At 41.4% G+C, this 57,671-nt stretch carries 47 protein-coding genes (1 of these 47 running past the window's edge); 22 read left to right on the top strand and 25 right to left on the bottom strand.

The genetic code is table 11. The annotated features are described in order from the left end of the window. The 8 genes from clpB to BEGALDRAFT_RS02025 form a co-directional block, all read left to right on the top strand. Positions 1-1,470, top strand: the 3' portion of a protein-coding gene (gene clpB, locus BEGALDRAFT_RS02060) for an ATP-dependent chaperone ClpB (RefSeq protein ID WP_002683164.1). 1,122 nt of this gene lie to the left of the window's left edge; the window shows 1,470 of its 2,592 coding nt (coding positions 1,123-2,592); the start codon falls outside the window, past its left edge; the stop codon is at positions 1,468-1,470. Positions 1,471-1,768: 298 nt separating this feature from the next. Beyond that, positions 1,769-3,292, top strand: a complete 1,524-nt coding sequence (locus BEGALDRAFT_RS02055) for a DEAD/DEAH box helicase (protein ID WP_002683162.1) — start codon at positions 1,769-1,771, stop codon at positions 3,290-3,292. A gap of 20 nt (positions 3,293-3,312) precedes the next feature. Next, positions 3,313-3,744 carry a universal stress protein gene (locus BEGALDRAFT_RS02050; RefSeq protein WP_040294848.1) on the top strand — a complete coding sequence of 144 codons (432 nt, stop codon included), beginning with the start codon at positions 3,313-3,315 and terminating at the stop codon, positions 3,742-3,744. A gap of 69 nt (positions 3,745-3,813) precedes the next feature. After that, the gene (locus BEGALDRAFT_RS02045; RefSeq protein WP_002683158.1) at positions 3,814-4,353 is read left to right on the top strand and encodes a hydrolase; all 540 of its coding nucleotides are present in this window, start codon (positions 3,814-3,816) and stop codon (positions 4,351-4,353) included. A gap of 95 nt (positions 4,354-4,448) precedes the next feature. Then, on the top strand, positions 4,449-5,333 hold the full coding sequence (locus BEGALDRAFT_RS02040) for a phosphoribosylaminoimidazolesuccinocarboxamide synthase (protein ID WP_002683156.1): 885 nt from the start codon (positions 4,449-4,451) through the stop codon (positions 5,331-5,333). A 209-nt stretch (positions 5,334-5,542) separates the two neighbouring features. Next, positions 5,543-7,006: a form I ribulose bisphosphate carboxylase large subunit gene (locus BEGALDRAFT_RS02035; protein WP_002683153.1), complete on the top strand. Its 1,464-nt coding sequence runs from the start codon at positions 5,543-5,545 to the stop codon at positions 7,004-7,006. A 15-nt stretch (positions 7,007-7,021) separates the two neighbouring features. Then, positions 7,022-7,438, top strand: coding sequence for a ribulose bisphosphate carboxylase small subunit (locus tag BEGALDRAFT_RS02030; protein ID WP_002683152.1), 417 nt, complete (start codon positions 7,022-7,024; stop codon positions 7,436-7,438). 241 nt (positions 7,439-7,679) lie between these two features. Further along, entirely contained in the window at positions 7,680-8,402 is a 723-nt protein-coding gene (locus tag BEGALDRAFT_RS02025; RefSeq protein ID WP_002683149.1) for a phospholipase D family protein, read from the top strand. Between the two features lie 331 nt (positions 8,403-8,733). On the opposite strand, the gene BEGALDRAFT_RS02020 is transcribed toward BEGALDRAFT_RS02025, so the two are convergent. From BEGALDRAFT_RS02020 to BEGALDRAFT_RS02010, 3 genes are all read right to left on the bottom strand, one after another. Next, the gene (locus tag BEGALDRAFT_RS02020; protein ID WP_002683148.1) at positions 8,734-9,273 is read right to left on the bottom strand and encodes a hypothetical protein; all 540 of its coding nucleotides are present in this window, start codon (positions 9,271-9,273) and stop codon (positions 8,734-8,736) included. Between the two features lie 197 nt (positions 9,274-9,470). Next, positions 9,471-10,115: a HEAT repeat domain-containing protein gene (locus BEGALDRAFT_RS02015; protein WP_002683147.1), complete on the bottom strand. Its 645-nt coding sequence runs from the start codon at positions 10,113-10,115 to the stop codon at positions 9,471-9,473. A 137-nt stretch (positions 10,116-10,252) separates the two neighbouring features. Further along, positions 10,253-14,653, bottom strand: coding sequence for a beta strand repeat-containing protein (locus tag BEGALDRAFT_RS02010; RefSeq protein WP_198284590.1), 4,401 nt, complete (start codon positions 14,651-14,653; stop codon positions 10,253-10,255). Between the two features lie 163 nt (positions 14,654-14,816). Here BEGALDRAFT_RS02010 and BEGALDRAFT_RS02005 point away from each other — a divergent pair, with 163 nt between their 5' ends. Both BEGALDRAFT_RS02005 and BEGALDRAFT_RS02000 read left to right on the top strand, forming a co-directional pair. Continuing rightward, positions 14,817-15,164 carry a PilZ domain-containing protein gene (locus BEGALDRAFT_RS02005; protein WP_002683145.1) on the top strand — a complete coding sequence of 116 codons (348 nt, stop codon included), beginning with the start codon at positions 14,817-14,819 and terminating at the stop codon, positions 15,162-15,164. Between the two features lie 55 nt (positions 15,165-15,219). Next, entirely contained in the window at positions 15,220-16,944 is a 1,725-nt protein-coding gene (locus BEGALDRAFT_RS02000) for a hypothetical protein (protein WP_002683144.1), read from the top strand. Between the two features lie 58 nt (positions 16,945-17,002). Here the strand turns inward: BEGALDRAFT_RS02000 and BEGALDRAFT_RS01995 are convergent, their stop codons facing one another. The 6 genes from BEGALDRAFT_RS01995 to cysS all read right to left on the bottom strand — a co-directional run bounded on the left by BEGALDRAFT_RS01995 (position 17,003) and on the right by cysS (position 22,561). Beyond that, a complete protein-coding gene (locus BEGALDRAFT_RS01995; protein WP_002683142.1) occupies positions 17,003-17,320 on the bottom strand; it encodes a DUF2288 domain-containing protein in 318 nt (105 codons plus the stop codon). A gap of 21 nt (positions 17,321-17,341) precedes the next feature. Then, positions 17,342-17,926, bottom strand: coding sequence for a 16S rRNA (guanine(966)-N(2))-methyltransferase RsmD (gene rsmD / locus BEGALDRAFT_RS01990; RefSeq protein WP_002683140.1), 585 nt, complete (start codon positions 17,924-17,926; stop codon positions 17,342-17,344). Further along, the gene (locus BEGALDRAFT_RS01985) at positions 17,923-18,600 is read right to left on the bottom strand and encodes a hypothetical protein (RefSeq protein WP_002683139.1); all 678 of its coding nucleotides are present in this window, start codon (positions 18,598-18,600) and stop codon (positions 17,923-17,925) included. The genes rsmD and BEGALDRAFT_RS01985 overlap by 4 nt, the downstream gene beginning before the upstream one ends. Before the next feature lie 77 nt (positions 18,601-18,677). Further along, positions 18,678-18,935 (bottom strand): hypothetical protein, encoded by a 258-nt coding sequence (locus BEGALDRAFT_RS01980; protein WP_002683137.1) that lies wholly within the window; start codon positions 18,933-18,935, stop codon positions 18,678-18,680. 189 nt (positions 18,936-19,124) lie between these two features. Then, positions 19,125-21,053 carry an adenylate/guanylate cyclase domain-containing protein gene (locus BEGALDRAFT_RS17725; RefSeq protein WP_002683135.1) on the bottom strand — a complete coding sequence of 643 codons (1,929 nt, stop codon included), beginning with the start codon at positions 21,051-21,053 and terminating at the stop codon, positions 19,125-19,127. A gap of 113 nt (positions 21,054-21,166) precedes the next feature. Beyond that, positions 21,167-22,561, bottom strand: a complete 1,395-nt coding sequence (gene cysS, locus BEGALDRAFT_RS01970; RefSeq protein WP_002683133.1) for a cysteine--tRNA ligase — start codon at positions 22,559-22,561, stop codon at positions 21,167-21,169. A gap of 639 nt (positions 22,562-23,200) precedes the next feature. Between cysS and BEGALDRAFT_RS01965 the strand changes: the two genes are divergently transcribed. Together BEGALDRAFT_RS01965 and BEGALDRAFT_RS01960 are read left to right on the top strand one after the other, a co-directional pair. Then, positions 23,201-24,349, top strand: coding sequence for a PilT/PilU family type 4a pilus ATPase (locus BEGALDRAFT_RS01965; RefSeq protein WP_002683131.1), 1,149 nt, complete (start codon positions 23,201-23,203; stop codon positions 24,347-24,349). A gap of 46 nt (positions 24,350-24,395) precedes the next feature. Next, positions 24,396-25,856, top strand: coding sequence for a PilT/PilU family type 4a pilus ATPase (locus BEGALDRAFT_RS01960; RefSeq protein WP_002683127.1), 1,461 nt, complete (start codon positions 24,396-24,398; stop codon positions 25,854-25,856). A gap of 301 nt (positions 25,857-26,157) precedes the next feature. On the opposite strand, the gene BEGALDRAFT_RS01955 is transcribed toward BEGALDRAFT_RS01960, so the two are convergent. After that, on the bottom strand, positions 26,158-27,873 hold the full coding sequence (locus BEGALDRAFT_RS01955; protein WP_002683126.1) for a proline--tRNA ligase: 1,716 nt from the start codon (positions 27,871-27,873) through the stop codon (positions 26,158-26,160). A gap of 368 nt (positions 27,874-28,241) precedes the next feature. On the opposite strand from BEGALDRAFT_RS01955, the gene bioB reads away from it, so the two are divergent. Then, the gene (gene bioB, locus BEGALDRAFT_RS01950) at positions 28,242-29,210 is read left to right on the top strand and encodes a biotin synthase BioB (RefSeq protein ID WP_002683125.1); all 969 of its coding nucleotides are present in this window, start codon (positions 28,242-28,244) and stop codon (positions 29,208-29,210) included. Positions 29,211-29,314: 104 nt separating this feature from the next. Here the strand turns inward: bioB and BEGALDRAFT_RS01945 are convergent, their stop codons facing one another. The 4 genes from BEGALDRAFT_RS01945 to pmbA form a co-directional block, all read right to left on the bottom strand. Then, positions 29,315-30,487 (bottom strand): DNA cytosine methyltransferase, encoded by a 1,173-nt coding sequence (locus BEGALDRAFT_RS01945; RefSeq protein ID WP_002683124.1) that lies wholly within the window; start codon positions 30,485-30,487, stop codon positions 29,315-29,317. Position 30,488: 1 nt separating this feature from the next. After that, a complete protein-coding gene (locus tag BEGALDRAFT_RS01940) occupies positions 30,489-31,133 on the bottom strand; it encodes an Eco29kI family restriction endonuclease (protein ID WP_002683122.1) in 645 nt (214 codons plus the stop codon). 130 nt (positions 31,134-31,263) lie between these two features. Beyond that, the gene (locus BEGALDRAFT_RS01935) at positions 31,264-32,838 is read right to left on the bottom strand and encodes a methyltransferase regulatory domain-containing protein (RefSeq protein WP_002683120.1); all 1,575 of its coding nucleotides are present in this window, start codon (positions 32,836-32,838) and stop codon (positions 31,264-31,266) included. Between the two features lie 82 nt (positions 32,839-32,920). Further along, positions 32,921-34,246 (bottom strand): metalloprotease PmbA, encoded by a 1,326-nt coding sequence (gene pmbA / locus BEGALDRAFT_RS01930; protein WP_002683119.1) that lies wholly within the window; start codon positions 34,244-34,246, stop codon positions 32,921-32,923. A gap of 375 nt (positions 34,247-34,621) precedes the next feature. Here pmbA and BEGALDRAFT_RS01925 point away from each other — a divergent pair, with 375 nt between their 5' ends. Then, on the top strand, positions 34,622-35,899 hold the full coding sequence (locus BEGALDRAFT_RS01925) for an OmpP1/FadL family transporter (RefSeq protein ID WP_002683117.1): 1,278 nt from the start codon (positions 34,622-34,624) through the stop codon (positions 35,897-35,899). A gap of 58 nt (positions 35,900-35,957) precedes the next feature. Here the strand turns inward: BEGALDRAFT_RS01925 and BEGALDRAFT_RS17720 are convergent, their stop codons facing one another. After that, the gene (locus tag BEGALDRAFT_RS17720) at positions 35,958-36,785 is read right to left on the bottom strand and encodes a DUF3011 domain-containing protein (protein ID WP_002683115.1); all 828 of its coding nucleotides are present in this window, start codon (positions 36,783-36,785) and stop codon (positions 35,958-35,960) included. 367 nt (positions 36,786-37,152) lie between these two features. On the opposite strand from BEGALDRAFT_RS17720, the gene BEGALDRAFT_RS01915 reads away from it, so the two are divergent. Then, complete coding sequence (locus tag BEGALDRAFT_RS01915; protein WP_002683112.1) at positions 37,153-38,106, top strand: AAA family ATPase; 954 nt, start codon at positions 37,153-37,155, stop codon at positions 38,104-38,106. Between the two features lie 157 nt (positions 38,107-38,263). Here BEGALDRAFT_RS01915 and lysA read toward each other — a convergent pair whose 3' ends face one another. Both lysA and lptM read right to left on the bottom strand, forming a co-directional pair. Beyond that, the gene (gene lysA / locus BEGALDRAFT_RS01910) at positions 38,264-39,514 is read right to left on the bottom strand and encodes a diaminopimelate decarboxylase (protein WP_002683110.1); all 1,251 of its coding nucleotides are present in this window, start codon (positions 39,512-39,514) and stop codon (positions 38,264-38,266) included. Between the two features lie 11 nt (positions 39,515-39,525). Next, entirely contained in the window at positions 39,526-39,690 is a 165-nt protein-coding gene (gene lptM, locus BEGALDRAFT_RS19100) for an LPS translocon maturation chaperone LptM (RefSeq protein WP_002683108.1), read from the bottom strand. Positions 39,691-39,807: 117 nt separating this feature from the next. On the opposite strand from lptM, the gene BEGALDRAFT_RS01905 reads away from it, so the two are divergent. Genes BEGALDRAFT_RS01905 through BEGALDRAFT_RS01895 form a run of 3 tightly spaced genes read left to right on the top strand, consistent with a single transcriptional unit; the run spans position 39,808 to position 41,723 of the window. After that, positions 39,808-40,542, top strand: a complete 735-nt coding sequence (locus BEGALDRAFT_RS01905; protein ID WP_002683106.1) for a glycosyltransferase family 2 protein — start codon at positions 39,808-39,810, stop codon at positions 40,540-40,542. Positions 40,543-40,550: 8 nt separating this feature from the next. After that, positions 40,551-40,910, top strand: coding sequence for a DUF2304 domain-containing protein (locus tag BEGALDRAFT_RS01900; protein ID WP_198284589.1), 360 nt, complete (start codon positions 40,551-40,553; stop codon positions 40,908-40,910). A gap of 45 nt (positions 40,911-40,955) precedes the next feature. Beyond that, on the top strand, positions 40,956-41,723 hold the full coding sequence (locus BEGALDRAFT_RS01895; RefSeq protein WP_002683104.1) for a glycoside hydrolase family 19 protein: 768 nt from the start codon (positions 40,956-40,958) through the stop codon (positions 41,721-41,723). A gap of 424 nt (positions 41,724-42,147) precedes the next feature. On the opposite strand, the gene fabB is transcribed toward BEGALDRAFT_RS01895, so the two are convergent. Together fabB and fabA are read right to left on the bottom strand one after the other, a co-directional pair. Beyond that, a complete protein-coding gene (fabB, locus tag BEGALDRAFT_RS01890) occupies positions 42,148-43,362 on the bottom strand; it encodes a beta-ketoacyl-ACP synthase I (RefSeq protein ID WP_002683102.1) in 1,215 nt (404 codons plus the stop codon). An 18-nt stretch (positions 43,363-43,380) separates the two neighbouring features. Then, positions 43,381-43,896, bottom strand: coding sequence for a 3-hydroxyacyl-[acyl-carrier-protein] dehydratase FabA (gene fabA / locus BEGALDRAFT_RS01885; protein WP_002683101.1), 516 nt, complete (start codon positions 43,894-43,896; stop codon positions 43,381-43,383). A gap of 198 nt (positions 43,897-44,094) precedes the next feature. On the opposite strand from fabA, the gene rnhB reads away from it, so the two are divergent. Further along, positions 44,095-44,682: a ribonuclease HII gene (gene rnhB, locus BEGALDRAFT_RS01880; RefSeq protein WP_002683100.1), complete on the top strand. Its 588-nt coding sequence runs from the start codon at positions 44,095-44,097 to the stop codon at positions 44,680-44,682. A 36-nt stretch (positions 44,683-44,718) separates the two neighbouring features. Here the strand turns inward: rnhB and BEGALDRAFT_RS01875 are convergent, their stop codons facing one another. The 5 genes from BEGALDRAFT_RS01875 to glcE all read right to left on the bottom strand — a co-directional run bounded on the left by BEGALDRAFT_RS01875 (position 44,719) and on the right by glcE (position 52,435). Next, complete coding sequence (locus BEGALDRAFT_RS01875) at positions 44,719-45,411, bottom strand: PocR ligand-binding domain-containing protein (protein ID WP_002683099.1); 693 nt, start codon at positions 45,409-45,411, stop codon at positions 44,719-44,721. Between the two features lie 212 nt (positions 45,412-45,623). Continuing rightward, positions 45,624-48,521, bottom strand: a complete 2,898-nt coding sequence (locus tag BEGALDRAFT_RS01870; RefSeq protein ID WP_002683098.1) for a CHAT domain-containing protein — start codon at positions 48,519-48,521, stop codon at positions 45,624-45,626. Positions 48,522-48,587: 66 nt separating this feature from the next. Continuing rightward, on the bottom strand, positions 48,588-49,865 hold the full coding sequence (locus BEGALDRAFT_RS01865; RefSeq protein ID WP_002683097.1) for an NAD(P)/FAD-dependent oxidoreductase: 1,278 nt from the start codon (positions 49,863-49,865) through the stop codon (positions 48,588-48,590). A gap of 241 nt (positions 49,866-50,106) precedes the next feature. Further along, complete coding sequence (gene glcF / locus BEGALDRAFT_RS01860) at positions 50,107-51,333, bottom strand: glycolate oxidase subunit GlcF (RefSeq protein ID WP_002683095.1); 1,227 nt, start codon at positions 51,331-51,333, stop codon at positions 50,107-50,109. A gap of 46 nt (positions 51,334-51,379) precedes the next feature. Further along, entirely contained in the window at positions 51,380-52,435 is a 1,056-nt protein-coding gene (gene glcE, locus BEGALDRAFT_RS01855) for a glycolate oxidase subunit GlcE (protein WP_002683093.1), read from the bottom strand. A gap of 409 nt (positions 52,436-52,844) precedes the next feature. On the opposite strand from glcE, the gene lolA reads away from it, so the two are divergent. Together lolA and BEGALDRAFT_RS01845 are read left to right on the top strand one after the other, a co-directional pair. Next, entirely contained in the window at positions 52,845-53,456 is a 612-nt protein-coding gene (gene lolA, locus BEGALDRAFT_RS01850; RefSeq protein WP_002683092.1) for an outer membrane lipoprotein chaperone LolA, read from the top strand. A gap of 53 nt (positions 53,457-53,509) precedes the next feature. Further along, positions 53,510-54,616, top strand: a complete 1,107-nt coding sequence (locus BEGALDRAFT_RS01845) for a hypothetical protein (RefSeq protein WP_157237531.1) — start codon at positions 53,510-53,512, stop codon at positions 54,614-54,616. Positions 54,617-54,634: 18 nt separating this feature from the next. Here BEGALDRAFT_RS01845 and BEGALDRAFT_RS17715 read toward each other — a convergent pair whose 3' ends face one another. Beyond that, the gene (locus tag BEGALDRAFT_RS17715; RefSeq protein WP_002683089.1) at positions 54,635-55,168 is read right to left on the bottom strand and encodes a protein-tyrosine phosphatase family protein; all 534 of its coding nucleotides are present in this window, start codon (positions 55,166-55,168) and stop codon (positions 54,635-54,637) included. A gap of 188 nt (positions 55,169-55,356) precedes the next feature. On the opposite strand from BEGALDRAFT_RS17715, the gene BEGALDRAFT_RS01835 reads away from it, so the two are divergent. After that, positions 55,357-57,534: an alkaline phosphatase D family protein gene (locus BEGALDRAFT_RS01835; RefSeq protein ID WP_002683086.1), complete on the top strand. Its 2,178-nt coding sequence runs from the start codon at positions 55,357-55,359 to the stop codon at positions 57,532-57,534. Positions 57,535-57,671 lie beyond the last annotated feature (137 nt).

Here is a 57,671-nt window from a genome sequence, read left to right as displayed (position 1 = left end):
ACTTTGTCACATCGTTATATTACTGACCGTCAATTGCCTGATAAAGCGATTGATTTAATCGACGAGGCGGCAAGTCGGATTCGGATGGAAATCGATTCTAAGCCTGAACGCATGGATAAATTAGACCGTCGCTTGATTCAGTTAAAAATTGAGCGGGAGGCGATGAAAAAAGAAAGCGATGATGCGTCGAAAAAACGCTTAGAAAAGCTTAACGAGGATATTCAACGCGCTGAGCGTGAACTGGCTGATTTAAATGAAGTATGGAATAGCGAAAAAGCTGCGGTGCAAGGTTCTCAGCATATTAAGGAAGAGTTGGAGCAGGCAAAACTCGCACTAGAAACCGCTCGCCGTGCGGGCGATTTAACCCGTATGTCAGAATTGCAATATGGGCGCATTCCTGAGCTAGAAAAACGTTTGTCGGCTGCGGGCAAAGCAGAAACGCAGGAAATGCAATTATTGCGTAATAAAGTGACAGATGAAGAAATCGCCGAAGTTGTGTCGAAATGGACGGGCATTCCTGTCAGTAAAATGTTGGAAGGGGAACGCGATAAATTATTGCGTATGGAAGAAGCCTTGCATCAGCGGGTTGTTGGACAAAGTGAAGCGGTGAAATTAGTTTCTAACGCAATTCGTCGTTCTCGCGCAGGGCTTGCCGACCCAAATCGCCCGAATGGTTCATTCTTATTTTTAGGCCCAACAGGGGTTGGAAAAACAGAGCTTTGTAAAGCCTTAGCAGGATTTTTATTTGATACTGAAGAGGCAATGATACGCATTGATATGTCTGAATTCATGGAAAAACATACCGTCGCCCGTTTAATTGGCGCACCTCCTGGTTATGTGGGCTATGAAGAGGGTGGCTATTTAACGGAAGCCGTGCGACGCAAACCGTATTCCGTGATTTTATTGGATGAAGTTGAAAAAGCGCATCCTGAAGTTTTTAACGTGTTGTTGCAGGTCTTAGATGATGGACGCTTAACCGATGGACAAGGGCGTACGGTCGATTTTCGCAATACGGTAATTGTGATGACTTCTAACTTGGGTTCGCAGGTGATTCAAGAAATGGCGGGCGAGGATAATTATAATGCGATGAAAGCCGCTGTTATGGAGATTGTTAGCCAACAATTCCGCCCTGAATTTATCAATCGTATTGATGATGTAGTGGTTTTCCATCCGTTAGGTAAAGCGCAAATTCGTTCGATTGCGGGCATTCAAATTGGCTTATTGCGTAAGCGGTTAGGTGCGATGAGTATCGAGTTAAGTATCAGTGATGCCGCACTAGATTTATTAGGCGAAGTTGGTTTCGACCCTGTTTATGGCGCAAGACCGTTAAAACGGGCGATTCAAAATGCGTTAGAAAATCCGTTAGCGCAAGCGATATTACAAGGGAAATTCGCGCCAAATGACCTTGTGCAAGTGTCAGTAGAAAATGGAGAACTCCAATTTACTCGCCGTTCAGCGTTAGTGGCATAATACTTTAAAATTCAGCTTTTTAATTTAAGACTGTTAATCTTTTAAGGATTAACAGTCTTTTTTTAAAGCGCGTTTTTTCTCGAATTAGAACGTAATACGTCCCCTCCTTCTTTAATTTTGCATCATATCTGCATAGCCATTTTATAAATGGGTAGAGTAGAATGCGTTTTATGATGTTAACAATCTCTTTCAGCATTTGTGCTGTCACTGTGTAACATATCCATCTTAGTCCTTTTTACAGATAGGACTATCATTTATTCAAGTAATATCAGCGACTAACAATAAGTAAAAAGACGCTATGAATACAGCTACTCATTTAACAGAAATCACTTTCGAATCTCTTTCTTTAGACCCTGCTTTGTTGCAGGGATTACATGCTGCAGGTTTTCAATATTGCACTCCCATTCAAGCACAGACATTGCCGCTTGCGCTTGCAGGTCAGGATGTTGCAGGACAGGCGCAAACAGGGACGGGTAAAACAATTGCGTTTTTATTAGCCGTTTTGGCGCATTTGTTAAAACATCCCTGTTCTGAAAAGCGTCAGGCGAATCAACCACGTGCATTAATTCTTGCACCAACACGAGAGCTTGCATTGCAAATCGCAAAGGACTGTACTTTATTAACTCGACATTTGTCGTTGAAATCTTTAGCCGTTTATGGAGGCGAGGGGTATCAGTCTCAGCGAAATCAGTTAGTTGATGGAGTCGATATTTTAATCGGTACAGTAGGACGGATTATTGATTATTACAAACAGCGTGTTTTTAATTTAAAAGCTGTGCAAGCGGTGGTGTTGGATGAAGCTGACCGTATGTTCGACTTGGGTTTTATTAAAGATTTGCGCTTTTTATTACGGCAGTTACCTAAGCCAAGTTTGCGTTTAAATTTAATGTTTTCTGCAACTTTGTCTTTGCGGGTGCAAGAGTTAGCGTATGAGAGTTTGAATAATCCGCAGTTTGTAAAAATTGATACTGAGGCAGTCATCGCCGATAAGATGGTTGAGCAGTTATATCATGTGGGTTCTGAGGAAAAATTGCCGTTATTGTTGGGAATTTTGCAACGTGAGCAGTTGGCAACGCAGAAAAATGAAGTTGTAAGTGGTTTTCGGGTATTAGTTTTTATCAATACGAAGCGAACAGCGGAGAAGGTGTGTCAGATATTGGCGAATCAGGGATATTCGGTTGCTTTGATGTCTGGCGATGTGGTGCAAAAACGGCGTGGGCAGTTGTTGCAGCAGTTTGCAGTGGGAAAGGTTGCGATTATGGTGGCGACTGATGTTGCTGCGCGGGGTTTGCATATTCCTGCTGTCACGCATGTGATTAATTATGATTTGCCACAGGATGCGGAGGATTATGTGCATCGAATTGGGCGCACAGCGCGGGCTGGGGCTTCGGGCTTGGCGATTAGTTTTGGTTGTGAGGAGTATGTTTATTCGTTAAGTGATATTGAAACTTATATTGGGCATAAAATTCCTGTGCTTTCTGTGGTGGATAGTTTGTTGATCGCGCCAAGTTTGGTGAAAAAATCGGCGGTGAATTCTGTAAAAGTTGCTCATGTAACGACGAAGTCGCATTCGCATCGAGCAAATCAGGCGAAAAAACCGCGTGTACCTGTCACGGTGGCAACAGAGAAAGTAAATGCTGTTCAGCCTGTTACCAGCGCAGTGGTTACAGAAGTAGCTTCGAGTAAGTGTGAAATTGTAGGAGAGATGAATGTGAGTTCTGTATCAGGTGAGAGCGTGCAGACGCAAACGCCTGTAAAAAAACGTCATCGTTTTTTCCGTAAACCAAAAAAAGTAGTTACTCCTAGTTCTAGCATGAGTTAAGTAAAAACGGGCTAATGTCTATGTATAAACATATTTTATTCGCTACTGATTTAAATACCGATACGGTCAGTGTTGCGCGTCATGCGGTTGAGTTAGCGCAGTTATTTCAGGCACGCTTGAGTTTAGCGCATGTTGTCACTGGATTAGATACGGGGGTAATGTTAAATCTCGCGCCTCAAGTTTTAACCGAGATGGATTTAATTCAGGTGCAAGACGCGCATCAGCGGATGGAGTCTTTAGTACGTGAATTGGGTGAAACACAACTGACTGATAAATGGTTATTAAATTCAGGGCCTGTGGCGTTACAAATTCATCGCTTGGCGGTAGAACAGGAGGTTGATTTAATTGTTGTTGCAAGTCATGGGCAACATGGGTTTTTTAAACTTTTTGGCTCAGAGGCAACGGATATTTTAGAGGCGAGTAGTTGTAATGTTTTGGTTGTTAAAATCTAAAATAAATAATTAATTATTAAAAAATTTTATCTTTTAAGGTTGCGAAAGGGGGATTTTATCGTGTCGTTAATGTGTGCCACAGATTCATGTTTATTAATTATTGACGTACAAGCGCGTTTAGTGCCCGCCATGGTAGAGGCTGAACGATTGATTGCGTCGTGTCAAACGTTAATGCAAGTTGCGAATCGACTGCAAATACCCTTGTTGGTATCAGAGCAATATCCGAGTGGTTTAGGGCAGACTGTCAGTGAGTTGCGTGATTTAGCACCGCATCATGCTTTGATGGAAAAAGTACATTTTAGTTGTACTGAGTCAGAGCTTTGCCTCCCAAAAATTCAAGCCGTGCAAAGAAAACAGTTTATTTTAGGGGGGATTGAATCGCATGTGTGTGTACAGCAAACGGCATTTGGTCTCTTAAAACAGGGGTTTGAGGTGTTTTTAGTAGAAAACGCGGTTTCTTCACGAAAAATGTCAGATAAAACCTTAGCCTTAGCTCGAATGCAAGCGGCAGGGATTTCAATCGTCAGTCAAGAAATGGTGATATTTGAATGGTTGCAACAAGCAGGAACGGCACAATTTAAAGAAATTAGCCAGCAGTTTGTAAAATAAGCTTATTTTTGTTGACCGTGTTGTTACAGCGTTGATAAGCGAGTTATGGGATAATTGCCCCCCAAAAATTTTATTTATTGATGGATACTTAAACAATGACAAGTGCTTTATTTGAATCTCATTTAACGCAACTTTCCTTATTACATCGGGGAAAAGTGCGTGATATTTACGCGGTTGATGATGACCATTTATTAATTGTTGCCAGCGACCGTTTATCCGCATTTGATGTGATTCTTCCCACGCCTATTCCTGAAAAAGGCAAGATTTTAACGACCTTATCTAATTTCTGGTTTGCAATGATGGGCGATATTATTCCTAATCATTTAACCGATATTTCGCTAGAAAAAGTCGTGACGGATGCCAGTGAACGCGCCCAAATTGAAGGACGTGCTATTGTCACCCGTAAATTAAAACCGCTTCCCGTTGAGGCAATTGTACGCGGTTATGTCGCAGGCTCAGGTTGGAAAGATTACCAAAAGACAGGCGCGATTTGTGGCATTCGCTTACCCGAAGGGTTAGCACAAGCAGCCCGCCTTGCCGAGCCAATTTTTACCCCATCTAGTAAAGCGGCTGTTGGTCAACATGATGAAAATATTAGTTTTGAAGCAGTGAGCGACTTGATTGGCGAAAAATTAGCCCTGCAAGTGAAAGCGGCAAGTATTGCGATTTATTGCAAAGCGCGGGATTACGCATTGACCAAAGGTATTATTATTGCCGATACTAAATTTGAATTTGGAACAGATGCAGCGGGTAATCTTGTTCTCATCGATGAAATATTAACCCCTGATTCCTCACGCTTTTGGTTAGCCGATGAATATCAAACAGGCATCAGTCCACCTAGTTTCGATAAACAGTTTGTACGGGATTATTTAGAAACGTTGGATTGGAATAAACAACCGCCCGCCCCTGTATTGCCCGATGCTGTTTTAACTAAAACCGCCGAAAAGTACCGCGAAGCACAACAGCGATTGATGGGATAACATCTTTAAATTCCTTAACTAAAGGTATTGACGCGAAAAAGCCGTTTTAAATGACGTTATTTCGCGTCAAGTTAAAATAAATCATTTTTATCAAATTTTAATTAATCATAAATTTTTATATATAAATACAATTATAATTATTCATTTTTATTCATGATTAATCTCCTTTAGTCTATATCCCGTAATACATCCAAGGGAGGAACTCCATAATGACAAAAGATATGAATACGGTAATAGACCCAAAAGATCGCTATAAAGCGGGCGTTATGTCCTACGCAAAAATGGGATATTGGCAACCTGATTATGAACCAAAAGAGACGGATATTATCGCGCTCTTTCGGATTACCCCTCAAGAAGGTGTGGACGCAATTGAAGCCGCTGCCGCCGTTGCTGGGGAATCATCCACCGCCACATGGACAGTGGTGTGGACAGACCGTTTAACCGCTTGCGATATGTACCGCGCAAAAGCTTATCGTGTTGACCCAGTCCCCAATGCAGCAGGGCAATATTTTGCTTATATCGCTTATGACTTGGATTTATTTGAAGAGGGTTCTATTGCCAACTTATCCGCCTCAATTATTGGCAATGTCTTCGGCTTCAAACCCTTAAAAGCTCTACGTTTAGAAGATATGCGTCTGCCTGTCGCCTACGTGAAAACCTTCCAAGGCCCTCCGACAGGTATCATTGTAGAACGGGAACGCTTAGACAAATTTGGTCGCCCCCTCTTAGGCGCGACGGTTAAGCCAAAATTAGGCTTATCAGGCAAGAACTACGGACGAGTGATTTATGAAGCCCTGAAAGGTGGACTAGATTTCGTTAAGGATGACGAAAATATTAACTCACAACCCTTTATGCACTGGCGTGAACGCTTCCTTTTTGCCATGGAAGCCATCAACCGTGCCGCCGCCGCAACAGGCGAAATCAAAGGGCACTATCTCAATATCACCGCCGCCACGATGGAAGACATGTATGAACGCGCCGAATTTGCTAAAGAGCTCGGTAGCACCATCGTGATGATTGACTTAGTCATTGGCTACACGGCCATTCAATCTATGGCAAAATGGGCGCGTAAAAATGACATGCTCCTCCACCTACACCGTGCAGGACATTCCACTTACACCCGTCAAAAAAATCATGGTGTTAGCTTCCGTGTTATCTCCAAATGGATGCGTTTAGCTGGGGTTGACCATATCCATGCTGGGACTGTCGTCGGTAAATTAGAAGGCGACCCCAATACAGTAAAAGGCTTCTACGATATTCTACGTAAACCCCGCGTGCCTGTTTGCTTAGAAAATGGCGTATTTTTCGAACAAGATTGGGGTTCTTTACGCAGTGTAATGCCTGTCGCCTCTGGAGGGATTCACGCAGGACAAATGCACCAACTGCTCGACCTCTTTGGCGACGATGTCGTCTTACAATTTGGCGGTGGCACAATTGGGCATCCGATGGGAATTCAAGCAGGCGCAACTGCTAATCGTGTCGCGTTGGAAGCGATGGTATTAGCCCGTAACGAAGGACGCGATATTGTCAATGAAGGCTGGGAGATTTTAGAACAAGCCGCAAAATGGTGTACTCCCTTACGGGCAGCACTGGAAACATGGAAAGATGTCACCTTTAACTATGAATCCACCGACACCGCCGACTTTGTCCCAACTCCAACTGCTAGCTACTAAGTTAGGAAGCTCATCATGCGCATAACACAAGGCACATTCTCTTTTTTACCCGATTTAACCGATGAGCAAATTCGCGCCCAAATAGAATATTGCTTAAAAAACAACTGGGCAGTGAGCGTCGAATTTACCGACGACCCACACCCCCGCAATAGTTACTGGGAAATGTGGCAAATGCCCATGTTTGACCTGAAAGATGCGGCGGCGATTATGTACGAAATCAACGCATGTCGCAAAGCCTATCCTGACCAATACATCAAAGTTAATGCCTTTGATTCTAACCGTTGGCGCGAATCACTAGCCTTATCTTTCATCGTCAACCGTCCCGCAACAGAACCAGGGTTTGGTTTAGTTCGTCAAGAAGGCGCAGGACGCGCCATCCGTTACACCATTCATAGTTACGCAACGGATAAACCCGAAGGCAACCGCTATTAATTAAGCTTTTTGTAAACCACTCCTGATATTTGCATTGGCACGTTTTAACAACGTGCCTTTTTTATTTTTTAAACCCTGAAATTAGCAAAATAAAATCATTATCCGCCATTCTTACATCCAAATTTATTGGTACAACAATTTTTAGCGCGTATAATTAAAAATCCCTATCTTTTAACAGATTGGGATTTATTGTATCAGCTAAGTGTTTTTTTATAAGTTTAATAAACGTGGGAACATAAAGATGGCGCAATTTTTGGACACCAAGAAGGCGGTTTCCGTCATTAGTGATTTGATAAAAAATGCAGGTGAACGATTAATTTTAGTTTCTCCCTATTTAAAATTATCCAAAGATTTTCGTGAATTACTGACATATCGTGATAATGTTAAACGGGAAAAGACCGTTATTATTTTCGGCAAAGAAGAATTAAAGCAAGATGAACGTAACTTTTTACAAGCCCTACGTTATCTCGACTTGCGCTATTACGCGGATGTACATGCTAAATGTTATTTAAATAATGACGACATGGTCATTACCTCTTTAAATCTTTATGAATTCTCTATGATGAATAATAAAGAAATGGGCGTATTAATTCAGCGTGCAAGACAAGTAGATGAGCAGGTTTATGACGAAGCCTTTCGTGAAATAGAGTTTATTAAAAGCAATAGCCTGCCTTATGTGTTTCCATTAACTGCCTCATCAGTGACAGCACAAGAAGTGCCTAAAAAAGAGGAACAAAGCACAACTTTAACAGGATTTTGCATTCGCACAGGCGTAAAAATACCCTTTAACCTTGAAAAACCAATGAGCGCAGATGCTTATAAAGAGTGGAATAAATTTAATAATCCTGAATACCCTGAAAAATTTTGTCATTTTTCGGGTGAATCTTCCAATGGTGAAACCAGCGTTAATCGTCCAATTTTGAAAAAACACTGGAAAAAGGCTAAAGCGCAATTTAATTTGTAAGTTTAATCTGATTGTTGCGAAATTATAGTAAACGCACTATAAAACGATGCCGAGGACTAGCAGTCCTATGAAAACTGTTAATCCCAACTTTAAGTCACTTTGTGGCGCGTTTGCTATATATATTCTAAACGTTAGTGGTCAGAGATAACGCGATAAATATTGCCATTTTTGAGAATATAATCAGGAACATTGGCTTAAATTTGTCTTGATAAATAAAGTGTTGAGTTAGAATCCCATTGACTTTTTTACCCACTCGGCGGTTTTTGGCATCGATGGTGTATTCGATGGTTTTATTCGGCTGTTCGACTTGGCTTACTTATGTTTATTTAAGTTAAAATGGAACATATTTTTCTTTTTTCAAGAAAGACCATATATCTCTAAATTCTTTACGTACTAAAAATATCTCCTCATTAGTCCATATTGGTGAATATGATTCACCTTCTGGCGTTACAGATGGAAGATTGCAACCATAAAACAATTTTTTATAAACTTTATTTAGAATGGGGGATTTTAATTTTTTTGATTCCTTATCTAGGTGAAAAGTCCTAAGTATATCTTCTATAAAATTCCAACCATCAACTAATTGTTTGCATGTTATTTTTGATGATGAATGCTTAGTCTTTAATCTGCTTAATTGGGCAAGAAATTTACTGATATTTATTTCTGTGCTTTCTTTCCACTGTGTTTCTTTTATTTCTGCTGGTTCAAGTAGTTGTATTAATTCTTCTTCCGAGTTAGCAAAAAGCAATCTATTCATTTCACTTAATCTAAAAGTGTCACTTACTTGGTCGCTTGTTTGCCAAATTAATATGATTTTCCTATTGTTATATACACAACTAACAGGATACTTCTCAAAAAAAGAACTTGTCATACACTTCTCCAAAAAAATTAGAGGTTGCATATTGCTCGTTACCAAGTTTCACTGGGTAAAGCCTACTCGCCAAGCTCTTGGCTTGTACTTGAACGTATCAATCTTAAGTTACGCTTGTACTTGGCAAGCAAAGCTTGGTAACAAGCAAAAATCGTAGTGGTAAAGTGGGTGGTGTCCACCTTACTAAGCCTGTGGATTTATTTTTTCTCACGAAGTCCCGAATCTAAATTTATTATCTGTTCTAAAGCGTTACTAGCTGTAGCGTGTATGCCAATTTCCTCTCCCGATTGAGAGATTACCTCTTCAAGTGTATTAATGACATGAAGCTTAGAAAGATAAATACTTTCAAAAGCATATTTTATTAAGTTTATAGAACTGCTACGAAGATGACGATGAAGAGGATAATCATTGTCAGTATTCCAAATTGCATTATCGAAATGCTTAATCAAAATTTTCTGCGCAACTAAAAATAAACCCGTTGCTACATTTATTTTTAAATAAGCCTCACCCGCGTTTTGGAAAAAATGAATGATAAAACTTAAATCATTTTCATCAGCTAATTCACAAAAAGAGATGATTGCATAGGATTGTGCTAAAACACTACTTTCTTTTTCTAGCATTTTTTTCAAAGCATCTTTGATAAGCTCCTCACGATGTTCGGAATATATCGCTAGTTCTTCAGCCGCACAGGTTCTAACAAGCTCGTCTTCATCCTCTAATAACGCCAGTAACACAGGAACTATTTGTTCATGTGACACATCTTGAGGAATTTCATCAAGACATAGCGACCTTTCAAAAGACTCTTTGCTTTTAGCAAGTAATAACCATTCGTCAAATGTCATTTTAATTCACATTGTCCTTCTGCAAGAGGCGCATTTTGGGGAGCTATATCTTGCTGATTAACCTAAGTTCGGCGAGTTTTATTTTATAAATCTCGCAAAATTAGGGTTATTAATTTTTATATCGGATAATCAAAATATTATGGTGTATTGATTTGTCCGAAAATAGTGAGGGTTGTTGAGCCATTGCCCCCCATTTGTTCATTGCTGATGGGAGAATCAATTTTAATCGTGATAATACTATCCGTAGCGGCTGGATATGTCCCTGTTGTAGTTGGTACTGAGAGCAGTCTAAAGCTGAGTTGTGAGGATGTGCTTAAGGTATCATCAAGTACAATGTTTGTTGAACCAACTAATAGCCCCGTTGTGGCTGTAACAGTAATGCTAGTGCCTTTAACCAAAGCATTGCCATAAATATCGCTGATATTTGAGAGCAGGAATTCTTGGCTACCGCCTTTATTGATATTGAAGGTGTTGGGGGTGATGGTAGGTTGAGCAAGGTTGCTTGAGAAAAGCACTTGTGTGCTTGTCCAGATGGTGGTGTTTTCTTGGAAAATTCCATCAGGCGCGTCAAAATGACCGTTGCTATTGATATCGATATAAAGTTCGCCTGTATCAAATGTGTTGTTATCGTTTGCATCGATAAAAGGCTCGCTTAGGTCGCCTTGACGGGTAATAACTTCTCCTTGATCCCACTGATTATTGCTATTGCGGTCTATATAGCCTTTGTCTGTGAAGCTATCGATACCAATATCAAATTGACCATTGCCATTTTTATCGATAAAGCTTTCGCTACCTGTCGTATATGCCACGATACGCACAAGTCCTGCATTGCCACAGAGGCTTTGGCTGATGGTGCTTGTCGTGGCGGTGTAGGGGGTGTTGCATAAATAGCCCGTTGTGCGATAGGTCGGAATTCCTCCTAAATTGGGGGTTGTAGGGCTTGCTGTTTGTAGCGTTGCTGTGGCTTGTCCTAGTGTGGTTGTGCTGGTAAAGCCACCGCCGCCGATACTTGTGCCGATTGTGCCGCCTTCGGTAATAAAACTGACTGCTGTGCCATCAATAACGATATTGCCAAAACGGTCTCCCACAAATGCGGTGATTTTATCTGTCAGTCCAAAGGTGACACCGCCCGCAATATTTTGATATTCCACTGCAAGCGAAAAATGATCAGCATCTGCACGTCCGCCGATAATGGTCACTTGAGCAGTCGTGCTGATGGCGTTGTTGTTCGTGCCTGTCGTTGCGATAACGTCAATCGTCCCTGCAACATGTCCACTTTTGAGGGTAACAAGTGCGTGTCCGTTATTGGTTACGGTGGTCGCGCTGGTGTTGCCATTGCTGGTTGTTTCGTCTGTGTAAATGCTTTCTCCACCGCCTAGGGTTCGATTGCCTAGATGGAAGGTGATACTTGTTCCATCAGCAACTGCATTGCCGAGGTTGTCTTTAACAAGAAATTCAAGCAGGGCGGTTTGTGCAACACCACTGCCCGCAATGCCGATAATGCGTGGTTCTACGCGGACAATTTCAATAATGCCTGCACTGCCTGCTTGTATCGTGAGGCTAAAGTTGTCTGTTATAACGCCTGTGTTGGTGTTGACGCTGGCGGAAAGGGTTGCAAGCCCTGCTTGGGTGCTGGCGTTAAACGTTGCTGTTGCGCGTCCGTTTTGGGTGACAGCGGTGGCAGTGATAACGCCTAGTGAGCTGGTGAAACGAACTTGTGTGCCATCGCGGACGTTATTGCCTTGTGCGTCTTGTACGAGTGCGGTTAAGGTGGTTACGCCGCCCAGTGAAAGGGTGCTGATATCGCTGGTTAAACGGATAGTGCTGGCTTCGGTTACATTGATGTTGAAATTGACTTGTGCATTGGCGTTTAAACGTCCTGCTTGTGCATTAATCGTCACTGTTTCAATTTGATGATGGCTAACATGGATGGTTGCACGTCCTGTGTCGTCGGTGGTTGTTTGAAATTGGTCGAGTAATGCCAGCCCTGTGGCGTTGAAGTAAACGGGAATGGCTGCAATACCGCGATTATTGGCATCATTGAGACTGAGGAGCAGTGTTGTTTGGGTATTACCATCAGCAACGCCTTCTTGTGGGGTGTTGGTAAACCGTAGTTGTGCGCCAAAGTAGAGAGGCAGGGATTGGCTAGCGGTGTCTGCTTGAATGGTAACGCGGGTATTTTCGCCTTGTGCATTGGTAACTTGAGTCGTGACTTTGCCTTGTGCATCGCTAATCCCTGAGTTTGTGCTTAATTGTGCGGTGCTGTTACCGCCATTCAGGTTGCTCACTTGGAATTGTACGGTTTGCCCGACAATGGGTAAGCCATTATTGTCTGTGATGGTTGCGGTAATGGTACTGCTATCACCGACTGCGAGTACGGTATCGCTACTGTTTATTGCTAGTTGGCGGTTATTGCCAAAAGTCGCTAAAAAATGAATGGTTGCTGCTGGTGCAGTGACTTGTCCACTGTTGGCTTGAATTACAACAGTGCCACCGTCTTGGAGTATATCGGTAATTGTCACGGTGGCTGTGCCGTCACTCGCAGTAATGGCACTGTTAGGGGTTAAGGTTTCGTTGTTGGTGTTGGTAAAGCGAAAAGTCACTGTTTGATTGGGTAGAGGGCTGTTAAAACCGTCTTTGAGTAAAGCAGTGAGGGTTTTGCTGGTCAAGCCTGTGCTGGTGGTGGGTTGTAGGCTTAAACTTGCGCCAAAATAGAGGGTTAAAGTTTGAACCGTCGCGCCACTGCTGACTTGTAAAACAACGGTTTCGGCAAGATTATCAGTAACGGTAAATGTGGCTCGTCCTGCGCTGTCGGTGACAGTAGGAACGCCTGTTAAACGGGCTGAACCTGAGACGCTGGCGGTAAATGCTTGTTGACTGGCGGGGTTATTATTGTTTGGTTGACGAGCTTGTAAGGTGATTGTTGTGCTTCCGCCTGTTGGTAGGAGGGTTTCACTTGCGCTTAGGCTGAGTGTAGCACTGGTGGTAACAAAGGTTATTGTACTGAGATTGCCTTGTTTACCGCCCGCGTAGGGGGTAATGCTGAAGGTTTCGGCAATTGTATTGGTTATAGTGATTTCTATACTGCCATTAATCCCTGTAATACTGCTGACGCTGGATAAATAAGCAGAGCCAGAACTGCTGAGTAAATTCACCGTTTGTCCACTGATGGGGTTGCCATTGTTATCACGCACAATAACCGTGAGCGTTACAGCACTATTACCATCTGCGGGCGCACTGTTATTGCTGACGATGGTATCTATCGTTGCGATATTGGCATTAATGTGGCTGTTGAGGAAGTTAATACTGGCTGGGTCGCTGTTTGTTGTACCGACGCTTGCAAGGATAGTCGCAGTACCAATTTGGGTACTGGTTATTTGCACAAGTGCTTGTCCTTTACTGTCGCTAATGACACTGGGAGCGGAGAGTAAGGCATTGCCACTGTTGACTTGAAAGTGAATAGGCACGCCTTGAATAATCGCGCCAAACGCATCGCTGACAATGGCTTGTAACGTATTAGCGGTTTTACCATCGGCAACGCCGTTATTGATGCTCGGATAAAGTTGTACACGTCCACCAATGTATATTGGGATGGTTTGCTTTGCGGTGTCTGCTTGAACGGTAATCAGAATATTTTCTGCGCTTGTTCCTCTCACCGTTGCAATAACTTCCCCTTGTGCATTACTAATACCAGTGATAGGGGATAATAAGGCTTGTGCAGTTCCACCTGTTAATGTGCTGATATTAAATGTAACTGCTTGTCCTGCAATGGGTAAGCTATTTTTATCGATAATTCTGGCAGTAATGGTTGCAATTTGATTGATGGCTAATAACGTTGCATTACTACTGGCTTCGAGTTGGCGATTTTGTCCAAATACAGCGCGAAAATTCACCGTTGCGCGGGCATTGAGTGTACCAACATTGGCATTGACTAAAGCAACCCCGCCATCTTCTTCTATATCAGTCACGGTCACTTTAGCTATCCCTGTGCTGTCTGTTTGCACGTTCGCAGCTGATAAGGTTTCATTATTATTATTAACAAAGCGAAAGTTCACTGATTGATTTGCTAAGGGGCTGTTATTTCCATCTTTCAATAATGCGGTAAGTTCTGTATTGGTTAGCGCGTTCACCGTGGTTGGTAATAGCGTTAACGTTGCGCCAAAATACAAGCGTATTTGTTGAGTTACTGAACCACTGCTTGCTGTCAATGTAACAGTTTCCGCTTGTGCATCAGTGAGTGTAAAGCGGGCATAGCCTGTTTCATCCGTTTCTTTCTCTATGACATCCGCACTGGCAGAACCTGTTAAGGTTAAACGCACCATGACCCCTGTTGCGGGCATATTATCTGCTTGGCTTGCCAATACTTGAATACTTGCTTGCTCTCCCATGCCTAAGATAGTTGCGGAGCTGGTCACTACTAATGCAGTGACAGTTGGTGAGGGCGTTGTTGTGCCCCCAGAACCACCACCACCGCCTAAACAGCCTGTTAACAAGAACAATAGCCCAGCGATGAACCAAACTCGTAAAGCTGAGAACATACAAGAAATCATACTTGTGCCTTTAGAAAAATTGACAGAGAGGAAACCACCAGATTCTACTAGATTTATACAACATAGTCGCTAAACAAAGCCGTTCACGGCGGTTTATAAAATAATGATGAAAATCAAGATGCTAACCAAGTCAGTTAAGAGGGCTAATGCCATGCAAGGTCGTCGTGAGTCCCGTAATGAATTAATGAGTTACTTAGATGTGATAGACCCTATTTCTACGCAGATAATTGGTTATTTAGGAGATATATCAACAGAAGGCATGATGATGTTGACAGAAAACCCTTTTAATATGCACAGCCTCTGCGAGTTAACCTTACGTATGCCCCAACAAGCTGGGTTCACTAAACAATGGATTACGGTTAAAGTAGAAGTTCGCTGGATACACGAAAATACGTTTAACCCACAATTACGCCGTGTCGGTTTTCAATTTATACATGTTAATCCTGAAGATATACCTTTTTTAAAACAGCTTGTGGACTTTCTAGCTCAAAATACCTAATTCATTAACCACTTTATTTTTATCCTTTTTTTCTTACCCATAGGGACTAACCCTGATGTCTATAAAAGTACCATTAGAAATACGAGATATTTATACCTTACTGATTTTTAGCATTATTACAATTATTGCCATGTTGAATATCACCCCTTATGGTGCAGCCTCAACAACAGACTCATTTGCTTATGTAGAAGCCGCTGAAAACTTCAATGCAGGTAAAGGAGTTAGCCTAAATAGTTATGCAATGGGACAAGAATCAGAAATTGTCTTATTTACAACATGGCCACCACTTTATCCGATAGCCATCGCGCCTTTTTTATCATCAGATATACAGCCGATGTATGCTGTTGCACAATTATCTATTTTACTGTTACTCATCAGCGTTTTATTTTGCTTTCTCTTTTTTAAAAAATTAGGGGGATACTGGTTAGCGACATTAGGGACAGCACTATTTTTAACCGCAAGCTCGACGGTTGTCATTTTCACCTATGCATGGAGTGAAACCCTCTTTACTGCCTTTGTCGTCTTAGCTTGTTGGAGCATTATTTACTGCATAGAGAGTGCGCAAAAAGAAGCAACGCTCGCACATCTTTTTTATCTCTGCATACTAACGCTCTGTGTAATAGGCATGTTTTATACCCGTTATGCAGGAATTTGGTTAGGTATTTTAATCCCTGCGACATGGTGGGTATTACCCAATAAACGCAAATGGCTTATTACCTATTTAATAGCGGGATTGGTTTCTGCTGCCGCTATTGGTTATTTAATGTGGCAAAACTATATACTGGTTGGAGATATTTCAGGAGGCGATTTTAATACGCAATATAATGAAGTTGGGCGAGTATTTACGCGACCTAACTCACCCACAGATTTAGTCGGGCGTTTAATTGAATTAAAATACGCGCTATTAGCCCTATTACCGCTTAAGTTACCAATATACTTATTATCATTTCTTGTTGGTATTGCTGCTCTTTTTGCCCTCTTTAAATGGCAATATGGCTCAATACTGACATTTCGCCATGAATCAGCAGAAATACCATTCTATGGTAAGAAATTAATTTTTATTAGCGTAATGGGTATTCTGGCGTACACAGCCGGCTTTTTATATATGGGAGTCACTAAAAATTTACTGGCTTATGATGTGCGCTATTTTGGACTGCTAACCCCGTTATTTATTACCATTTTAGTATCGGGATTTGCCTATGTTTGGCATCTTCCTTCTAAAATTTTTTCGGGACTAGGCGCAGGACTCATCAGCCTTGTGATATTAGGAATACTCTTTCAAGGAAGCTATTACTACTACAATGGACTCGTGAATTTACAAAAAGAACCTACGGGACTTTATGCAACTGATACCACAGAAACACGGTTCTTTTCCAATAGCACACTTTCCTTAGAAAAAAACCCTTACTACCACTTAATCAGAGAGTTAGCAAGTCATCATCAACAACTACCCGTTTTCTTCGTTGAACAACCCCGTTTTGTCCATTTCATAGCCGCTTATTCCCCTATCAAACTATTTCCTATACAAATCAATGACGACAGTATCAAGCAAATGAATAACTACGTAACGAATGGTAATGGCTATGTTTTATTAGTGACTCGAGCAGGAATTGATAAACTGGTCAACTATTACGGCATGAAAAAACTAATGCAATTACCTTATCACAAAGGCTATTTAGAAAGCTCAGGCATTCTGCTGATTCAATTACCATTACCACTTAACACAGAAGTTGTCCTGCCTGCCGAATCAGCACCAACACCCGCGCAACCGCCACAATAACATCTTCTTTAAAATCTTCTTTCTACCGTTTAAGGGGCGAGGTTTTGCCCCTTATTTTTTAATCTTTATCCTGCACCAATACCCACGGCTTAACAACCACAGCCCATAAACTTGCATTACGCTCATGCCATTGAATCGCCTGAGTATCAGAAACTTTTACGATTTTTCGCGCTTGCATCCATTCAAGCCATTGCACTTTATTATCACGAGACATTTCAAGCGCGACTTGTACTAAATCCAATTCATTACTCACCGCAATTAATAAACCGCTGGCAAAAAATCGTTGCAACTCCTGCCATGTAATCCGTGACGTTTCTAAATTAACCTTTGCACGAAAAAGGGATTCATCCTGAGTTATATCATCATTTTCTATCATATCGCGAACATTCAAATAACATTACAGTTGTACGAGTGATGCACGGACTTGTGCTGTTGTCAGTTGTTTTAACAAAATACTTGTTGCAGGCAAGACAGGCAAAACAGCCTCGCGGGCTTGCTCTATATACAATAAAGCATGTGGTGCTAACCATCCCTGTGCCAACTTTTGCAAGCAGGGCGTTAAAAAATCGCTACTAAAAGGCGGGTCGAGAAAAATAATATTAAATGGTGTCGTTGGCGTTTTTTCTAAAAAACTTAAAGCATCCTGATGCACAACAAGCAATTGTGTTGCCTGTAATATGGCAACCTGCTGCACCAAATTTTGCGCAATATCACGATCACGCTCGACCAACACAACAGACTGCGCACCGCGTGAAGCCGCCTCAAACCCTAACGCACCCGTTCCCGCAAATAAATCTAAACAACGACTCGCAGGCACACGAAAATTTAACCAATTAAACAAAGTCTCGCGCACACGGTCAGAAGTTGGACGTAAACCTTGCTTATCTAAAACAGATAATTTACGCCCACGCCATTCCCCGCCAATAATACGAATCTTTCCTGTTGCTGATTTATGCTGTGAATGAAGCGACGATTTTGTCATTTCGTATTTGTATTTAATAAAGCAATGATTTTTAAAATATGTTTTTTTGCAGAGAGCAAATGTAAACGGGTTTGCACAACACCTGTTTTCCACTGTGTTTCTAATACTTCTGCTTTATCTAAGGCTTGCAAGGCACGCTCTAACTCTAATAATAAAGAATGACTACTCACACTATTAGCCGCTTTAGACATAGCTTGTCGTCTAGCGGATGCCGCACAAGTCTCTTCTTCAGGCTCAATCCTATCCATTAACGCATCAAAAGCGGTGAATGACTCTGTCGTATGAACAGCGACAGGCAAAACTTGCATGTCTATATTATCCAAACAAATAAAAGCTTTTTCTGCCGTATTTAAATGTTTAACCAACCAATGACGCACTGTGGTTAAATTCGTTTCAGAAATATTCCAAACGGCAAAATTATCCGCTAGTTGTGTAGAACGATGCTGTAACTCTATAAACAACTCACTGATTAAGCAGCGAATTCCCGTAAAATAACCTAAAATCGGTTCTTCCTCAGAGAACTCATCAAATCCTGTTGCATCAAAAAACTCTAGGCTAGGCTCTTCTACATGATAAGTTAGCGCATCATCATCGCCATAATTTTCTGATTTTCTCAAGATTTTAACTGAAAAGCGTCGCCCATCATCATTGCTAAAGACTAAAATGTTATTCATTGCAGGGTCAACTAAACGGAAAAACCTGTTATACCAAGCAAATCATCCAAGTTGGATAACAGGTTATCAGAAAGAATTTAGTAATAATCCGCCATACGATTCACAATATTTTCAATTGCATGGTCAGTGCTTCCTTTAACAGGAAAGTCTTTACCTAATTTTTGTGTATATAAAATGGCTTCGGGCTTGGGTCTGCCTGTCAACATGACTAAAAACTCTTCAAATACGCCTAATTGGCTATCCGCATACATTTTTGTTTGTAACTCAGCGGCATCTTTTGCGCCCAAGTTTTTTAAAAATGTGCGTAATTGTAATTTTTGTTTATCTGTCAGCATGTTTAAGTTCCAGTGTATCAGTATTACAAAATACCCAACCATTTAGGTATCTTGCTCAATTATATCAGTCATTCTGGGTCGGCGGAAAAAACAACTCGTCTTAACGCTGTTGTCTGAATCAGAATTCACAGAATTTTCAGAATTAGCAGAATTTAAAAGCGTCATTCCCCTTATGAAAAACAATAAAGTTTATTTTTCGTGGAAAGTATAAACCCCATCCCATTGTGAGTTAATGGGTAAATGTTGGTATTCATCAATACGTTGCAAGTAAATGCTGTAAATCTTGGTCATGGGATTTTGCTGATTAAGGACGGCAAAAAGCTGGCGGGCAGTTTCCCATTCTTGCGCTCGAAAAACGCTGAGTGCTTGATGATATTGCACGAGTTCTTGCTGTTGTGATGCTGGGACTGTGTCGGGTGTCCCAATAAGTTCATAAATACTGACAGGTTCGGTTTTGCCTTTTACGCGGACGCGGTCAAGTTCTCGATAGATGAATTCGGGGACAAGATTACGAGTTGCTTCGCTGACGATGCTAAAAACGCCGTATTGTTTTGTCAGACTTTCTAAGCGTGAGGCAAGGTTTACACCGTCACCGATGGCTGTGTAATTTAAGCGGGTTTCTGAACCCATATTGCCAACCACAACTAGCCCTGTGTGTAGTCCAATTCCGATTTCTATCGTTGGGCGTTGTTGTTGAGTAAACATGCGATTTAATGCATTAACCACTTGTACCATTGCAACAGCGGTGCGCACGGCACAGGTGGCGGAATCTTCACGTTGTACAGGTGCGCCAAATAGTGCCATTACCGCATCGCCGATGTATTTATCTACAACGCCGTGATTGTTTTCTATGACTTCGGTAATTTTAGTCAGGTAAGTATTTAAAAAACTCAGAATATCTTTTGGGGCGCGATTTTCACAGAGTGCGGTAAAACCGCGAATATCTGAAAATAGGACAGTGACGACGCGCTCTTCCCCGCCGAGTTCTATGGCTTTGCTGTTTAATAGTTCTTCTGCAATAGCGGTTGACACGACTTTGCCCAGTAAATTGCGAACTTTTTCTTTTTCTGCCAAACCGCGTGCCATGTTGTTAAAGGTGCGGGCTAGTTCGCCAATTTCGTCTTTTTGATGCAGGGTTATATGTTGTTGATAGTCGCCTTGTTCGATGCGTCGGGCTGATTCGGCTAGGGTTAATACAGGTTTTGTAACCGATTGGGCAATTAAAACCACGCCTGCAATAGAAAGAATTAGCCCAATAATAAATAGTAGTATCAGTGCATTACGTAGTGAGCGATATGCAGTTAAGGCTTCTTCTAACGATTGTTGTAAAACGGCAATAACATAAATATTTTGTTTTTGAATTAGGGGGGTAACCACTGAAACATAATCTTGTTCGGCGAGGTGTAAGACTAAACTGCGATTTTTTTCCCATGTTTGTTGGGTGATGGTTTCAGGTAAAGCGGTGCGTATGGGGTCAGATAAGGTGCTGGCAACGGATTGCCATTGTTGTTGTTTATCTTGTTGTAAGATAGAAACATCTGCTAGTAATAAACGGCTTAAGTCTTTTGCAAAGTTATTATCGATAACAAAGCCTATCAGTAGCCATGCTTCTAATTCAGGCGTAAGTAGTGGCACAACCATCATTTGATAAGGGCGTGCATCAATCGAAACAATCGAGGAGGCTTCACCGTAGGGGTCATTTTCTGCGGCGCGGAGCAGATAATCCCATTTAACAGGCGCGTCAGTGACATCGGGGTGCATGGTATCGGCAATGATTTTGCCGTCGAGAGAAACAACCATCATCACATTTGCCCCTTCTAAACGGGCAAGGTGGTTTTGGGTCGCGGATAAAATTGTGCCGTGTGCGTGGGTGTGATAAGCGGCTTTAAAGGCAAAATCGCCTGAGAGTAGGCGTGCAGCTTCTAACAGAATTTTAACGCGCTCATCAATAAGTCGATTAAAAACGCCTGCCGCAACTGTTAGCGATTGATTCATTGTCACGCGGGCATTTTCAATGCTGGCATTATTGACGGCAATGAATGAGGTGGCTTGAACAAGGACTAATAGTCCGACAAAAAAAGTCAGTAGGCGATTGCGAAACCGCCGAAAGCGTAACATGAAAGCTTCTCCTTATAAAAACCATGAAGGGCGAACTCGTTCGCCCTTATTGTCTTTTCCTTAATCTAGCGAGCAAGGAGAAACTGCGCAGAATATCCTTTTCTGCAAAGCGATTATGTGCCACGTCGCCACGTTGTCACCCCTGCCGCATCTTCTAAAATAATGCCTTGTTCTTTCAGCATATCGCGAATTCGGTCAGATTCTGCCCAGTTTTTAGCCTTACGTGCTGCTTGACGTTCTGCAATTAGCTTTTCTACTGCATCATTGCTTAAACCGTTGGTGCTTGTATTTTCCCGTTTAAACCACGCTTCGGGGTCGGCTTGTAAAATGCCTAAAATGCCACCTAATAATTTTAATTGTTGGGCAACAGCAACGGCTTGGCTAGAATTATCCACACGTAACCGATTAACTTCACGGCTTAAATCAAATAAAACAGCGATTGCTTCAGCGGTATTAAAATCATCATTCATTGCAGTAGCAAAGCGTTGATAAAATTCGCTATTTTTGTCTAATGGTGCGCCTGTATCCTCTAACCCGCGTAATGCGGTATAAAGACGGGTTAAGGCTTGTTGCGCTGCGTCTAGTTGTTGGTCGCCATAATTTAATGGGCTACGATAGTGACTGTTTAAAATAAAATAGCGAATGACTTCGGCGGGAAATTTTTGTAAAACATCGCGTAAGGTAAAGAAATTGCCCAAAGATTTGGACATTTTTTCTTCATTAACCCGCACAAAACCATTATGCATCCAGACATTCACAAACTGTTCGCCCGTCGCGCCTTCAGATTGTGCAATTTCATTTTCATGATGGGGAAATTGTAAATCCATGCCACCGCCATGAATGTCGAAATGATTTCCTAAACAATGTGTCGACATTGCCGAGCATTCTATATGCCAACCCGGTCGACCATTGCCCCAAGGAGATGCCCAGCTAGGCTCATTGGGTTTTGCTGCTTTCCACAACACAAAATCTAAGGGGTCTTGTTTGGCTTCTTCAATATCCACGCGCTCGCCTGCGCGTAAATCTTCAATCCGTTTACCTGACAATTTGCCATATTCAGCAAATTTACCAACGGCATAATAGACATCACCATTATTCGCGGTATAAGCATAACCCCGTTTCATCAAGCGGGTAATTAAATCAATAATATGGTCAATATACTGCGTTGCGCGTGGCTCTTGGTCAGGACGTAAAACCCCTAAGGCATCTGCATCTTCATACATTGCCTGAATAAAGCGTTCGGTTAAGCTATAAATATCTTCACCATTTTCATTAGCACGATTAATAATTTTATCGTCTATATCCGTGATATTCCGAATATAAGTGACATCATAACCTGAAGCTCGTAACCAACGCGCCACCATATCAAACACCACCATCACCCGCGCATGCCCGACATGACAGTAATCATAAACCGTCATTCCGCACACATACATACGCACTTTATTTGCCTCTATCGGCTTAAATGGGGCTTTATCTTTGGTTAAGGTGTTATAAATCGTCAGCATATTGATTATCTTAAGTAGATTAAAAGGTTATTAACGTAGATAATTTTAGCATTGATGCACTTAGAAAGGCGAATCATACACGCAATCTATGTTAAAAAACGGCAATACTCCGAATAACGTCACTTTATACTCGATTATCTGTTACTTGCCTTCTATTTGAGGATAACAACATATAATAGATACCCCTTTTTTATAACATGTGGATTCTGCATAAAATAACTTGTACCATTAAAAAATATTGTTACTCGACAAAAATTTCCTATCAAACAGACAAGCATTAGATATTTTTAATAAGCTAATACAATTAGATATAACGCCTGATATTCACATCAAGGATGAATACATAAACTTGCATTTAATCATGTTATCGTTTAATCAAACTGTTCAACCAATTTTTTAGACTATAGATGAAGCAATTAAGAGAGTGCTAAACAAATCAAGTTTTACTCGTTAATCTTCATGCTGTTGTTTAAATCAGGATTCATCCGTTTAAAACCCGACATGTTTAGCACTTAATATTAAATAAAAAATCATTAAAATTTCAAAAATAGCGATACATTTTGCATCTTAATTTCTGTGGTCTTCGTTAAACAAATACAACAATCATATTTCTTTTAAACGTTCTAAGAGGCATAAAAAATGGAAAGAGAAGAGGCGATGAGCTTAATGATTAAGCTCCTCAAGCTCATGTTAAAAGAAGAAGGTTCTGACTTGTTTATTACCGCAGGCTTTCCTCCCGCTATGAAAGTGAAGGGGAAAATGACTCCAATGATGAAACAGCCATTATCGCCCGCTGATTCTCGTGCGTTAACCCTCTGTGTCATGAACGATAAACAACTGAAAGAGTTTGAATCAAGCAAAGAATGTAATTTTGCAATCGCACCCCCTGGGTTAACCCGTTTTCGCTGTAACGCCTTTATACAACAAGGCTATACAGGGGTTATTATGCGGGTTATTCCCGTCGAGATTCCCAACTTTGATAAATTAGGTCTGCCCCCTGTTTTAAAAGAAGTGATTATGGCGAAAAACGGCTTAATTATCATGGTGGGGGGGACAGGCTCAGGGAAATCAACCACGATGGCGGCGATGATTGACCATCGTAATGCCAATAGTTACGGGCATATTATTACGATTGAAGACCCTATCGAATTTGTTCACCCGCATAAAAACTGCGTCATTATGCAACGCGAGGTTGGCGTTGATACCTTTAGCTGGGAAGCCGCCCTCCACAACACCCTGCGTCAAGCCCCTGATGTGATATTACTTGGGGAAATTCGAGATGCGGAAATTATGAACTTCGGGCTAGAGTTTGCACAAACGGGACACTTAGCCATGGCAACCTTACACGCAAACAACTCTAACCAAGCCATTGACCGTATTTTAGGTTTCTTCCCCATTGAGAAACAAAAGAAATTAATGCAGGATATTTCATTGAATTTAAGAGCGATTATTTCACAACGCTTAATCCGTACCGTCACAGGTGGACGGGCTGCGGCCATTGAAATTATGTTAAATACGCCCTTGATTCAAGAACTAATCGCAACAGGAAAAGTTGCAGAAATGAAGCCGATTATGGCGAAATCGCGCGAATTAGGTATGCAGACCTTTGACCAAGCATTATTTGATTTACATGAAGCGGATAAAATTTCGCTGGAAGAAGCCTTGCGCAATGCCGATTCTGCCAATGAGTTACGCCTGAAAATTAAATTGGAAGGGAAAAATGCTAAAGGGGTCGATGCCTTGGCAGCTTCAGGCGGGTTATCCATTAAGGAAGTCGAAGAAAAATAAATTACTTTCTCTCTCTTTTACCTATTCTCAGTTGCGGTGACCCCTTATGGATTTAACACCTTACCTTAAGCTGCTAACAGAAAAAAACGGCACGGAGCTGACTTTAGTAGCGGGTGCCGTCGTGAAAATGAATATCGGCGGGGAAGAAAAACCCGTCGGTAAAACCCCATTAACTGCGGAAATGACAAAAACAGCCGCCTTCAATATTTTGAGTGACGCGCAAAAAAAGCAGTTATCCCAAGCAAAAGAGCTTGAATTTAATTATCAATCTCCAACAGGAACGAATCAATATCAAATTATTGTTACCTTAAATGCCAAAGGTGTCGCGTTAATTGTTCGTCCAATGAAAGCAAAAACAGAAGAAAGTAAACCCAATCCAAAAGGGGCTGCTTTTTCCTTTGCACAAGATGAGGGAATTCGCGTATTAGGTGAAGCCCCTGCAAAACGGCTAGATATCCTTCCATATTTAGAAGTATTAGTAAAACAAGATGGTTCAGACTTTTTCTTAACCACAAATGCCCCCCCTTGTTTTAAGAAGTACGGCAAAATTGTACCAATGGATGGGTATATGCTCACACCCGAACTGATTAAAACAGCGGTGTACGGCATTATGACTGATGAGCAAATTGAAGAATTTGAGAAAACCAAGGATTTAGACTTTGCCATTGCGCTACCTGATGATAGCGCACGATTTCGGGCAAACGCCTTTTACCAACGCCGAACAATGGGCTTGGTCATGCGTTTGATTCCCTCAAAGATTCCAACCGTTGCCGAATTAAATTTGCCCGAAATTTTGCAAGAATTAATCATGCAAAAACGCGGATTATTAATCATGGTCGGTGGAACAGGGTCAGGAAAATCAACCTCATTAGCTGCCATGATTAACCATCGGAATCAATGTAGCGCGGGACATATTTTAACCATTGAAGACCCTGTCGAATTTTCACACCCCAACATTTTATCCTTAGTGAATCAACGCGAAGTTGGTACAGATACCGCTTCTTATGCCCGTGCGTTAAAAGCCTCTTTACGAGAAGCCCCCGACGTTATTCTGATTGGGGAAATCCGTGATAGAGAAACGATGGAGGCTGGATTAGAACTCGCCAACACAGGACACTTATGTTTAGCGACCATGCACTCGAATAACGCTAACCAAGCCTTAGAACGGGTTGTGAACATGTTCCCGCATGAAATGCATAACCAATTATTTATGGATTTATCCTTAAACTTACGAGGGGTTATTTCACAACGTTTAATCCCAGATGTGCGGGGTAAACGGGCAGCCGCTATCGAAGTGATGATTAACACACCCCATATCGCAAACTTAATTCTCAAAGGAGACTTAAACGAGTTAAAAGAAGCCATGCGAGGCAGTGGGGTTAAAGGCATGAAAGCCTTCGATGATGCCTTATACGATTTATACAAAGATGGTCGTATTAGCCTAGAAGAAGCCTTAAAAAATGCCGACTCACGGAATAACTTAGAAGCTAAAATTAACTTCGGTTAATCAATGGGTTTATAAAATAAAAAGCCATGTTACTATTTAACCAGAGTACGGCGATATTTATAAAATAAAACAGAGACCTGCTAGGTTTTCAAAACTTAGCAGGTCTTTTTTTGTCTGAATCAGAATTCACAGAATTTTCAGAATTAGCAGAATTAAAAAACGTGATTCGCATTACTTGGTTTAAGCGGTTTAAATTCTGTTAATTCTGGTTCAGACAAGCTGTTGTCTTTTTAAAAGAATCTCGCCGTACTCAAGTTATTTACAAACATGGCTTTTTTTATGCCTGATAATTAACAAATAACTATACAGCTTTTAATTTTTCCACAATGAAATTAATCGCTTCATTAAATGGCACAACTTGCACATTTTCATCACGCCGACCTTTATACTCAACCGTACCCTCATCCAGTCCTTTATCACTGAGGACTAAACGGTGCGGAATGCCGATTAATTCCATTTCCGCAAACATCACACCGGGGCGTTCTTTACGGTCATCGAATAATACGTCGATACCTGCATCCTGTAATTGCTGATACATTTTCTCAGCCGCTTCGCGTAAACGCTCGGATTTAGCCATATTCATCGGTAAAAGAGCGACAGTAAATGGAGCAATAGCAGTGGGCCAAATAATGCCTTTTTCATCATGATTTTGTTCAATCGCAGAGGCTACAACGCGGGTGACACCTAAGCCATAACACCCCATTAACATGGTTAAAGCGCGTCCTGTTTCATCTAAAACAGTCGCATTCATCGCGCTACTATATTTCTCACCCAATTGGAAAATATGACCGACTTCAATACCACGTGCAATGCCAAGTACACCGTTACCATCTGGACTTGGGTCGCCTGCTTCAACGTTACGGATATCCATCACTTCAGGTTCAGGTAAATCACGTTTCCAGTTGACCCCGACAAGATGTTGTCCATCTTTATTCGCACCACAAACAAAATCGCTTAAATGCGCGGCACTGCGGTCAGCGACAATTTTAACCGTTAAACCGACAGGTCCGATAGAACCAATACTGCAACCAATTACCTCTTTAATTTTCTCAGGACTGGCAAAGGTTAAAGGGCTAGCAACATTAGGATGTTTACCTGCTTTAATCACATTTAAAGTATGGTCGCCACGGAGAACAAACGCGACTAAACTACCATTTTCACCATTGACCAATAACGTTTTAACACATTGACTAGGCTTAACATTCAGGAATTGGCTAACGGCTTCAATCGTGTGCTGGTCGGGCGTATTCACCACCGCAAGACTATCCATTTTTGGCGCGGGGCGTTCACCAGCAGGGGCGAGGGCTTCCGCTTTTTCCACGTTTGCCGCATAAGTGCCCGTCGTGCTATAGGCAATTGCATCCTCACCAGAATCAGCCAGTACATGAAACTCATGCGAAGAATTCCCGCCAATACTGCCCGTATCAGCTAAAACAGGGCGATAGCGCAAGCCCAAACGGTCAAAAATACGACAATAAGTCGCGTGCATTACATCATAAGTTTCTTGCAAAGATGCTTGATTTGTATGGAAAGAATAAGCATCTTTCATCACGAATTCGCGGGCACGCATCACGCCAAAACGCGGGCGGATTTCATCACGAAATTTAGTTTGAATTTGATAAAAGTTTGCAGGCAGTTGTTTATAACTACGAATTTCACGGCGAATTAAATCCGTAATGACTTCTTCATGCGTAGGGCCAAAACAAAAAGGACGGTCATGGCGGTCTTTTAAGCGCAGTAATTCAGGGCCATATTGTTCCCAGCGTTTGGATTCTTCCCATAATTCAGCGGGTTGTACTGCTGGCATTAATACCTCTAACGCGCCTGATTTATCCATTTCTTTGCGGACGATGTCTTCTACTTTGCGTAATACCCGCATTCCTAAGGGCAACCAAGTATATAAACCTGCTGCTAATTTGCGAATAAGTCCTGCTCTGAGCATCAACTGATGGCTAATCACTTCTGCATCGGCAGGGGTTTCCTTGAGTGTTGCGAGTAAAAAACGCGATGTACGCATGTCGATAATGCCTTGTGTTTAAAAAGGATTGATTTGAAGGGTTTGGTATTTTTTAAGGACTTAATAGTATCTAAAAATGCTGGAGATTGTGCAATCTATTAACGAATCATTATTGTCTAAATCAAGATTTTCAGAATTAATAGAATTTAAAATTCTAAAAAAAACGATATGAATCAATCCATTTAATTCTGCTAATTCTGAAAACCTGTGAATCCTGATTCAGACAAACACAACCGATTTTAAAAAATAAAGTTATACATTTTTTTATCGTTGCTTATAAAATGCCCGCTTTAGGGCATGATGATGCGTAAATCCCCCCTAATAACCGCTTTAGGGCTTTCTTTTTTTCAAATGTAGATATTTCCGCAATGCAAATACCTGTTATGCAAACTCCCGCCATTCGTCACGATTGGCAATTTGATGAAGTCATGGCTTTATATCAACAACCCTTAAATGATTTGCTTTTTCAAGCACAATCAACACATCGGGCTTATTTCAATCCGAATCAAATCCAATTAAGTGCATTATTAAATATCAAAACGGGCGCGTGTCCTGAAGATTGTGCCTATTGTCCGCAAAGTGTGCGTTATGACACGGGGTTAGAAACCGCGCCGTTAATGGATATCGATAGCGTTTTAGCTGCCGCTCAACAGGCAAAAGCGCAAGGGGCAACCCGTTTTTGTATGGGGGCTGCATGGCGCACGCCGAAAGAGAAAGATTTGTTAAAAGTGGCGGAATTGGTGCGGGCTGTTAAAGCCTTGAATCTGGAAACCTGTTTAACCTTAGGCATGTTATCTGCGGAACAAGCGCAGTTGTTAAAAATGGCAGGGTTAGATTATTACAATCATAATTTGGATACCTCACCCGATTTTTATGAGCAAATTATCACCACGCGAACCTTTCAAGACCGTTTAGACACGTTGGAACATGTGCGCGAAGCAGAGATTAAAGTGTGTTGTGGTGGGATTGTTGGCATGGGCGAAAGTGTACAAGACCGTGTGATGATGTTGATAACACTCGCTAATTTAAATCAACACCCTGAAAGTGTGCCGATTAATCAGTTAATTAAAATTGAGGGAACGCCTTTAGCCGACGCGCCAGCCGTTGACCCGTTTGAATTTGTCCGTTGTATTGCAACTGCACGTTTATTAATGCCTGCCTCTTATGTGCGTTTATCCGCAGGACGGACGGAAATGGATGAAGCGTTACAAGCTTTGTGCTTTTTTGCGGGCGCAAATTCTATTTTTTATGGGGATAAATTATTGACGACGGCAAATCCTAATGCACAACAAGATGCACGTTTGTTTAAACGCTTAGGGATTCAAACGACGATGTAGTAATTAAAGTACGGATAATTAAAGACCTGTTAGGTTTTGAAAAACTAGCAGGTCTCTGTTTTAGTTTTTAAATCTCGCAAAACTAGGGTTAATAACATCTGTATTTATCGAGTAGCAAAAGCGTAGCTGTTAGCCGTCCGTCGATACAATTTATTAACTTGTTTAGCTTGCAATGTAGTTATTAACTGTTTTCCAATAATTTCTGCCAGTTTTACAGGCACAGCATTGCCAATCTGTCGCATTGTTTCACCCCAACTACCTGTAATAATAAAGTTTTTTGGAAATGTTTGAATTAATTTTGCTTCATATGTGGTGAAATAACGTACTGAGCCATCCTCATAACAAATCATATTTTCTCCACCTGGAACACCATGATCACCCGCTTTAATTGTTTTAGACGGTTGATTAATCTCGCTTCCCGTGTGTCCTAGATAAACTCTTGCTCCGTCTTTAAAAATATGGTCTGGAATAAAGTGTTGCTCATTTGGATGTGGGATATTCATTAAAGCATCTCGTACTGTTTGCCACGGTGCATCTTGCGGTGGAAATATCCCATATTTCTTTATAAGTATTTTTGCAATACGTTCATTATGTTGTGCTGGTAGTCCATGTTTTTTCCAGTATTCGCCCGTCACATACTTTTCCCAATTCAAACTATTTTCGGAGTGTGTCGACTCTGGGAATTTCCATTCCTTTTCCAAATCTGAACGAATACCAATAATCACGACTCGCTCACGCTTTTGGGGGATACCGTAATCAGCTGCATTCAACAACTTGTATGTCACATTATACTGAGAGCCATTGTATGTTTTTGGGGTTAGCTGCTTAAGTCTATTGAGATGTGTTTCCCAACTTTCTGCTGCTTTGATAATACAATTAGGGTAAGTCAACTGAAGTATGATGTACTCAAAATAATTGGAAAATGAAGCCCTTAAAAGACCTTTAACATTTTCAAAAAAGAAAGCTTTAGGTTGTAAATGCTCAATACAACGAATTGCATAAGGAAACATATCCCGTTTATCTCGATGAGCTTGATGTTTTCCTGCTAGCGAAAAGGGTTGACATGGTGGACCACCAGCAACGATATCAACCTGTTCAAGGTTATTTAAATCAAAATCTGCTATGTCACCCTCAAAAACAAGGTTAGGATTAAAATTTTTTCGTAGTGATACACAAGCATCTTTATTAAATTCAACAAATGACGCATGTTCGAATCCAGCCATTTCAAGCCCTTTAGCTAAACCACCAGTTCCAGAAAAAATTTCAAGCGATTTCACGTTAATTCTTCTTCAATTGTTTTAAGTGTTTTTCAATTTTATCAAGTATTTTATTTTTATTGTTTGGAACACCGTTGAGTCTTTCTGCCCAAACTCTTCCTGTATGAATAACATCCCAATCAGAACGTGCTTGTTCATATCTACCTTTCCCTGGATCGTGATTTCCAAATCCATCAACGCATGAGTTCCATAATGGTTGGTTAAGTTTGATGAGTGTTGCCTCAATTGAACCAATCATATCTGAACCTTCATTCTCGAAAAGCACAAATCTGCAAGAAAAATCCTCAAGACTTAAACCATTTACCGATAAAATGCTTCTGCTATGTTCTTTCAGACGAGAATATAACTCTGTGGACTGTGTCGTCATAGCATCTGAAGTTCTTGCTTGTCTCCAACCTTTAGGGACAGCTTTACCGACATAGATTGGAAAATCATACGATAAGCGATTTAACGCTTTGTAACGTGTATAAAGTGGATTTTCACCAGTGTAATAGAGTGCATATACTCCTGAACCTAAAAATCTTTCTGAAGGTGGTAACGAGTGAACTGGCGTGCCATTAAAAAATCGCACAGCGTCCTTTACCAATTCTGCAAATGCTGCATTGTGGTAAATATGTTTAGCTCTATTAAAAGGCTCTCGAATCATTTTTTATCACTTCAGCTAATGGTCTATTTATATAAAACGTATTTTAATTCAGCTCATCAGGCACATTCTGATTCAGACAACAAAGACCTGCTAGGTTTTAACAGGTCTTTTTCGTTGGGTTTAAATATCGTTAAGCAATTAATAACGCTGATTTTGCTAATGCTTTCAGACTTTCTTCTAAGGCTTGCATTAACAGTTCTTTTAATTGTTCAGGGGCAATTTGGATTTCTTGACCTGCTTGTTTGACGTTTAATTGCAAGCTTTTATCTGCAATTTTCCCTTCTAAAATAGTGACTAATGCATTTCTGTCGCGTGTACCGTCTAAGTAAGGTAATAATGCACCAACAACAGGATGTTCTAAATTCAGATTTTCAAACCGTAAGTTGTTGAGTTTTAATCCATGGGCAACACGCCAGCGAGCTAACGCGCTAACGGTGGGTTTGTTGCCCGCTTGTAAGACGAAAGGCAATGCGCCAACCTGTAACTCAATCAAGCCTTTGGTATAGGCTTGTAAGATAATATCGGCAATATGATTGAAAATAGCTTCTTTATCAGCAGTGATATTTGCGGGTAAACGGGTTTGTGTTTGTTCGACTAGCTCGACAAATGGGACAGCTCGCGGTAATTGTTCTAAAAGGTAAGTTAGGGCTGCAATTACGATAGGGCTATCAGTGACTAAATTACCTGATTGATTTATAAAGCATTTTTTGCCTTGTGGTATTTCTGTACTTTGTACTTCTGCTAAAGAGGAAACAACGGATAGATTGGTCACACGTTCCGCAGAAATCGCGCGTTTTAAAGGCACTTGTTGATGACATAGTAGGGAGTGGCGGAAATGCCGATTGCGTAAAAAGTCCATGTATTGTTCTTGATGGACTAAATCGTCTTTGAATAATTCAAGCGTTTGTGCAATTTCTGGTGGGAAGTTGCTGGCTAACATGGTGTGCAAATGTGCATCGCCTAAGTAATTGAGTTGATACGCGGCGGCTTGGGTGACAAATTCATGAAAATAAATCGGATTATTTTCTTCTTCTAAGAAATCATGGAATAAGTAAGATTCTTCTGAATTGGCAAAGAATTTAAATTCTTCATTTAAAAATAGGCTGTATGAATCTTGTCCTGTCTGGGTTGCATCGGCTAAAAATTTCCATAAAGCCCGCATTTGTGCAACCCGTTCTAGGGGGTCTTTAATATTTTGTGTGTGATACAACATCATATCGCGAATCGTGCCACGCATGTTCCAACCGGGTTTTGTGTTGTAACTGATATAAGCAACACCCATCGGGCTTAGATGTTGTTGGCAAATTTGGAGAATTTTTTCTCTGACTGTGGGGGAAACCCAAGAGTAAACCCCATGTGCAATGATGTAGTCAAATTGTCCTGCGTTTGCGTCAAAATCCATAATATTGATTTGGTTAATGACGAGATTTTTTAAATCTAATTCTTTAATGGCTTGTTGTGCGACGGCAACTTGACGTGCTGAGAGTTCTACGCCGACACAACGGCTTTTTGGGAACGTGTAAGCAGTTGCTAAAATATTTCCGCCACTGGCGCAACCTAATTCTAAAATACGGGCAGTTTCTGGCGCGGGTGGGTTCATGCCAAACAGTTGCGCAATTGCGGCAATGCGATGCGGTTGTGTGTAAGGCATGGCGTTAAATAAATAGGGAAGTTCATCGTAACTGTTGATGGATTCTACAGACATAGCGTTCTCGTGTGTTTTTTTATCTTAAAGAAAAATATTGGTGTGGTGATGTGATGATGCGGAATTTTTAAAATGAAGTAGGTTAATGTCCTGCAATCGTCATCGGTGCGAGTAGCCATGAACCTGTCAGAACACTGCCACGCTTTTCTAAATCGTTGCCGATGGCTTGTACAGATTGAAACATGTCTTTTAAATTGCCTGCAATGGTAATTTCTTGAACAGGATATTGAATCACGCCATTTTCAACCCAGAAACCACTAGCCCCCCGTGAGTAGTGTCCTGTTAGTAAATTAACGCCCTGCCCCATCAATTCGGTGACGTATAAACCTGTTCCTAATTGTTGTAGTAGGCTATCTAAATTTCCCGTAGTGCTATCAATGGTTAGATTAAACACACTGCCTGCATTGCCTGTGGTTTGTAGTCCTAATCTACGGGCGGTATAGCTATCTAATATATAGCCTTGTAACACGCCTCCGCGAATAAGCTCACGTGCTTTTGTTGCAACGCCTTCCCCATCAAAAGGTGCACTGGCTAAGCCTTTTAAAAGGTGTGGATTTTCTCGAATATTGACGATTGGGGAGAAAATTTGTTCCCCAACGGTGTCTAGTAGAAATGAGGCTTTACGGTATAGGCTCGCGCCTTGTATCGCGCTGATTAAGTGGCCAATTAAACCAACTGCCATCGGTGCACTGAATAGTATCGGGGCTTGTTGTGTGGGTAAAGAGCGGGGATTTAAATAGCGTAACGCACGTTCAGCGGCAATTCTGCCTACATTTTCCGCTACGTCTAATAATTGTGGGTCACGGCTGGCGGTGTACCATGAGTCGCGTTGCATTTGTCCTGTGGGGGATTCTTGTGCGATAGCACGACAATTGAGCGAGTGGCGGGTACTTTGCCAACCGCCAATAAATCCATGTGTGTTGCCATAATAGCGAATGACCGCGTTTTTACTGATTCGACTATCGGCACTGGATTTGATGCGCGTATCAACAGCACAAGCGGCATGTTCCATGCGTTTTGCCAGTTCTATGGCTTCTTCTGTGCTGATTGTCCATGGGTGATACAAATCTAAATCAAGAATCTGTGTTGCCATTAAATTAGCATCAGCAAGACCAATATATTCATCGCCTTGCGTATGGCGGGCAATATCACAAGCGGCTTGAATCGTTTCTTCTATTGCGGTTTCACTCAAATCGTTACTACCCGCAGAGCCTTTTTGTTGCCCCATATAGACGCTAATCGCAAAGCTTTTGCCTTGATGATGTTCTATTGTGTCAACGTTTTGCTGACGGACAGTGACTGTTTGCCCATGAGTGAGGCGTAAACTGGCTTCTGCGCTACTTGCGCCGTAATGTTTTGCTTTTTCTAAAACGTGGGCTAATCGTTGTTCAAATTCGTGTGCTTGCATGTGTTTATGATGAATAAAAATTGCTTAAAAAGTGTTTGTTAATACGCATTATTTTAAATATTATCAGGTTATTACTTTGTCTTTATTGAAAATAATTAATTAACAGGGGTTAATCGTATGTTTTCATTATCGAGGTGCATCATACCTTGAAACGCAGAGAAAAACAGGATTTATCATTGTGGATAAGATGTGTTGTTATGTCATAACAGTATTCAGATTTTTATAAAAATTTCTTTGAAGCACATAGTATCAATTTAACAACTGATGGTATTTAATGCGTAGCGTGAATGTTGATTGTTTACATGATTTTTACGAGTGAGAAATGTCATGCAGGTATAGGGTTCTAAAAAATATTAAAGTTTGAGGAGCAAAACCGTGAAATTAAAAATAGTTGCAGGTGTTGTCGGGGTAGTCTGTGCCATGCAAACCAGTACATTATGGGCAACGAATGGCTATATGGCGCATGGATTTGGTACTAAAAGTAAAGCATTAGCAGGCAGTGGCGTTGCCTTACCGTTAGAAGGTTTAAGTGCAGGAACGAATCCCGCGTTAATGTTAGATGTGGGTAATCGTTTAGACGCTGGGTTATCCATTTTTTCACCACGTCGCAGTTATACCGCTGATGATAATGGTTCTGTGGGGTTTGCACAGATTGAAGCAGGAATGTATAAAAGTGATAAAGATTATTTTCCAATCCCTTATTTTGCATACAATAAAGTTTTAAATGAATACAGTAGTATCGGTGTTGCTATCAGTGGTAACGGCGGAATGAATACTGAATATCCAACGGCGGTTTATGCCGCGTTTAATAATCCTTATGGACAAGCTAGCTCGCCGACTGGGGTCGATTTCGCACAATTATTTATGGGAATTCCTTACGCTTATCGCGTGAATGCACAAAACACGGTAGGCGTTATGCCTATTGTTGCTATGCAATGGTTTAAAGCCTATGGGTTAGAGCCATTTGCGCCGTTTTCCAGCGCGCCTGAAGCCTTAACAAATAATGGGCATGATTATTCGTATGGTGGCGGTTTTCGGATTGGTTGGCTTGGGACACTGAATGAACAATGGTCACTTGGTGCTTCCTATCAAAGCCGTTTATATATGACAGCACTTGATGATTATAAAGGCTTATTTGCAGAACAGGGCGATTTTGATACCCCCAGCACGTTTACCATCGGCACTGCGTTTAAAGCTACGCCTGAGATAACCTTATTATTAGATTGGCAACGTATTAATTATTCAGAAGTCGCAACGGTCGGCAATGCCTCTGATTTAATTTTTATGGCGGGAGAAACCTTATTAGGTACAGATGACGGCTTAGGTTTTGGCTGGAAAGATACGGATGTTATTAAATTCGGGGTGCAGTGGGTATATAACCCTCAATGGACATTACGTGCAGGATATAGCCACGCTAGCGAAGTAATTCCCGCAACACAGGCATTATTTAACATTCTTGCCCCCGCAACTGTGCGTAAACATGTCACTGCGGGCTTTAGCTATCAGTGGGATAAAAATATGGAGATTAATATGGCGTTTATGTATGCCCCTGAAGAGAAAGTCAACGGGACAAACCCCAATACAGGTGAACAGACAGGCAGTATTCAATTACATGAGTATGAAGTAGAAATGGGGGTTAGTTGGCGGTTCTAAATTTAAAACTGCCAGTCCTTGAAGGGCTGGCAGTTTTTATTTTAAGGCTATTCGCGTATTAACGATTAGAGGTTACAAACTCCCCGCGACATCCAGCATCCACCCAAATACCTCGCTTGTCATAGCCCCACGTTTCGCCGAACTTACAAGTTGCATTACTCAATTGACGGTACAACTTAACCCCACGACGGGTATTCATTTCACAAAATGTGTAATTGTTATCTTGTGAACTACAAATAACACTTTGTGTCGAATTATTGCCACTATTCCGATCACGGTTACGATTGTTATTATTGTTTTCAATCGAAAACTCAGCGCGACAGCCATCATTAACCCAAATACCACCGCTATCATATCCCCATGAGTCATTATAGCGACAGTTTGCATTGCTCAGTTGGCGATAAAGTTGTACTTTACCACGCACATCTGCATTGCAATACGTGTAAGCCCCATTGAAAGAACTACAGGTTATCCGATTATCACTACTGTTATAGTTTTGATTATAATCGCGGTTACGGTTTTCATAATCAGGATAATAACGGCGCATTCTGCTGTTATCATTCTCATTATTCCAATCATCACGATGATGCCAGTCGCGGTTACGGTCTTTGTCGCGCTCATCATAACGATTATTCCAATCTTGACGGGCAGGCGGTGGATTATCACTCCGTCCACGATCATAGTTATCCCACTTATTAGAATTCACGATAGCACCTTGCCCACGCTGACTTGGTGGAGAAGATTGCTCCGCTTGCGGGGGTTTTTGTTCACTCCCTGCACCCGTATCAAAGCGATCCCACTTGCTATCCGCCATCACCATACTAGCACTGCAACTAAGAACCGCGAAAACAGTTGAATATAACCATCTATGAGTGAAAGTGTTCATGTTATTTACCTCTGCACGGACTACGTATGAGAGATATTTATCCTTGTATCAGTTTAAGTATATCTATAAAAAGCAAGCGTTATACCAACTTACTTAAAAATCTTTCCCATTTAACTATTTAGACTAAAACGAATACACGAAGAAAGACAAATAAGCACGGTCATATAATACTTATCATAGCTAATTTAACACTGTTTTTTTATAGATTGCATTCCTGATAGATAAGCCATCATGTTTCTTCGATGACAACCTTTTTATTTTTAAAAATGGCTCTTATTTAAGCGAAATACACCTTACGATTTTGCCATCTTAATTTTTTGGCACTAAACAGATTGTTTCTTTCAATAAAACAACCGAGTTTCAACTTATGACAGCAACACAACCGACAACACATTTACCAGTCACACATTATCAAACCTTAATCAACCAAGTCATACAACAAATTACACAAGTGATTCTAGGTAAAGAACAACAAATTCGTTTAGTGCTAACCTGTTTACTCGCAAGAGGACACGTCCTATTAGAAGATGTGCCTGGTGTTGGAAAAACAACACTAGCGCATGTATTAGCAAAAACTTTAGGCTTAAGTTTCCAACGGATTCAATTCACCAGCGATTTACTCCCCGCTGATATCATTGGCGTTTCCATCTACAACAAAGAATCTGAACAATTTCAATTTCATATTGGACCCATTTTCGCGCAAATGGTACTTGCTGACGAAGTCAACCGTGCAACACCGAAAACCCAAAGTGCTTTATTAGAAGCGATGGAAGAACACCAAGTTACCATAGAAGGACAAACCCACCCGCTACCTAAGCCGTTTTTTGTACTTGCCACACAAAACCCACTCCACCAAATCGGTACATTCCCACTACCAGAATCCCAGCTTGACCGATTTATGATGCGTTTAGAACTAGGCTATCCTAATAAAGAAACCGAGCGGGCGTTACTCAAAGGGCGCGACCGTCGCGAAATGATTGACGATTTACAAGCCGCGATTAACCTTGCAGAAATTCTTGAATTACAATCGGCTGTCCCACAAGTACACGTCTCTGACGCACTGATTGACTACGTACAAGCCATTTTAGAATTTACCCGCCAATCTACTCGCTACCGTCTTGGCTTATCTCCCCGCGCAGGCTTATCCCTAATACACAGCGCGCAAGCATGGGCATTGATACACGGGCGTGACTATGTACTGCCTGATGATGTACAAGCGATTATTGCGGGTGTCGTTGGTCATCGCCTGATGGGCGCGGCAGAAGAACACAATATACAAAGTTTGGTACAACACTTATTAGAATCTGTGCCGATTCCATAACGTAACCCGAGTTCGGCGAGTTTCTGTTAAAAAGACAAGCATTTGTCTGAATCAGGATTCACAGGATTTTCAGGATTAGCAGGATTAAAAAGCGTCATTCACCTGACTTTTTGGTTTGCGGGTTTTAAATCCTGCTAATCCTGATTCAGATAATTTTTTAATACGCCCAAACGCTTTCTAATGCCCACAAATCGGCTAACATCTCCCGCTGACGAATAATTCGACTTTCTCTACCATATACCATAATCTCCGCAACCCGTGGGCGAGTGTTATAGTTAGAACTCATTGCAAAACCATAAGCTCCTGCGGAACGAATCGCTAATAAATCCCCTGCTTGTAGAATCAATTCACGGTCTTTTGCTAAAAAATCGCCTGTTTCACAAATAGGACCGACAATATCATAGGTTTGTAACGTTCCTTGTTGATGTGGTGCGATGGGGCTGACTGCTTGCCACGCGCTATATAACGCAGGGCGAATTAAGTCGTTCATCGCAGCATCGATAATGGCAAAATGTTTGTCAGGCGTTTGCTTTAAATATTCAACCTTTGTCACTAATACGCCTGCATTCGCTACAATCACTCGTCCCGGTTCAAAAACCAATTGATAAGGACTATTTCCTACAACACTTTGCAAGGCTTGTGCATAATCTGCGACACTTGGCGGGGTTTCTGCGTTGTATTGAACCCCTAATCCTCCTCCAAAATCGATATGCTTTAACGTGATTCCTTGCTGTTTTAAACCTTCTACCAATTGCATCACCCGTTGTGCGGCATCGATAAAGGGTGTAATCGTGGTTAATTGCGAACCGATATGACAGTCAACCCCTGTAATATCAATATGTGGCAATTGTGCTGCCATGGCATAGACTTGTGGCGCGAGAGTAATATCAATACCGAATTTATTTTGCTTCATCCCTGTTGAGATATAAGGATGTGTTTGCGCATCTACATCAGGATTAACGCGCAACGATATAGGCGCACGCTTGCCAATTTGTCCCGCAATCTCATTTATGCGCAATAGTTCTGCTTCTGATTCGACATTGAAACAAAAAATGCCGACTTCTAAAGCGCGTCGTATTTCTGCAACAGTTTTACCAACGCCTGAAAAGACAATCTTATTTGCCTGTCCGCCTGCTTGTAATACGCGCTCTAGCTCGCCACCTGAGACAATATCAAACCCTGCACCTAATTGAGCAAGGACATTTAAAATAGCAAGACTGGAATTTGCTTTCACGGCATAGCAAATTAAATGCGGGTAATTCGCCAATGCATTATTAAATAAATGCCATTGTTGCTCTATTGCTGTTCGGGAATACACATAGCACGGCGTGCCATATTGTTGCGCTATGTCGACTAAATTGACATCTTCAGCGTGTAACACGCCATTTTTATACTGAAAACAATCCATTTATTTCAATCTCATTCATTGGTCTTAGGAGTTACGGGCGGTTCAGGTGTTTTCTTCGCTGTTGCAGACATCGCTTGTACTTCTTCAGGCACAGGACGCACTAAATCTCCTTTCTGCCCACAAGCTGCCAAGCTACAACACCACAACACAATAGATAAACTTGATAATTTTTTCATAAAAATTCGCGCAAAATAAGAGATAATAACTATAAAACCGTCCAATGACCCACCACAATCATCAGTAAGTACATATCAATATGATAAGATAAAAATCTTTTTCTCACGTACAACATAATGCAAGATTCTGAGTTACATAAAAATATTGCTATTCTTATCCCTGCAAAAAACGAAGCCGACAGTGTTGGTGCTGTTATACGAGGGATTAAACGTTGTTTTTCAGGTCAAATCATCGTTATTGATGATGCCAGCCAAGATGAAACAGCTAGCATTGCTCGACAAGCGGGAGCTTATGTTATTCCATTGGCTTATTCACTTGGCGCATGGGGCGCAACACAAACAGGATTACGCTACGCATGGCAACAAGGTTATGCGGTTGCCATTACGATGGATGCAGACGGACAACATGAACCCGACTCAATTCCCATTCTCCTTGCAGCACTAGCTCCTGCTAACTGTGATGTTGTTATCGGTGCACACCCCCAACGAGGTAGTTTTGCCCGCCGTTTTGCATGGTCACTGTTTCGCTGGCTTTCAGGCGTAACATTAGAAGATTTAACGTCAGGGCTTAGGGGGTATAATCAAAAAGCCATTAATATTCTTGCCTCTAGTGAAGCAACGCTTCTTGATTATCAAGATATGGGGGTTTTAATGCTCCTTTCTCAAAACAATTTAATCATTGAAGAAGTGCCGATTTCCATGCAACCCCGTCGCAATGGGCATTCACGGATATTCAGCTCATGGTGGGCAGTCACTCATTACATGATTTACACGCTTATTCTTTGCCTTGCACGCTCAAAGCGCATTAAAATCAGGCAACTTAAACCATTTAACCCCCTTATTTTTAAATGACCTACCAAGTGACTTCTGCAATTTTAGGATTTGGACTTGCAACAACGATTCTCTGGCTAATTCGCCGAGACCGTTTACATGGTCGACATGCTTTTTGGTGGCTATGCACTGCATTTTTTGTCGTGCTACTGGGCGTTTTTCCAAAAATTATCGACTATTTCGCGCTCAAACTCGGCATTAATTACCCGCCGACCCTACTATTTGTTTTAGGGATGAGTATGATATTAATCAAAGTATTAAGCATTGATTTACATCAGTCGCAACTAGAACGCAAAATGCGTCGTTTAGCGCAACGATTAGCATTGTTAGAAGCGGAACATCATCAAAACCGTAAACAGCCTATTGATGAGTTATCTGATGATAAATAAGCAACTGTCTGCTACTTAAACACCCTTAAAAGAGCCCTGCATATCATGTCAGAAACCAACGATAATTTAAAAAAACTGCAAGAAATGGGGTTTAACCTAGATATCAATAATACAAGCCCTGCATCTGCGCCAACAACATCAGCGACGGAAATTCCTCCCTCGTCTTCAGTCAACACAGAAAACGCAATAAAAACGCCAGATGTCCCAGTTAATCCCGTTCTTTCTGAAGCATTAACCCCATTCACAATAGAATTTGTTGCCACGCTCTTTCCCAGTGTTTCCCGCCGTAACATAGAAAAATATCTCATGACTATCTTATCGGCATTTCAAACGATAGGACTGACAGATAAAAAATTAGTCTTACTCGCCATCGCTACTATTCGCGCTGAATCTGTACGCTTTGAACCCATTAGCGAATATAAATCTAAATATAATACGTCTCCAAATGGTCGCCCGTTTGACCTTTACGACAACCGTGCTGATTTAGGCAACCAAGGTGCGCCCGATGGTGAACGCTTTAAAGGTCGTGGCTTTATTCAACTGACAGGACGGGCAAATTATCAGAAATATGGCGATATTCTAAAGTTAGAAACAGCATTGATTGATAATCCAGACCTCGCTAATGACCCCATGATAGCGGCTGAATTACTCGCCCGTTTTATCCTAGACAAAGAAACCCGCATTCGACGGGCATTAGAAAATAATGATTTAAAAAGCGCACGCCGTGCTATTAATGGCGGTTCTCATGGTTTAAAAGAGTTCAGCGAGGCTTATTTAAAAGGCTTGGCAATTTTGGAAGGGCAAGCGGTTTAATATAGTAAACGTACTATAAAACGATGCCGATGACTGGCAGTCCTAAATTTAACGCTAGTTCGGCGAGTGGCGAAAACCTTTTAGAATTTTTCAACTAAAAAATGTAGGGTGGAATAACAAAGCGTATTCCACCATACGATTTATAGCAAACGTATTATAAAACGACATGAAGGACTGGCAGTCCTCACAGGACTGCCAGTCCTAGATTTAAATCACTTTATGATATGGTTACTATATAATCTGTTTTTGCTCAGTTTTTGCAGAATTTCAAGGTGGAATACGCTTCGCTATTCCACCCTACAACATTCAAACTGTTGTCTTTTTAAAAGAAACTCGCCGTACTCAGGTTACGTTTACTATACCTGTTGATAAAAAAGAAAGGGCTGGCAGTCCTCACAGAATTGCCAGCCCTAAAATTGGGTTCTTAACCTTGATAACGTTGGAATACTAGCGTTGCATTAGTACCGCCAAACCCAAAGCTATTAGACATCACTGTATTTAACGTTGCGTCGCGGTATTCGCGCACAATCGGCACACCTGCTGCACCTTCGTCTAACTCAGTGATATTTGCTGATGCACTGATGAAGTTATGCTCCATCATGATTAAGCTATAAATTGCTTCATTCACACCTGCCGCGCCTAATGCATGACCTGTTAAAGATTTTGTGGAGCTAACGGGCGGAATGTCATTTGCGAATACGCCTTTAATCGCTTCTAATTCGCGGATGTCGCCAACGGGTGTGCTTGTCCCATGTGCGTTGATATAGTCAATTTTCCCTTGTGTGGTTGCAAGTGCTTGACGCATACAGCGAATCGCGCCTTCGCCTGAAGGTTGCACCATATCATAACCGTCGGAAGTTGCGCCATAGCCGACGACTTCGCCGTAAATTTTTGCACCACGGGCTAAGGCATGATTTAACTCTTCTAAAACGACAATCCCACCACCACCTGAAGCGACAAAGCCGTCGCGGCTTGCATCATAAGGGCGGGAAGCGGTTTCTGGTGTGTCGTTATATTTGGAGGATAACGCGCCCATTGCATCAAACAGGAGGGTTAAACTCCAATGGACTTCTTCCCCTCCACCAGCAAAAACAATATCTTGTTTTCCTAACTGTATGAGTTCAGTCCCATTGCCAATACAGTGCGCACTGGTTGCACAAGCGGAGCTGATGGAATAATTCACCCCTTTGATTTTAAAGGGTGTTGCTAAACACGCTGATGTCGTATTTGCCATCGTCCGTGTGACCATATAAGGACCGACTTTACGCACGCCTTTACTACGCAGTAAATCCGTTGCTAATACTTGGTTAGCAGGAGATGCACCACCAGAACCTGTAATAATGCCCGTGCGTTCGTTGGAGACATCCGCCTCACTTAAGCCCGCGTCCGCTATCGCTTCTTGCATGGCGATATAATTAAAAGCGGCTGCATCGCCCATAAATCTTTTTATTTTTCTATCAATGTTTGCATCTAGGTCTAACTTGATCGCGCCATGAACATGGGAACGAAAACCAAGATCGGCATATTCTTGAGAAAAGCTAATACCTGAGCGTCCTTCACGCAGGGAGGTGAGTACTTCCTGTTTATTGTTGCCGATACTGCAAACAATTCCCAGCCCTGTCACCACAACACGTCTCACTATAATTCTCCTTTTATCTTAGAAACTATCGGTAGAGGTAAATAAACCGACACGTAAATCTTTCGCGTTATAGATTTCTTTGCCATCCACCAACATCACCGCATCACCAATACCCATGACTAATTTACGCATGATGGTGCGCTTAATATCGATTCGATAGGTCACCAATTTATTTTTTGGGGTGACTTGCCCTGTAAATTTTACTTCCCCTGATCCTAAAGCGCGTCCCCGTCCAGGTCCACCTAACCAGCCTAAGTAGAAACCAATTAATTGCCACATCGCATCTAATCCTAAGCAACCAGGCATCACAGGGTCGCCAATAAAATGGCAGTCAAAAAACCATAAATGGGGTTCTATATCTAATTCAGCAACAATATTTCCTTTACCAAATAAACCGCCATCCTCAGTAATGGTGACTATTCGATCAAACATGAGCATTGGTGGCAAGGGTAGTTGAGCATTGCCCGCTCCAAACATTTCGCCACGCGCACATTGCAATAGTTCTTCATAAATATAGCTGTTTTTCTGTTCCATTGAGGTTTCCTGTTTGTCACCAACGCATCGATGATGATTTCATTGGAATATTGGGTAATTAAAATGTGCTAATTTAGCATTAATTCGCTTAGATAGCAGGGATTATTCTTAAAAGGTTGTGTATTTTAGGGGAATCTCAGGTTAAAATCGCGTTTTTTCTATTTTTCATGGATTTTTATTTATAATTGGATGATTTTTATGTTGAATATGCAAATTTCAGAGTTGGTAGCAGGGGTAGATGAAGTTGGACGTGGTCCTTTAGCGGGAGCGGTTGTTGCAGCAGCAGTTATTTTAAATCCTGAAAAGCCGATTATTGGTCTAGCAGATTCTAAAGTATTGAGTGAAAAGCGTCGGTTAATCTTAGCAGATGAGATTCGAGAACAGGCATTAGCATGGGCATTAGGACGTGCTGAGGTGGAAGAAATTGATGCCATTAATATTTTGCAAGCGAGTTTATTAGCAATGCAACGTGCGGTTGCACAGTTAGGGGTAACACCTCAATTAGTTTTAGTGGATGGCAATAAATGCCCAATTCTGCCTTATCCAACACAAGCCATTGTGCAGGGAGATAAAACTGTGCCCGCTATCAGTGCCGCGTCTATTTTGGCAAAAGTGGTGCGTGATCAGGAGATGGTGGAATTAGATAAACAATATCCGTTGTATGGACTGGCGCAACATAAAGGCTACCCCACAAAAGCACATCTATTAGCTTTACAACAACATGGGGTTAGCCCTATTCATCGCCGTTCTTTTGCACCTGTTAAAGCGTGTTTAACATCGGTATGAATTCGGCAGGCAGTGGTAACAAATTCATTTTAGTTATTAAGCAATTTGACGCAATACTCGACTTTGTTCATAAAAACGGTGCATTTGTTCCCAAACCTCATAAAGGGGTGAAAAAGTAGTATGTTGTTCAATAAGACTGGCGAGTTGTTGGCGATTTTCCGCCAGTGATTGCTCGCCATCCCCAGAAATAAAGGCAGAAAGCTGTTTGTTAAACACAAAGAGAATATTGCTTAGACAGGTAAATTTGTGCTGACTCATTACCGTTGCAAAAGAGATAGCGTAGCTAAACTCTTCCATATTTGCCCCAATGGTGTGCCCGTAGAGCATCATTTTATCGAGCTTTTGCACTTGCGCTTCATTAAAGACTTGCCCAATTAACCAGCTTGCAACATGGCTATTCTGATGGTAAATGCTCGCGCCCGAATCCCATAATCCACCACTTAAACAAGGTTGGATAATTGGGCCATGTGAATCTGATTTCCCAATCATGGCATCTGATTTCATGCAATTAGCATTGCCTCTTTCTGTACTGCGAATCAGTTGGCATAAACGGGAGAAGTTGCTTGGTTTGGTAATGGGTAAGCCATCAGGATGGATAATCAGTGAAGCAACCCCTGTTTTAGTTGCGAATTGGTCTTGTAAAACTTGTAGTTTATCAACGCTAAAGTGTTTTAATAGCGGGTTTGATTGCAGGTTCGATATAGACTTAATCGTGTATAAATGACTCATTTTTTCCTTTCCTCTTTTGGTTTTATGAATAGGTAAAACCTAGCTTGTGACGTAAAGACTCAGATATCGAGAGATTTAGATAATTATTATCCCTTCAAGGAAAGTATGGCAAAAATGAACGAGAATGTATTAAATAAGTTTAATTTAACACATGAAAATAATTAAATTGGCTAATACAATAAGGATATTTCCGTATTAGCCATCATAAGACCTTATAGCCAGTTACCCATCATAATGAATGGCGCCCAATAATAAGGATGTTCATAATAAGTTGGGTATTTATTCACCTGCCCTATTTTGCGCGCATTGATAAACGCTTGTTGTGTCGCTTGTAATGCTGCACCTTTCGTCATCCCTTTATTTTCAGTATGAATTTTATACAAAAATTGCATAAATGCGCCTGTACTTTCATCATCCACAGGCCATAAAGTTGCAATGACGCTTTTTGCCCCTTGACGTTGTGCCAGTGCGGCAAAGCCTTCTACTTCTCGCCCGTTGCTAAAATCGCCGACCGCCGTTTCACAAGCGGATAAAGTGAGTAAATCAATATTATCAAATCGATAACTGTTACGAATATCAGCTAAGGTCAACTCACTCCCATCGCCCATGAGTAAAAACGAATCTTGGTCTGTGCCTGTTTTAAACACGAAATGACTGGCGATGTGTAAAACGGGATACGTTGTTTTGTGTAACACTTCGCGCAAGGTTTGCGGGGTAAATTTATCATTTAAGCGAATAATACCAGGCAAGATGCCACTTTCGCCCGATTTTTGTTTTACGATAGTTTCTAGCTCTTTCTCTACGGCAGGCAAAGGGTTAAAGTTGCGAACGGCTTTTGTTAAACCTAAACCCGCTAAACTCCATTCACTATGAGGCTGAATGGTGATTTTATCGCGCCCAACTTCTATGAGCAGAGAAATTGCGTATTTTTCAGCAAGATATTCTTGCCCATCATATAAAGCAGAAAAAGGGATATAGCGTAAACGTCCATCTAAGGACAACATCAACGTTTTTGCGCCTACCCGTTGCAGGTCATCAGCAACAGGTTCAATCAGCACGTGATACAAATCATTCGCTAATTTTAAGGGCGGGCGACGCACATCTTGCAAAGCGGTACGAAATTTTAAAATAGTGTCGTTCAACGCCGCGTCGCTAATCGGGGCATCACGACAAAGCTGTTCATTCGCTGTCGTTAAAATCATTCGCAATTTATCACGAGTGATTAAATAATTAATTAATACAGCATCTTGACTGAGTTCCCGTAACGTTTTCTGTAACGCTACTAAACTGTCTAAGGCTTTTTGATTTTGTGGGAAATCATTTTGTCCTGCGCAAACAGTGCTTGCTTCCGCGCGTTCTCCTGCTTGTTGGCGACGTTGTTCTTGGCGGGCAAAGCTTTGTTTAACTTCGGATAAATACTGCTCTAATTCGAGAAATTTTTCATCAGATTCTTGTTGTAACGCCACTAAACGTTTTTGTTCTTCAGGGCTTAACTGTAATTTTTGCCGTAACGTGCGGATGGATTCAGCAATATTGCTAATTTGTTGATTTAATTCATTGCCACGTGTTACCCAAGGTTGCTCTGCTTCGCTGTAATTTGCCTGCAAACGACGGACATCCGTAACATTGCTATCACGACGAATAAAATCAAAATATTCTTCTTCTTTCAACATCATCAACACTTGTTGTGCTTCGGATAAACGTCCTTGATTAGTTAGCAAATCAGCTAAATGGCGATAAACATCTTCTTTATCGGTTAAAAAACTCCGCTGTAGTTCTTTGTCCATTTTTGCCAAATTAACCCGTAAGGTTTGCAAGGTATTTACGGCTTGTTTACCGACAAAAATCGCGCTATCGAATTGTTTTTCCGCATTATAAACACGGCTTAATGTGTCCAATACTTTCCACAATAACAAAGGTTGTTCACTGCCAAAAGCGATACCGAGCGCACGCTGTAATTTATTTTCTGCGCTATTAAAATCTTGTTGTGCTAGGGAAATTTTAGCTTGATTGGTTAAGGTGATGGCAACATTGGCGTGGTCTTTTCCATAAACTTTTTCCCAAATTATGAAGGCTTGCGCATAATAATCAGCCGCTTGTGTATATTGACCTTGTGTCGCATATAACAAACCTAAATTGTTTAAATTTCTTGCAATATCAGGATGTTCAGTTTTATAAACTTTCTGCGCAATGGCTAAGGCTCGTTTTAACAATTGTTCAGACTGTGCATAATCTTTTAAGTTATAAGCTAACCAGCCTAAATTATTTAGTCCTGCGCCCACAATCGGATGTTCTTTGCCTAAACTTTTTTCCCAAATAGCTAAGGCTTTTTCATACAAAGGCTTTGCCCGTTGATAGTCGCCAATCGTGCGGTATAACTGTCCTAAATTGTTGTAACGAATCCCTAAATTTACAGGGGCTAATTCTTTCGCCTGCACGGCTTTTTCATCAATTTTTAAGGCAGATAACAGCAACGTTTCTGCTTGTGCATAATCCCCTTTTTGTCGATACAACTCCGCTAAATTATTGAGACGAATGGCAACCCGTGGGCTATTTTCGCCTGACACACTTTTATCTATCTTTAACGCCCGTTGTAATAAAAGTTCGGCATCTGCAAAATTGCCTAAATTGCGGTATAACTCGGCTAAATTATTTAAGCGAATCGCCACTTTCGCGCTGTCCACGCCCGCATCTTTCTCATCAATGGCTAAGGCGCGTTTATATAAGGCTTCAGCCTCTGTGTAACGACCAAATTCATAATAAACCCCTGCCAAATTGTTCAAGCTCACCGCTACCGCGCCATGTTCCGCGCCTAAGACTTTTTCCCGAATTGCCAACGATTCTGCATAAGCGGCTTCTGCCTCTGCATAACGCGCTTTTGCCTTATACACATCGCCCATACTTTGCAATAGCGACGCGCTATCTTCCGCCCAATCGGCACGACTGAGGTTTAAGGCTTGTTGATAACGTGCTAATGCCGTTTCTGTATCGCCCGCTAACTCGGCTGTACGCCCTTCTTGATAAAGGGCTTGATGCGCTTCGCGGGGGCTTGCGCTATAAGCCAATACAGGCAAGCATAATAACCAAGAGAAAACGAGTTTTTTAAGCATGACCTTAACCTATTCAACGGATGATAACGTAGGTTCAATGCAAATAAAGGTGTGCATTGACTGCACCTAAGCAAGATAATCTTTTATTTTATAATAAGTTGTTCCTAAAACTAATAAGGGTGTTCGTAGCCAACGCCCGCCCATAAAGGGATAATGAGGAATTTTGCCAAACACATCGAATTTTTCCGCTGTTCCTGCTACTGCCTCCGCCATTAACTGCCCTGCTAATCCTGCCACTGCCAAGCCGTGCCCTGAGTAACCATGGGCAAAATAAATGTTTTTCCCAATTCGTCCAAAATGTGGGGCGCGGTTAATCGTAATTGCGACATGTCCGCCCCATACAAATTCTGTTTTAACCGCGTGCAATTGTGGAAAAACCCGTAGCATATGCCGACGCATAATCCCTTCTAAATTAAACGGGTCTATCGTGGAATAGCTGACTTGTCCCCCAAAAAGCAAGCGATTATCCGCAGATAAACGAAAGTAATCTAAGACAAAATTAACATCGGCAACCGCCATATTGTTACGGATTAATTGCGACGCTTCTGCAAATGGTTCAGTTGCTAAAATATATGTACCAACAGGCATGACCATTGCCTCAATGCTCGGCATAACATGGCGTAAATAAGCATTACCGCTCAAAATTAAGTGTTGACAACGAACTTGCCCTTGTGCGGTATGAACAATCGGCTGATTTCCCTGCGTAATTCCTGTAACTAAAGACTGCTCAAATAGGTGTGCACCTGCCAGTTGCGCGGCTTTCGCCAGTCCTAAGGTATAATTTAATGGGTGTATATGTCCGCCATTTGCATCATAAATCCCGCCTAAATAGCGAGATGTCGCTAACACGGAACAAAGTTCTTCACGCTCCATAAAATGCACGCTGGAATACTGGTAATCGGTCTGCATCTCCTGTGCCACCACTTTTAAGTCATGATATTGTCGTGGTTTTACAGCAACTTCTGCTATGCCTTGTTGAAAGTCGCATTGAATTTGGTGTTGAGTAATGCGTTGTTTTAATAAATTAATGGCATCTAGTGAAAACTGCCATAATTGAAACGCCGTTTCTTTGCCTACTAATCGTTGTAATTTCGTTTGTCCACAAGCAAAACCTTGTAAAATTTGCCCGCCGCTACGTCCTGACGCACCCCAGCCAATTTGTTGCCCTTCTAATAACACTACACGATAACCACGCTCGGCTAATTCTAAGGCAGCAGAACAGCCCGTAATACCACCGCCAATAATGCAGACATCGCAATCAACATCTGTTTGTAATGAGGAAAATGCTAAAGGTAAATTAATGCTTGCCGCATAATAAGAACGGATATGCGCAGATTGAGCCATGCGTAAAACTCCTTAAATTGGTTGCAGGAGTCCAATAGTTTCAGCTATTGGCAGGGTGAAAAGTTAAAAAAATGAAGGGTGTTGTGGACGGCTCGGCGGGGTAGTAGTCACATTATTTCTAGTATGAAATTGGGTAGTGCTAAACAAGTCGGGTTTTAGTGGTTCATTTTAACCCTTTTGTCTGAATCAGGTTTTACGCATTTAAAACCCAATTTGTTTAGCACTACTACCAAGTAAAGCATTAAATACGGTCAGCAACCAGTTCAATCCAATGTTTAACAGGAATATCGCTTTTACTTTGTAGATGAGTTTGACAGCCAATATTTGCCGTAACGATAACGCTGGGTTGTCCTGATTTTAATGCAGTGATTTTGTTATCTAGCAGTTGATTGGAGACAGTTTTGTTAAAGAGGGAATAAGTACCCGCAGAACCACAGCATAAATGCCCATCAGGGACAACAGTCAGCTTAAACCCTAATTTTTTTAGCATATTGGGTAATATAAATGGTTGGCGTTGAGCATGTTGAAGTGAGCAGGGAACGTGAACCGCAACCAGTTCGGTACTGGGCGGGGCATCGGGTGCGGGTTTGAGTTTGTCGACACCTTCTTGGTAAATAATTTCGGTTAAATCACGGCAGAGAGCGGAAATTTTTTCGGCTTTGCTGGCATAGTTTGGGTCATCTTTGAGGTAGTAGGCGTATTCTTTGACCATATTTCCGCAACCGCTCGCAGTAATCACAATCGCTTCTGCACCTTGTTCAATATAGTTCCACCATGCGTCGATATTTTGGCGCATCCGTGCGAGTCCTTGTTCATGGGCGGAGAGGTGGTAATCAACAGCACCACAACAGCCCGCTTGGGGTGCACTGACGAGGCGAATACCTAATTTATTGAGGACTTTCATCGCGTCTGCGTTGGTTTTTGGCGCAAGGGCAGGTTGTACACAGCCATTTAGCACGAGCATGATACGTGGATGGGGATTGGGTTGATAAGGTTCTGCGCGAGCTTTGGGGGGAATGTGGTTTTTAATGCTGGCAGGTAAGATGGGGCGCAGGGTTTGCCCTAAACGTAATAAAGGATTAAATAAGGTTGGATTGGTCAGAACTTGGCGCACACTCCAACGTTTAAAACGGTCAAAGCGGGAACGGGGAACGGTGTCTTGTAATAAATATCTTCCAATATCAATCAGGTGTCCGTATTTAACCCCTGAAGGACAGGCAGCTTCACAGGCACGACAGGTTAGGCATAAATCTAAATGTTGCTGGGTTTCTTCGGTAGCGGGGTTGCCTTCTAAAAAAGATTTTATGAGGTAAATGCGCCCGCGTGGGCTGTCTAGTTCATTGCCTAGTAGTTGGTAAGTGGGGCAGACAGCAGTACAGAATCCGCAGTGTACACAGGTTCTTAAAATGGTATCAGCTTCTTGCCCTTGCGGGGTTTGCTGAATAGCAGGGATTAAATTAGTTTGCATAATGTCAGAAGTAACCGCGAGAAACAGAGTAAAAATAAGTCGGTTTTTACCACGCTTGTGCCATGCGTTGCGGGTTTAAAATACCTTTAGGGTCAAACTGTTGTTTTAAACGTTGGTGTAATATCAGTAAGGGGGCTGGCAGTGGGTGAAATATGTCGCTTGTACGGTCGCCATTTTTGAATAATGTGGCATGTCCGCCAAGTGTGGCGACGGTGGTGCGAATCGTTTCAGCGTTTGCAGGGCTATTAGTCAACCAACGTAAACCGCCACCCCATTCAATCAGTGTATCGCCTGCCAGTGTGAGCGCAGGGCTTGTCGGCGGGAGTGACAGTCGCCAAATGGGGCTTGTAGTTTGGAAAAAAGCAAGCCGTTGTTCGCGTAAATCTGTCCAAAATGGGTCGGCATTATTGAATGTTTCACCGCCAATTTTTTGGCGGGCGGATTGAATACTGACACCGCTAAGGCGGAGATATAAACGCCCGTCTATGTAGCAACTACCTGATAAAGGAACTGTTTGATTGCCCCAGTAGGTCATCTTTTCAAGCGCGGTGTTTAAATCACAATCAAACACAAGCGTTGTTTGTTCAGGGGGAATGGGCATAACTTTACAGGATATTTCTAGGAGTACGCCCAGTGTTCCTAGTGCGCCGACCATTAAGCGCGACACGTCATAGCCTGCAACATTTTTCATGACTTGTCCGCCAAAGTGTAAAATATCACCTTTTCCATTGAGGCATTTTACCCCTAAAACAAAGTCGCGCATTGCGCCATAATAGGGGCGTGTTGTGCCTGATAAACCACAGGCGATTGTACCGCCAAAAGTTGCTTGTTCGCTAAAAGCGGGCGGGTCAAAGGCTAACCATTGACCACGGTCAGCAAGGGCTTTTTGTAGGTCAATTAAGGGCGTACCTGCTCGAGCCGTAACAACTAACTCGCTGGGTTCATAGTCGATAATTCCTTGATGTGCAGAGAGGTTTAAAACCTGTCCTGTGCTTATACGCCCATAAAAATCTTTACTTTTTCCGCCAACAAGTTGGAGTGGCGTTTGTTGGGCGTATGCCGTTTGTACGCTGTGTTGTAGGGTGTCAGTAATATCTGTCATGCGTCACTCTATGCTTTATTGGGTCAAGTCGCGGGTCAATGAAGGCTTGCACATAACATAACAAAACGGGGCAGTCATTGGCTATTTAGGTGATTTCTTTCTATGTCAGTCTTTTTTGTTCCGAACATCTTGTATAAAACAAGATAAAGCGGAAAATTATCCGATATGTCAATTAGACTTTTTTCAGTCTTAAGTGGGTTTTGAGCGTGTTAGTTTCCTGTCAATAGTCTTTCTCAATAGGATTATCTAAGGCATGGTGTAAATATTGCATTACTCTACTTTCGAGCTATGCTTCTTTTCTCAATTGAAAGTCATTAGGTCTTATTGGGAAAATCCACTATATCTAACACTCGTAAAAATAACTTATAATTTCAATTTTTTATTGTTTTTTAAAGGTTGTATTTTTCACATGAAAATGAATTATGTTTGGGTTGTGATTTTATGCTTATTTGCTCAAGTCGTAAAAGCAGACGAAGCGTTAGATAATTTCCTACAAAACTTTAAAACGTTACACGCACAGTTTACACAAACTTTGTATGCTGAGAATGGTGAGTTATTACAAGAATCCATCGGTGAAATGTATATTCAGCGTCCAGGCAAATTCCGCTGGGTTTATCAAAAACCCTATGAACAATTGATTATTGCTGATGGGGAACGGGTTTGGATTTATGATGCAGACTTAGACCAAATCACGGTAAAAGCGTTAGATAAAGCATTAGGACAAACCCCTGCATTATTGCTAACTAGCGAAACGAATGTGAATGATAATTTTACAGTTAAACGCTTATCCGTAACAAATGATATGATTGTGTTAGAAGTCCGCCCTAAAGGGGAAAATCCACAATTTGAAAGGCTTAATTTAACATTAGAAAATAACACTTTAAAACAAATCGAATTGTTGGATAATTTAGGACAGAAAAGTTTGATTAACTTCAGTAAAATGCAGAAAAACATTGCTGTTGATGAGGATTTATTTATTTTCACGCCCCCCGCAGGTACTGATATCATTCAAGATATGTAAAAACCTTTAGGGCTTACTTGCAGCCGCAATGTGTTTGAAGATAACACAACCACATGATACCGCTAACAAAACTAATGATGCAGGGAACGACAATGCCTGAAGAAGAAGCCAATTTGACAATTTCTTATGTTGACTTGGGAGTAACCGATCAGGCTGTTTTAAAAGTAGCAACAGGGTTACTAGCTAAACATAATAATCTACAAGTAAATATTTTAAATAAAGAAAATATTGATGGTCAGGTCGTTATTGTTGATGTAGATAATCCTGATGGGCGAGCTTTTTATAATCAATTTAACGCGCGTAGCGGGCGTGGATTACTTTTATTATCTAATAATGCTTTAAGTGAACATCGTTACCCTGTCTTATGTAAACCTGTTCGTGTGCAAACTTTACGCGATGTCATTTACGATTTATACAATGATTTAAAAATAGTTACTAAAACACCTGCCCATCCTACAAATCAAACGCAAGCTGTCAGCACTTCTACAGCCTCTGTTACAAAAAACGTGGAGAACAATACTATTGTCATAGTCGCGCCACCTGTGCAGGATGCAAAAGCCCTAGAAAATAATTTATTCTTCGTGTTGTTAAAAGCACAAACAGAACAACAGTGTATGCAAGTTTTCTGTCCACCTCATTCCCCGCTATTTTTAGACCCTAAAAAGGGGATTGTAGCGACCTCTGTATCTCGTGAGAATTTGCGGAAAATGACGCATGGCGAGGCGGTTGTAACCAGTAGTACAAAATTATCAGAAACTGATGTGGAAATTTTGGCAAAAGGACAATTAATTATTCCTTTTACCAGTGTATTGTGGAGTGCGGCAGTTTATGGGTCTCAAGGGCAACTAATTCCCACACATAAAAGCGATGTTCCTGTTCGTTTAAAGGCATGGCCAAATTTATCCCGTTTAGATTTCCAACCAATTCATATGACTTTAACCACTATCATGACATCGCAAAGTTTGAGCTTGCAAGATATTGCGCAACGTTTTCAAATTGATTGGGATACCGTTGCGGGGTTTTATAATGCGTGCTTTGCCACAGGATTGTTATTAATTAATCCCGTGCAACCCGCACCAACAATGCCATCAGTTTCCAAAGAAGTCGCCACAAAAAGCAGTTTATTCAGCAAAATTGCAAAACGCTTAAAACTGAGTTAGGGCTTTTTACACACAAATTCACGCGCCTATTTGCCAATCTAATACCATCTGTTTCTGTTGTAGCGTAATAGGCGATTCCATGCGTGCAAAGATAGAATATTGTTTGCGTCGCTTAATTTCTTCTAAGGCTTCCGCCCCTGTCATACCATGACGCACTAAGTAACATCCTGCGACTGTGCCCGTTCTTCCTAATCCCGCCATGCAATGAATATAAACTTTATGCTTAACCGCTAAGGCTGCGTCGATACAATCTAAAATATGTTTCATTCTTTCCACAACGGGAATATCAAAGTCTGTAATTGAAAAGCGTTGATGTACCACTTGAATATGTTGCTTTTCTGCTTCTTCTTGCAATAAAAGATGATAGGGCTTTCGTCCATACTCCCCTTCTGCCGTCATATTCGCGTAATAAGTCACCCCCATTTTTAATAGATTCTTAATCTTTAGCTTTAAGGGTTCTACATCATCTGCTAAGTAACTCCCTAATAGAATTTCATTAGGACATAACCAGTAAGCATTATGAATTGGTGCGGGCAAAGTTTGTAGTGTCATTGTTTTTCCTGAAAATTTTATCTTTTAGTAAATTTATTTCATATTATAGTGGGTTTCTCGCTTCAAATCTGTAAATTGCCACTGTTTGTATTTAAGTCTGGCGTATGGACTGACACAGAGTATTCATAAAAGTTATTTACCATTGCTCGTTATCACACATTTTTTCTATATAACAGCAAGGGGTTATCATGTCAGGATATAGTCGCCGTCAGTTTTTGCATACCGTGGTTATCAGTGCGGGAACGATGATGTTAAGCAGTCAATTGGGGGGATGTAATAACAATGATGATGAAATTCCCGTTCAAGTTGCAACTGGCTATTTTCCACAATCGCTCGCATCAGGCGACCCTAAAGCCAATAGCGTGGTGTTATGGACTCGATTAGCCGAATCTGCAACAGGCGATTTTAATCTACGTTTACAAGTGGCTAACACTGCCGACTTTGCACAAAAGTTAGTAGATAGCACAGTAACCGCTTATGCAAATCATGACCATTGCGTTAAAGTGAAAGTGATTCGTTTAACTCCCGCAATAACGTACTACTACCGTTTTTTATATTTGAAAAATGGGGTTTATTACGCAACAAAAACCGCTAAAACTAAGACCGCGCCAGTGTCGACAGCAGATGTCAGTGTTAAATTTGGATTTGTCAGTTGTCAGGATTATATCGGTCGTTATTACAACCCTTATGTAAAATTATTAGATGAGCAAGCCGACTTTTTTATTCATTTAGGCGACTATGTTTATGAAAGTACAGGCGACCCTAGTTTTCAAAATGCTAGCGGAGTGCGCGTTATTCAATTCACTGACCAAGTAAATGCAATTACTGCGTATGCAAGTAATGGTCAACCTTATTATTTAGCTGCATCTTTAGATAATTATCGGCAGCTATATCGCACTTATCGCAGTGATGCATTATTGCAAGAAGTTCATGAAGCAATGCCCATGATTCCCATCTGGGATGATCACGAATTTGCCGATGATTGCTGGGGCGCGACAGCAACAACTTTCGATGAGCGTCGCAATGAATTATCTATCAGTCGGCGACAAAATGCAGAGCGGGCATGGTTGGAATATATGCCTGTTGACCTAGATGAAGTGAGTGAAGGCTCTATCAGTGTGAATGAAGCGACGTTATACCCGAATAATCGGATTTACCGTGAATTTTATTTCGGTAAACACTTGCATTTAATCATGACCGATTATCGAAGCTATCGCCCTGATCATTTAATTCGAGAAGATGCATTCCCCGCAACCGTCGTGCTAGACGAGGCAACCTTACAACAGTTAATCAGCGCGCAAGGTTTAGATTTTCAAACTGTCCGCAATAGTTTCTTACCCTATTTCAATATCGATTTAGCTGAGTTAGCCACATTAAAAGTTATTTTAACTGCTGTAGTAACACAGGCGTATCTTGCCGAAGGAATTGCCACCGCTGACGCACAACAACGTGCTTCAACCGTTATTCGCGGTAATTTAGATGCAACCGTTGTCAATAACCTGCTGCAATCCTATAACCAAACAACAAGTACGCCATATCCCTTGTTTGACAATACACAACTAGCGAACATGTCGAGAGGTTTATCCTACTTAGGCTTAGGCAAACAATCCCTGTTTAGCTCTTTAGGCTCGCGCTATTTAGTGGTTAAACAATCTTATGATTTATATGCAAACTATCAATATTTAATGGGTTCAGGGGACAGCGGACAAAATGGTTTAGGACAAACCCAAGAGACATGGTTACGCAATACGTTATTAAACTCGACACAAACTTGGCGCGTGGTGGGTAGTTCAGTCTCGTTGACCAGCTTATTACTGGATTTAGCCAATACAGACGGCTTACCTGCCGATTTTATTGCTTTATTAAATAGCTTACCCAGTGCCTATCGTCATTTATTCTATTTCAACGTTGACCAATGGGACGGTTTTGTTAATAAACGCGCTGCGTTGGTTGAATTATTAGACAGCGTAACCAATACCGTTAGCATTGCAGGAGATATTCACGCCAGTTACGTATCACAACATGGCGAAAGAACTTTCGAGTTTACAGGAACATCTGTTTCATCTGGAACGTTTTCCACTCTAGCCAGTAATCAAGCAACAGAAATCGGCTTAAGTAATGTAGAAGCCATTACCGCATCTATCGATTATTTATTAAGACGAGCAAACCCCATGATTAGCTACGCAAATAGCAACGCGAACGGCGTTTCTATCATGCAAGTCAGCGCAGACTCGATTGAGGTTGATTACCACTTACTAGCCGCAGAAGTGGCTTTTGAAAATCATTATAATGATCGTCAAGCAATTCGTGATAACGTACAAACACTCAGTTTTCAAGTAAAATCAGGAAAATTGAGCCTAATTTAACCCCAGTATTGCGAATTTTATAAAATAAAACAGAAATCTACTAGGTTTTGAAAACCTAGCAGGTCTGTCAGAACGCGCAAAAAGAATTCACCAGACAAGATTAAAACATTATCTGAATCAGGATTTTCAGGATTAAC

Origin of the sequence: Beggiatoa alba B18LD (assembly GCF_000245015.1) — a bacterium.
GTDB lineage: Bacteria > Pseudomonadota > Gammaproteobacteria > Beggiatoales > Beggiatoaceae > Beggiatoa > Beggiatoa alba.
Note: the sequence above shows the minus strand (reverse complement) of the source record. Positions and strands in the feature narration are given on the sequence as shown.

Bases quoted from the DNA above. Each gene is read 5' to 3' on its own strand.
- BEGALDRAFT_RS01980 (WP_002683137.1), bottom strand. From the start codon at position 18,935: ATGCTGACAGATAAACAAAAATTACAATTACGCACATTTTTAAAAAAC.
- BEGALDRAFT_RS02040 (WP_002683156.1), top strand. From the start codon at position 4,449: ATGACAAGTGCTTTATTTGAATCTCATTTAACGCAACTTTCCTTATTA.
- BEGALDRAFT_RS17725 (WP_002683135.1), bottom strand. From the start codon at position 21,053: ATGTTACGCTTTCGGCGGTTTCGCAATCGCCTACTGACTTTTTTTGTC.
- lptM (WP_002683108.1), bottom strand. From the start codon at position 39,690: ATGAAAAAATTATCAAGTTTATCTATTGTGTTGTGGTGTTGTAGCTTG.
- BEGALDRAFT_RS01960 (WP_002683127.1), top strand. From the start codon at position 24,396: ATGGATTTAACACCTTACCTTAAGCTGCTAACAGAAAAAAACGGCACG.
- BEGALDRAFT_RS01835 (WP_002683086.1), top strand. From the start codon at position 55,357: ATGTCAGGATATAGTCGCCGTCAGTTTTTGCATACCGTGGTTATCAGT.
- BEGALDRAFT_RS01865 (WP_002683097.1), bottom strand. From the start codon at position 49,865: ATGGCTCAATCTGCGCATATCCGTTCTTATTATGCGGCAAGCATTAAT.
- glcE (WP_002683093.1), bottom strand. From the start codon at position 52,435: ATGACAGATATTACTGACACCCTACAACACAGCGTACAAACGGCATAC.
- pmbA (WP_002683119.1), bottom strand. From the start codon at position 34,246: ATGCAAGCACACGAATTTGAACAACGATTAGCCCACGTTTTAGAAAAA.
- BEGALDRAFT_RS17720 (WP_002683115.1), bottom strand. From the start codon at position 36,785: ATGAACACTTTCACTCATAGATGGTTATATTCAACTGTTTTCGCGGTT.
- bioB (WP_002683125.1), top strand. From the start codon at position 28,242: ATGCAAATACCTGTTATGCAAACTCCCGCCATTCGTCACGATTGGCAA.
- BEGALDRAFT_RS01915 (WP_002683112.1), top strand. From the start codon at position 37,153: ATGACAGCAACACAACCGACAACACATTTACCAGTCACACATTATCAA.
- cysS (WP_002683133.1), bottom strand. From the start codon at position 22,561: ATGCTGACGATTTATAACACCTTAACCAAAGATAAAGCCCCATTTAAG.
- glcF (WP_002683095.1), bottom strand. From the start codon at position 51,333: ATGCAAACTAATTTAATCCCTGCTATTCAGCAAACCCCGCAAGGGCAA.
- BEGALDRAFT_RS02025 (WP_002683149.1), top strand. From the start codon at position 7,680: ATGGCGCAATTTTTGGACACCAAGAAGGCGGTTTCCGTCATTAGTGAT.
- BEGALDRAFT_RS02045 (WP_002683158.1), top strand. From the start codon at position 3,814: ATGTGTGCCACAGATTCATGTTTATTAATTATTGACGTACAAGCGCGT.
- BEGALDRAFT_RS02020 (WP_002683148.1), bottom strand. From the start codon at position 9,273: ATGACAAGTTCTTTTTTTGAGAAGTATCCTGTTAGTTGTGTATATAAC.
- BEGALDRAFT_RS01940 (WP_002683122.1), bottom strand. From the start codon at position 31,133: ATGATTCGAGAGCCTTTTAATAGAGCTAAACATATTTACCACAATGCA.
- BEGALDRAFT_RS01995 (WP_002683142.1), bottom strand. From the start codon at position 17,320: ATGATAGAAAATGATGATATAACTCAGGATGAATCCCTTTTTCGTGCA.
- BEGALDRAFT_RS02035 (WP_002683153.1), top strand. From the start codon at position 5,543: ATGACAAAAGATATGAATACGGTAATAGACCCAAAAGATCGCTATAAA.
- BEGALDRAFT_RS01845 (WP_157237531.1), top strand. From the start codon at position 53,510: ATGATACCGCTAACAAAACTAATGATGCAGGGAACGACAATGCCTGAA.
- fabA (WP_002683101.1), bottom strand. From the start codon at position 43,896: ATGGAACAGAAAAACAGCTATATTTATGAAGAACTATTGCAATGTGCG.
- lolA (WP_002683092.1), top strand. From the start codon at position 52,845: ATGAAAATGAATTATGTTTGGGTTGTGATTTTATGCTTATTTGCTCAA.
- BEGALDRAFT_RS02015 (WP_002683147.1), bottom strand. From the start codon at position 10,115: ATGACATTTGACGAATGGTTATTACTTGCTAAAAGCAAAGAGTCTTTT.
- BEGALDRAFT_RS02055 (WP_002683162.1), top strand. From the start codon at position 1,769: ATGAATACAGCTACTCATTTAACAGAAATCACTTTCGAATCTCTTTCT.
- BEGALDRAFT_RS02000 (WP_002683144.1), top strand. From the start codon at position 15,220: ATGTCTATAAAAGTACCATTAGAAATACGAGATATTTATACCTTACTG.
- rnhB (WP_002683100.1), top strand. From the start codon at position 44,095: ATGTTGAATATGCAAATTTCAGAGTTGGTAGCAGGGGTAGATGAAGTT.
- BEGALDRAFT_RS01935 (WP_002683120.1), bottom strand. From the start codon at position 32,838: ATGTCTGTAGAATCCATCAACAGTTACGATGAACTTCCCTATTTATTT.
- lysA (WP_002683110.1), bottom strand. From the start codon at position 39,514: ATGGATTGTTTTCAGTATAAAAATGGCGTGTTACACGCTGAAGATGTC.
- BEGALDRAFT_RS02030 (WP_002683152.1), top strand. From the start codon at position 7,022: ATGCGCATAACACAAGGCACATTCTCTTTTTTACCCGATTTAACCGAT.
- BEGALDRAFT_RS01965 (WP_002683131.1), top strand. From the start codon at position 23,201: ATGGAAAGAGAAGAGGCGATGAGCTTAATGATTAAGCTCCTCAAGCTC.
- BEGALDRAFT_RS01905 (WP_002683106.1), top strand. From the start codon at position 39,808: ATGCAAGATTCTGAGTTACATAAAAATATTGCTATTCTTATCCCTGCA.
- BEGALDRAFT_RS01870 (WP_002683098.1), bottom strand. From the start codon at position 48,521: ATGCTTAAAAAACTCGTTTTCTCTTGGTTATTATGCTTGCCTGTATTG.
- BEGALDRAFT_RS02050 (WP_040294848.1), top strand. From the start codon at position 3,313: ATGTATAAACATATTTTATTCGCTACTGATTTAAATACCGATACGGTC.
- BEGALDRAFT_RS01985 (WP_002683139.1), bottom strand. From the start codon at position 18,600: ATGAATAACATTTTAGTCTTTAGCAATGATGATGGGCGACGCTTTTCA.
- rsmD (WP_002683140.1), bottom strand. From the start codon at position 17,926: ATGACAAAATCGTCGCTTCATTCACAGCATAAATCAGCAACAGGAAAG.
- BEGALDRAFT_RS02005 (WP_002683145.1), top strand. From the start codon at position 14,817: ATGCAAGGTCGTCGTGAGTCCCGTAATGAATTAATGAGTTACTTAGAT.
- BEGALDRAFT_RS01895 (WP_002683104.1), top strand. From the start codon at position 40,956: ATGTCAGAAACCAACGATAATTTAAAAAAACTGCAAGAAATGGGGTTT.
- BEGALDRAFT_RS02010 (WP_198284590.1), bottom strand. From the start codon at position 14,653: ATGTTCTCAGCTTTACGAGTTTGGTTCATCGCTGGGCTATTGTTCTTG.
- BEGALDRAFT_RS01955 (WP_002683126.1), bottom strand. From the start codon at position 27,873: ATGCGTACATCGCGTTTTTTACTCGCAACACTCAAGGAAACCCCTGCC.
- BEGALDRAFT_RS17715 (WP_002683089.1), bottom strand. From the start codon at position 55,168: ATGACACTACAAACTTTGCCCGCACCAATTCATAATGCTTACTGGTTA.
- BEGALDRAFT_RS01875 (WP_002683099.1), bottom strand. From the start codon at position 45,411: ATGAGTCATTTATACACGATTAAGTCTATATCGAACCTGCAATCAAAC.